A 56550-nucleotide genomic window follows, 5' to 3' on the forward strand; every position below is an offset into this window, starting at 1 on the left:
AAAAAACTGGATGCCCTGTATGAGTTCGACCGCGAACCGGTGAGTAAAAATGCACTTCAGGGAATTGGTAATTTTTTGGGAACCTATGCCGGCGAGCACGTGGCCGGAACCGGTTTGTCATCGGGATGCTTTTTGTGGCTCATGGCGTAAAGGTTAGCGACATGTTTGTGGGCGGTTTAATCGGTAACATTCTGGCGGTGCTCAGTTGGGCGTTTATTACAGCGCCTATCGCAGTCAAGGTGCGTTTATCACTTTACTGGCAGCTCAAAAAAATCTTTGGGGTCCGTTTTGGTTTTCCTGTATAACATTGTAAATGCCCTGATGTTTTGTTTTTTGGCCGGAGCCATGGTAGCAGTTTCGGCTACTGCTGTTGGTATTCCGTTTAATGTGGAAATGCCCACGCTGAGTGATTTGTACCCTTCGAGCCTAGGCTGGGTGGTCACTGTTTTTACCGTTGGAGCCGTGATTACCACATTTGCCATTTTGGGTTTTGAAAAGCTGGCGCGGTTTTCCAAAGTGGCGACACCCTGGATGTTTTTCATTTTTGTAGCTGCTGCCATTTCCTCGTTTCCCCGATTGGGAGTTGAAACCGATCTGAGTAACTTCTGGGAAGTAGCCCGTACAAAAATATGGAAAGGTACGGCATTGCCCGGTCAGTCGCAGTTTACTTTATGGCATGTTATCTTTTTTACGTGGTTTGCCAATGCGGCCATGCATCTGGGAATGAGTGACCTCACCCTGTTTCGCTACGCTAAAAAATGGCAGTAAGGTTTTGCTTCGGCAGTGGGAATGTTTTTAGGGCATTATGTGGCATGGATTTCCTCGGGTATTTTATATGCCGCCGCCACCAGCGACGCTCCCGGCGAAGTGGCTTATCAGGCTATAGGAATTGCCGGTGCGTTGTGCGTGATTGTAGCGGGCTGGACAACTGCAAATCCAACGCTCTACCGCGCCGGACTGGCGTTGCAGGTGGCATCTCCGGGGTGGAGTCGCTGGAAAGTGACTTTACTAGCCGGATTGATTACCACGCTGGCTGCGCTGTTTCCTGCATTAGTTATGAAATTGCTCGATTTTGTTGCGCTTTACGGCCTTGTGCTTATCCCGATGGGTGGAGTCATTTTTGCTGATTTCTATTTGATGAAAAAATTCAGTTTGAAAGATTATTATGCAGAACGAATGAAAATCAATTTCAACTGGGCAGCCGGCCTCACCTGGTTTATATTGCTGTGTGCTGCGCTGGTGATGAATCAGGTAGTTGGCGTTGAACTGTACTTTCTGCCTTTGCCCGCCTGGGTACTTGCGGTAGTGCTATTTGTATTGCTGAGTAAAATTTATCAGAAAAAAGGTGTGCTATGAAAAGGATACTTCAATTTATATCATTGGTCGGACTTTTAATGACCATTCTTCCACCTATATTTTTCTTTTTGAGAAAAATCAGCCATTCTGTTCAGAATTTGTTGATGCTGCTGGGGGCAGTAATTTGGTTCGGAAGTGCTATTTTTTGGCTGGGAAGCAAAGCAAAAACCGAAGAAACTTAAGTTGTCAATTATATGATTCTGCTGAATGACCGGTTGATTTTCAACCCTTTCAGGGTTGAGGAGAACGGAGATTCGCCTAACCGTAAATTTTATTTACGGCTACTGTTATTCAATCCCCTCAGGATTGTGAAGTCAACTGAATACAACAACTGGCAGGTTCAACATTATTGCTGATAATTAATTCAATTTTGGTAATATTACAAATCGATAAATGAATTAACCGGATTGTTGTATTATGAATTTTTTTCAAAACAATAAAACTATTTTAAAGGAAGTTGAATCCCACCTTTCAGAAAAACTGGGAGCAGATGTAAAAATTCAATCGTCGGATTTTTTGGGAGGCGGTTGTATAAATCATGCATCGAAAATTGAAACAAATGCAGGCACCTTTTTCCTGAAATGGAATGGAAACTGCATGGCCGATATGTTTTTGCGGGAGGCCGAAAGTTTGGAGGAATTGCGGAAAGCAGCCAACGATCAACTGGTTGTTCCGGAGGTTTTTGCAGTCAAAAAAGTGGATGCTTCTCCCGGATTTCTGGTACTGAAATACCTGGAGCCTGGTTACGATGCCGGAAACTCAGATGAAATTTTGGGCCACGGGCTGGCCACCATACATCAATATACTGCCGGAAAATTTGGTTTTTACCACGATAACTATTGCGGTAGCACAACACAAAATAACTCCCCAAAAACCAACTGGGCTGAATTTTTCAGAGACAACCGGTTGGGTTTTCTGCTGAATTTGATTCAAAAAGAAAGACCGCTTCCGGCAGGTGAAATGCAGGTGTATGACCGGTTGCTCAATAAAATCCCGGAACTTGTACCAAAGGATTCTGTGCCGGTACTTATTCACGGCGACTTATGGTCGGGGAACTACATGAACACTTCAAGTGGACCGGCACTTATCGATCCGGCATCGTATTATGCCGACCGTGAAATGGAAATGGGCATTATGACCATGTTTGGCGGATTTTCGCAACAGTTTTACCATGCTTACAACGAAGTAAATCCGCTTCCTTCTGAATGGCGTGAGCGAAACAGACTTTACCAATTATATCATGTATTAAACCACTATTATTTGTTTGGCGGTGGTTACCGAAGCCAGGCGCTGCAAATTGCAAAAAGTTATATTTAGGGGGGAAGTCGGAAGCGGGAAGTCAGAAGTTGGAAGATGGAATTTGGAAGACCGAAGACGGGAGACCGAAGTAGGAAGTAGGAAGCGTGAAGTTGGAAGATCAAAAATAAAAATCATAAAAAAACCAAAAATGTTGTCAGATAGGGCAAAACATATTTCTCCGTTTATTGTAATGGAGGTGCTGGAAAGGGCCGCTGAAATGGAACGGAAGGGAATTGATGTGGTGCATCTTGAAGTGGGCGAACCCGATTTTGATGTGCCTGAGTGCATTTCAAAAGCTGTTAAGCAGGCTTATACTGAAGGAAGAACGCATTACACCCATAGTTTGGGCGATCCGGAATTACGTGAAGAGTTGGTAAAAAGATATGAAAGGGAATATGGTGTCCATGTTTCACCTGACCAAATTCTTGTTACCTCAGGAAGTTCGCCTGCTATATTGCTTGTTTTAGGTGTTTTGTGCGATTCTGGCGATGAGGTTATTCTGTCTGATCCGGGATATGCCTGTTATCCCAATTTTATGCAGTTTTTGGGAATTAAAGCGGTAAAAGTGCCGGTTTACGAGGAGGATGGTTTCCAGTACCGGCCCGAAGAAATTTGCAAACGCATTTCGGATAAAACAAAAGCTATAATTATTAACAGCCCCATGAACCCGACCGGGACTCTTTTATCGCCGGAAGTGATGCAGAAACTGGCCAAATATGATGTTCCCATTATTTCAGATGAAATTTACCATGGGCTGGTTTACGAAGGCAGGGCACACTCCATGCTTGAGTTCACAAAAAATACATTTATTCTGAATGGTTTTTCGAAACTTTTTGCCATGACCGGGCTTCGGCTTGGGTATGTAATTGCCCCAAAAGAGTATATCCGGCCTTTACAAAAATTTCAGCAAAACCTTTTTATTTGTGCAAGCTCTGTTGCCCAGCGGGCTGGTATTGCTGCATTACGTTCAGCAAATGAGGAAGTTTTACTGATGAAAGAAACCTATAACCATCGAAGGAAATATATGGTTGATCGGCTAATAAGTTTGGGATTCGATATAAAAGTGGCGCCAACCGGTGCTTTTTATGTGTTTGTAAATGCAAAACATTTATCATCCGATAGTTACAAACTTGCATTCGATATTCTGGAAAAAGCGCACGTTGGCGTAACCCCGGGAATAGATTTTGGCGAAAACGGAGAAGGTTTTTTACGGTTTTCTTATGCCAATTCGGTTGGAAATATTGAAGAAGGGTTGAACAGACTGGAACGATACCTCAAAACTTTTCCCAGTGAATAATCTCCTCCAGTAATTTTCTCTTTTTTTTGGGAAATTCTTCATTTTCCGGGTAACCCAGTGGAATCATGGCAACAGGCTCAATGTGTCCCGGAAGTTTTAATGCTTCGGCACAACGCTGTGTATCAAAATTGCATACCCAGCAGGTACCCAGTCCCAAATCGGCAGCCTGAAGCGTAATGTGATCCACGGCAATGGCCACATCAATTTCTGCTGAATCTTTACCGTCAATATTTCTTTTCCACGATTGAGAATGGTCGGCACACGCAATGATAATAACCGGAGCAGTTCTAAACCATTCGCGGTGATAGGTGAGATGAATTTTGGCCAGGTTTTCGGGTTGGGTTACCACAATAAAATGCCAGGGTTGAAAATTTACCGCCGACGGCGCCAATCGCGCGGCTTCCAAAACCTGTTCAAGTTTTTGGCTTTCAACAGGTGTACTTTTATAGTTTCTAACCGAATAACGCCGGGTTATTAACTGGCTAAACCTCATTTTTTTACATTATTTTTATTAAAAGATGTTTTTCAAAATGAAACCGAAAATTATTCTTTTCAAATGAAAACACTGCAAATTGTACTATTAAATTTCAAATATTCAAAATTTTTTGATTGAAAATAGCTTTTTAAAATTAGCAAGAAAAAATGAAGAATCTGCATGCTGTTTTAGAACAGATGTTTTTCATGTAACGCTTCCTTAATTTGCACGTCATTTATACAAATAAGTTCAAAAACAAAACTATTGTTTAATTAAAATTTAAAGACCATGAAAAAATTAAAGATGTTTAGTGCATTTGTTGTTTGTTTTTTATTTGTAGCATTTTCGGTTCATGCAACAGGTTACCGAACCGGGTTTAATGATTACCAAATTGAAGAGGTTGAAAATCTGAATTTGGGAAAAAGCGTTGAAAAAGTCTGGAGCCTTACCTACAAAGGTAGCGAAAACCCCGTGACAGTTATTAAACGCCATACTTCAGATGGTGCTGTTTACGTTGTAAATTCCAAGTTTTTCGAAGTGTGTTATGGATCTACCTCCAAAGGTTTTGGAACCCGCACGCTAAAAAGGTCATGGAGCAGTGTCCCGTCTCAGATTAACGAAGTGGTAATTAATCCTGAAGAAATGAAAAAGCAGCAAATCATTACACCTAAAAAAATTGATGATGGGCAAGCGTTAGGTTTAATTGCAAGTTATTTGCCCGGATTACTAAACGATCAGTACACGCATCTGTTAAATTAAGCAGCAAAAATAAGCAGAGTGAGTAAAACCGCGGAAAACCGCGGTTTTTTTATATACAACCGCAAACCAATCCGTCGGCCAAACTGTCCAGGTATTCTTCAACTGTCTTTTTTTCTGCATCGGTTCCTTTGCATTCCAGGCAAACCGGCAAATAAACTTCCTGATTTATTTCGAAATTTTTTTCCGAAAGTGGCTTCTTGCAAACAAAACAGATTTTAATATTTTTCCCCATAGCACAAAAAAAGTCTGGCAAAAATAAAAATATTTTCAACCATTTTTCATGATCGTAATAATTCATGAGAGGCAGCAAATGCTACTTTAATGCTATTTTCAAACAATGCAACAAATCATTCATTTTTTGATGTTGCAGAATATTTTGAAAGATATGTTGTAGAATATAATTTTGGAATGAATGATTTTTTATGTTTGTGCGTATGAAAAGTTGTATCATCTCAATGCTAACTATCCTCCTTTTTGCTGCAGATTCTTTTAGCAGTGACTTTCGGTATATTCGCACTGAAGATGGGTTAACTGACGGGGAAATCAATTCTATTGTACAGGACAGCACAGGAAATATGTGGTTTGCAACATGGTCGGGGCTTGTTAAGTACGATGGTTATTATTATGAGCTTTTCCGTCCAGAGATTGGAAATCCACATAGCCTTCCTGAAAAGAAAATTAAATTGTTATTTGTTGATTCACAGGATAATTTATGGATAGGCACGTCAATGAATTTATGTCGCTACAATAAGTATGACAAATCATTTTATACATATGATTTTGAAGGCATTCCCCACAAAGGAGTCAATATTATTGGTCTTTCAGAGTTGAGTGGAAACCTTGTGGTGCATGCTGTTGACGGAATTTACCTCCTTCCGTTTTCAGAAGCAGGTAATCCGCATTTTATCATTCCAAGGTTTCAAATTTTGCTTGGAGGTGTTCCTTATAACAATTACATCAATTATTCGTCCACTATTAATAAGGAGCAACTTGTTTTGGTAAGCTACAATTCTGAAACTTCAAGCCAGATATTTTTTGCCACACTTAAAAAATTTGAAAACAGAAATTCGATTCATGTTGATACCGTACTGCAAATAAATGATTTGGTGAATGATATTAATTGGGTCCCAGGTGAAAATTCACTTTATTTTGCTACTACAAAGGGACTAATGCCCTTTTCACTTGGGAAGTTACGGTTTGTTGACAGAAGTATTTTTCCCGGAAAAGATATTCAAAAAATATTTTATGCCAGCAATCACAGGATTTATGCATCCTTACCCGAACCCAGGCTTTTATATCTTGATTTGCACACCGGCTTAACGGGTGAATACCAATCAAACCCAATTATTCCCGGAAGTCTTCTTGATAATGAAATTCATTCAATTTATGAGGATTTCTCAGGAAATTTATGGATTGGACATCAGGGTCAGGGTTTAAGTATTCTAAATCTATATCAAAAAAAATTCCAGTCTTTTAAACGTGATCCCTTTAAACAAATTTCTTTGAATTCAAACACAGTAATGTGTTTTGAAGGAACGGAAAATGAGATAATAATTGGTTGCAGGAGCAATGGTTTGAATATTATTTCCAGAAACCAGATAGATGATAATAAAATTGAGTTTCAGACCATACCGTTAAAACAAAAACAAAGTCCAGGAAATATTAATGATGGCATTTGGGATATTGCCAAACAATCGGATTCACTTTTTTGGGTTGGGACTGAACTGGGATTGTATCGGTTATCCAGAAACAGGTTAGGCTGGAAGCTTGATCCGTTTGATGGAAATCCGGGAATAACGCACTCCATTCGTAAAATTTTTATCGATTCAAATAACAATATCTGGTGCGGAACCCATGGATTTGGATTGATTTTTATTCCCAATTTACAGCGAAATCCTGATGGTATTAGTTATCAGTATAATTCCGTGGAAGATAATCCTGAATCGTTATCCGACAATGTTATCCTTGATATTTTTCTGGATAACAAAAAGCGCTTTTGGGTGGGAACCAACTTTGGATTTAACAGGTTGATAAGTGATTATGATAATTATGATTTGTCGGGGAAAAGCAGGCCTGATTTGACCTTTAAACGATATATTGCTGAAAAACCGTTGGCAAATTATTTAAACAACAATGAAGTCAACTCTTTTTTTGAAAATTTTGACGGAACCTTGTGGATTGCCACCCAGGGTGGCGGAATTAATATTCTGGACCCTGAAACAGACAAATTCCATCACCTAACAACAAATAATGGCCTGCCTTCAAATGATATAATTGGAATGGTGCATGATGAGGACGGGAACTTGTGGATTAGCACCATCAAAGGATTAGTGAGATACAACAGGTTTGAACGGAGTCCGTATTTTACCGTTTTTAATGCGGCAGATGGCATTCAGGGTGAAACTTTCATGATTAACTCTTTTTACAAGGCAACAGACGGTCAATTGTTTTTCGGAGGAGATAAAGGTTTCACCAGTTTTTATCCAAAAGAAATCCAGATAAACGAAATTAAACCCAAAATTGCCTTCACGGAACTTCGCATTCGAAACAGGATTGTGGAGATAGGAGATACTCTGTATCGTAATGAAATACTGGAAAAATCCATTAATGTGAAAAATAAAATCACCCTTCCATACAAAAATAATGTTTTTAGTATAGGTGTTTCAGCGTTGCATTTTCAACATCCCGAAAATAACAGCATATTTTATACACTTGAGGGTTTTCACGATAATTGGTTAACAGTTCCGGCTTCATTGCGATATATTTATCTTTCCAATGTACCTCCCGGGACATACAGACTGCGGGCACGTACAATCAGTTCGGACCGGATTATGTCTGATGATGAAAAAAGTTTGATAGTCGAAATTACACCTCCGTGGTACCGTACCTGGTTTGCATTTATTTTGTATGGAATTGTTGTGGTGGCTTTAACATTTGGATTTATTTTCGTGCTGGTTAACAGGCAAAAACTCATTTACCAAAAGAAAATTGATAAACTAACCATCGAAAACAATGAAAACAAAATGATGTTCCTGACCAATATTGCACATGAACTGAGAACTCCTTTAAGCTTGATTATTGCTCCGGTTGAAGATTTGGTGACCAACTTACAGGTTGATTACCAGTGGAAAAATCATTTACAGCTCATTTCCAGAAACTCACATTATTTGCTAAGGCTCATTAACCAAATCATCGATTTTAGAAAGCTCAATGCTGGCAAACTTACTTTTCAACCTCAACAGGCTGATATTGTGAGAGTAGTGAAAGATGTTGTATTGAATTTTAAAGGTTTTGAATCCTCCAGAAACATCAGCCTGCAGGTAAATATACCATCAGAACCGCTTATTTTCTCTTTCGACGTCCAGAAGATGGAAGAAGTATTGTATAACCTTATTTCAAATGCCTTTAAGCACACTCCTGACAACCATTCGATTGTGGTTAGCCTATCTTTTAAAGAAAAGCATGAAAGCGATAATCATGTTTTAATTACGGTGTTTAACGAAGGAAAGGAAATAGAGGAATTTGAGAGATCCAAGATATTTGAGCGATTTTATAAAATAGATGATAAATCTGAAGGCGCCGGAATTGGATTGTCATTCGCCAAGTCGCTGGTTGAAATGCACAGTGGAACAATTGACGTAGAATCAATATCAGGGAAAGGGGTGGCTTTTTATGTGAAATTACCTTTTGTGAAAACTGAAAATGTGCACCAAAACGAATCTTTGATTACGGACAAAACCGGCTTGAATAAAGTTCCAACTGTTCAACAAGAAACAACCGGAATTGAGAAAAACGAACATACTATATTGATTGTTGAAGACAATGCTGAAATCGGCGAATTTCTTGTAAGTGTTTTTTCCAGAAAATACAATTGCCTTTTTGCTTCAAACGGTGAGGTGGGATGGAAACTTGTGCAGAAGCAATTTCCCTCAGTTATCATTACAGATGTAATTATGCCCAGGATGGATGGTCTGGAGTTATGCAAAAAAGTGAAGGAGAATCGTGAAACATGCCACATTCCGGTACTTTTACTTACTGCCAAAGATTCGCCGGAGCAAGTTGCTGAAGGATACACTGTTGGGGCCGATTCTTATGTAACCAAACCTTTTGACGTAACACTACTTGTTTCTCAAACCGAGCGTCTTATTAAAAACCGGATGCTGATTAGGGAAAAATACAGAACCCAGAATTTCATGGTTGAGGTAATCACTGGAAATATCACACGCGACGAAGAATTGGTTCAGGAAGTGAGAAATATTCTGGAAAAAAATATTTCCGATCCAGAGTTTAATGTGAATAAGCTATCGCAGGAACTTAATATTAGTACTACACAACTCTACAGGCGGTTAAAGGAAATTACAAATTATTCACCTGTGGAGTTTATACGAATTGTAAAGCTGCAAAAAGCTTATGGCTTGCTGAGTAAAAGGAGCAATACAGTTAAAGAAGTTTGTTATCTGACCGGATTTAATAATATGTCATACTTTATCAAGTGTTTCCGCGAACAGTTTGGGGTTACCCCGGCCTATTTTCGTGACAACGGACTTATGAAAACAAAAATAGAAAAAGTAACAGATTCAGTTAAAAACTGATAATTTTGTGACAAACACAATTATTATCCGGGTAATGTATGATTTGTGTTATTGTTGGCTGAATTTGTAATACAATGTAAATGGCATTTTTTATATGTTTGGCCGCTACAAAAAGAGAGAGTTTTATTATTAAATAATAAATAAAATGATTAGGATTAAACCAATTTTTCTGCCTTCATTTTGGGCTTTGATACTATTAGTTTATAGTTGCCAGGAAGATTTGGGCAAATATGAAAGACCCGATTGGCTTGCCGGGAAGCTTTACACCCAAATTCTTGAGCAGCCTGAACTTTCAACTTTTGCCCGCTGTGTTGAGCTTACCGGGTACGATCAGTTGATTAATGTTTCGGGTAGTTATACCGTGTTTGCCCCTTCCAACGAAGCATTCAATGCGTGGTTTGCCAGCAATCCTGCCTACAATTCAGTTGACGATATTCCGTTACCTGAACTTGAGCGGCTTGTCAGGTATCATATTGTACAAAACCCCTGGTCAAAGCAACAGCTTCGTTCACTTGATGTTTATGGCTGGATTGATACGCTGGACATAAACAATAACCAACCCAAAGGGTTTAAGCGCGAGACCTTGTTATTTGAAAGAGACAGGAAATACGGTGTTGTTTATCAGGACAAGGGTTTCCAGATTCGGGATACTTTACAGGCAAGCCTGCACCGCAGGGTTTCTACCGATTCGCGCAAATTTGCTCCGATATTCTTTAGCGAATATTTTAATATTTACGATTTGACTTCTTCTGATTATGAATTTTATTTTAACAGGCCTTTTGGAGGTTCCAATGATATTCATTATGCAAACGGACGTATTATAAGTGATGAAATTTTTTCTGAAAACGGATTTGTATATATTATTGACCAGGTTGTTGAGCCCCTTAAAAATGCTTACCAGTTTTTAAACGATGAAAGTTCAACCCAGCAATACACTCATTTCCGTGACCTGGTAAATATTTTTCCCCGATTTGAATACAATCAGCAAAAAACTTTTGCCCAACCAGGAGCCGATTTGGGTTTGGCTGTTGATTCCCTGTTTGACCTTACTTTCCCTCAGTTGGCATTTGATGTGACCAGTGAACAAACCAAACCGCCAACAGGAACTTTTGGATTACCTCAAAATGTATCTATCCGTTATCATCATGGGTTAATGGCTCCAACAAATGAAGCTTTTGAAAATTTTGTGCGCGATTATATACAAATACCAAGAGGATGGGGGACATTAAACGGAGCACCTCCGCATATAAAAAGAATAATTGCCAACACCTATCTTTCGGTTAATCCAATATATCCCAGCGATATTGAAAAAGGATTCTATAATGGCGAGCTGGATATCGTGCAATTGGATGAGAGTTCAATTGTTCAGAAAGAATTTGGCAGCAATTCCACATTTATTGGTTTAAATGAGGCAATTGTCCCAAGGGCATTCAGTAGTGTAACCGGACCGGTTTACCTGCAGCAAGGGTATTCAAAAGTGATGTATGCAATTGAAGAAGCCGGCCTGCTTCCATCTTTAAAAAGAAGAAACCAGGATTACATGTTCTTTGTGGAATCAGACCTGAATACTTCCCTCGATTCATCCTTGATTTACGACAGACCAAACAATCAGTTTTCAGTGTTTTTAGTTACCCAGGGAGGATTTACCCAATTTTCACTGACAAAAAACGATCTCAGGATGCTTCTTCTTAACCACATTGCTTCTGCACAACCAAAAGGCTTTGCAAGGAAGGAGTTTATTCCCAACCTGGCTGGTAACTTTATTATTGTAAATAACGAAACCGGTGAAGTTTCAGGCACAGGCACCACGACAATAGGTTACAGGGGAACTATTCCCGCTCCAGAATTTCCACGGGTTTTGAGTGACGAAACGGATAATGGCACCACTTATGAAATACAAAACTGGTTTAGTTTTACGAGTTCTACAATATTTTCAAGAATTTCCACCGAGTTTCCAACATTCCACCAGTTAATGCGAAAAGCCGGTCTTTCACTCGATCAGCAGTTCCGTTACAACTTCGTTTCCAATAATGAGTTTTATACCATTTTTGTACCCAGTAGCGAAGCCATTCAGGAGGCCGGGTTGAATTCACTTCCGGTTGATGAGTTGCGCCAGGTGCTGTTGTTGCATTTTATTCAGGGTGAATTGATATTTACCGATGGGAATAAACAACCAGGTTTTTATGAGACTGCAAGAATAGATGAAAAATCAACACCTTTTTCCAATGTATATACCCAGTTGTATGTTGAACCAGGAATTGATGTTATCCGATTCAGAACCAAAGAGGGAGGACTTTTTACTGAAATTCCCGAATCGCAGATTACCAATCGGCTTGCCGGTGTTAGCCTTGGAACCGGTCAGGAAGTTTTTCCGAATTCCTTTAACAATGCCGTTATTCACCAAATTGACAAGGTGCTTAATGTGAACGAAGTAGATACTCAATAGATTCAAATTGATTTCATAATATAAAAACCTAAGGTTTGTGAACAAGATGAAAAAAATCAGGATTACCATAATTTTTATTGCAGCACTTTGTAGCTTCTTAATTACAAATGGCCAGGAACGAACAATTTTGAGGGGCAGGGTCATCGATAAAACGGACAAATCAACCATTATTGGAGCCAATATAGTTGAGTATGATAATGAAGATCGTGTGGTGAATGGAACTATTACCAACGTAAACGGCGACTTTGTGCTGCAAATGGCAAACCCGGCAAATACTGTCAGGGTAAGTGTAATTGGTTATAAACCGCAGGAAATTCAAGTTGATCCAACCAAAACCATAATGGTTGAACTTGAATCTTCTGATATTGCACTTGGCGAGGTTACAGTTACTGCCGAGGCCCGTTCTGTAAATACGCTTACCAATATTGAAGACAGGGATAAAGCTTCTTCTTCTGTAAAAGTAGATTTAATGGACATGCAGGATGTGGGTGTGCTTTCGGCTGCAGATGCCCTGCAGGGAAAGGTTAGCGGTCTTGATATTATTGCAGCTTCAGGTGACCCGGGTTCTGGTTCTCAGCTTGTAATTCGTGGTCTTAGCTCAATGGGTAACAGTCAGCCATTAATAGTTATTGATGGAGTTCCGCAATTCAGAGTATCAAGTAATTTCGATTTAAGTTCGGCTGATACGGAAGATATTAGTAACTTAATTAACATTGCCTTGCAGGACATTAAATCCATTGAAGTTTTAAAAGATGCTGCCTCAACTGCCATTTATGGTTCCCAGGGCGCCGATGGTGTATTGCTCATTGAAACACATAAAGGTCGCATGGGTAAAGTGCAGTTCGATTACCAGTATAAAAACAGCCTTAATTTTCAGCCACCGGCAATCCCAATGCTGAATGGCGATGAATACATTATGCTGCAACTGGAAGCCTGGCACAACGCCCGTGGTGTTTTTGACATTCCTCAGGAAATTGCCTACAACCGCGATTATGTAGATTTTTACAACTACTCGCAAAATACCGACTGGATTAAGGAAATTACCCAGGATGGCATGACCCACGACCATTATTTCAGTATATCGGGTGGGGGAGAAAAAACCAGGTATTTTACTTCATTCAGTTATGTTGATGAAGGTGGTACTACCATTAATACAAGTGCACAGCGTTTTTCCACCCGGGTAAATCTCGACTATTTCCTTTCACGCAACCTGCTGTTCCAGGTGAAATTTAATTATAACTCAAACACTACCGAAGGTAATGTCAGTCTTGATGGCAGAAACATCAGGGAAATGGCATATATTAAATCGCCAAATATGAGTATTTGGGAATACGATGCCTATGGAAACCTTACAGGAGAATATTTTACTCCTATAAACAGTTATCAGGGCAATGGGGTTACCTATTTTAACCCGGTGGCTGTGGCAAATCTTGGAATGAACGACAGGGTACAGAACAGCCTGGAAAATACGTTTTTGTTGCAGTACAGGTTTAACGACTGGCTCCTTTTCCGCGAAACCATTTCATTCCAGTATCAGGGTCAGAAATCGAAAAACTACCTGCCTTACAATGCCATTGGCGCCGACTGGCTGGCATGGAACGTGAACAAGGCGGAAGAAGGAAACAATTTGAACCAGAGCATCAGAACCGAATCGCAGATTGCATTCAACTCACCTTTTGCCAATGAAGACCACCAGCTTACAGGTGCGGTTACGTGGATTACAGATCAATCGGGATTTGAATGGATGAGTATTCAAAGTAACCGTACTCCAAGTACAGATATAAAAGACCCGGCCATTGATGCTCAGATTAACTGGATTGGAACTGGTTCGGGCGAAAGCCGTATGCTTAGCGGATTGTCCAATGTGAATTATAAATTCCTTGACAGGTATATGTTGCAAACCATTCTCAGGGCCGATGCCCACTCTTCATTCGGTAGTAACAACAGGTGGGGGTTGTTTAAAGGTTTATCACTGGGATGGAGGTTTTCCAGCGAACCGTTCCTGAATTCGCTCGACTGGCTGGGTGAAAGTATGCTGCGCGCAAGTTGGGGCGTTGCCGGCCGGCAGCCCGGCGATGTTTATGCCCGTTTTGCAACTTACGAATCAACAGGTACAGGAAGTTACATGACGAACCCTGCAATTGCACCAACTAGTGTTCAGTTGAATAATCTGAGATGGGAAACCATTACCTCATACAATGCCGGTTTTGAATTAAGCCTTTTTAATGACAGGTTTTATCTGGAAAGTGATATTTACCGGAAAGTAACTACTGACATTCTTTTTGGTGGCACCCGGGCACAGGATTATTATTTAATTCCCACCTCTTCAGGATATGATGGCCTGAAATATTTAAATGGAGGTAAAATGACTAATGTTGGCTGGGAATTGATGCTCGACGGAAGAGCCGTGCGTACCAAAGACTGGCTGGTTTCATTTAACTTCAATACATCGCAAAACATAAATACCTTTAATGAACTTCCGGAAAACTTTAATCCGGAACGCTCAACATCAATTGGAAACGGACAATATCCACTGCGTGTTCAGGAAGGTGAACCCATCGGGTCTTTTTTTGGATTCAGGTATTTAGGCGTTTGGGCAAGCGACGAAGACGTAATTGCCCGCGATGTTGAGGGAAATATTATCCGCGACAGCCAGGGAAGACCCATTCCGCTGCGCTATACAGATTCCTACACATTTAAGGGCGGCGATCCCATTTACGAAGATATTAACCACGATGGTAAAATTGATCTGAACGATGTGGTTTATATTGGTGACTCAAATCCCGATTTCATGGGTGGTTTCGGAGCCAATTTAAGATATAAGAATTTTGACTTTTCTGCAGCTTTCCATTACCGCATCGGTTTCGATATTATTAATGGTGTTGCCCTTCAAACCGAAGGTATGAACAACCGGAACAACCAGAGTAAGGCTGTTTTGAGCCGCTGGCGCGTACAGGGACAGGATGAGCCGGGTATGTTGCCCAAAGCTTACATGAACCATCCGGCTAACAACCTGGGTTCCGATCGTTATGTTGAAAAAGGCGACTATGTGCGTTTAAACAATATTAAAATTGGTTACCAGTTGAGCCAGGAAATGTGTAACAGGTTAGGTGTAAGAAAAGCAAACTTTACCCTGAGTGCCCGTAAACTGTTTACTTTTACAAACTATTCAGGACAAGATCCTGAAGTTGGGCAGGATGCAAGTAACCCATTCTGGATTGGTGTGGATAATGCCAATACGCCTCCGCCAAAAATTGTGACCATTAGTGTAGCTGTTGGATTTTAATACAATACAGATTATGAGAACAAAAACAAAATATTTTCTGATTTCCCTGGTCGTGCTTATGCAGGTTTCCTGCAACGAATATCTTGATTTGCAACCACCGGGGGGCCTTGTGAGGGATGAATTCTGGAAAACCAAAGAAGATGTTGAGTCCGTTGTTATGTCGGCTTATGAATCGTTTGCTTCGTTAGACCGTATGTTGTTTGTTTTTGGAGAGGTGAGGGCCGATTTGGTCGAAGGTGATTTTAATCAGCCCTGGAATGAACAGCTTCTGATGGAAAATAACATTTACCCGGATAATTCAATCTGTAGCTGGGCAGATTTTTACAGGGTTATTAATTATTGCAACGAGGTTATTAAAAATGCCCCGGTTGTGAGGGAGATTGATAACACGTTTACCGATTTTCAAATGTATAGCCTGATGTCGGAAGCCTATTACCTGAGAAGCCTGAGTTACTTCTACCTGGTCAGGTTGTACCGCGATATTCCGCTGGTATTGGAACCCTCAGAAACTGATGATACGGATTTTTATATTGAAAAATCAACCGAAGATGAAGTACTCAATCAAATTGTGGCCGATTTGGAAACCAATCGCACCTATGCGCCTTCCGGCGGGTTCCCAACCATTGCTGAAAATAAAGGCCGGGCTTCTAAGGCTGCTTATGATGCATTACTTGCCGACATTGAATTGTGGCGGTTTAACTACGAGAAGGTTCTGACGCATATCAATACCATCGAACAAAATATCGAGATAGTAATGATGCCAAGCGCCCGATGGTTTGAAATGTTTTACCCGGGAAATTCACTCGAAAGTATTTTTGAATTCCAGTTCGATGGGAACAGGAGTCAGAATAATGGTACCTACGGATTGACCCAACGAAATAGCAATCAGTATAATCCTAGCCAAAAAGCGCTTGAAATGTTTGCTTTCGAATTTGCAAGTGAGTTGGTACGTGGCGAAGATGTATCCATTAAAAAATATGGAGACGATGATTTTATCATCTGGAAATATGTGGGAATGGCTCCTGACGGGCAAACCACACGTTCAGGTGCTGAGCAGTTCAGTGCCAATTGGATTGTTTACCGGTTGGCCGATGTGATGCTGATGAAAGCAGAAGCGTTGTCACAACTTGAACGTTACAATGAATCACTCTTTATTATTAACGAAGTTCGTGAACGTGCAAATGTTCCTCCAGTAAGCCTGGCAAACACTCGCGTGGCTTTTGAAGATGCCATTCTAAATGAAAGGGCACTGGAGCTTGCTTATGAAGGAAAAAGGTGGTTCGATCTTTTGAGGATGGGGCGTAGAAATAATTTCGCCCGGAAAGACAAACTCATTGAAGTTATTGTGAGTAACGTTCCTTCTACACAAAAGCGTATTCTGGCAGCAAAACTTACCAATCCTTCAGGCTGGTATTTACCCATTTACGATACTGAAATTGAACGTAACAGGAATTTGGTGCAAAACCCATATTATGATTTTTAAAATGAAAAAGATAACATACATATTAAGTTTATTGTTGGTGGTTGTTTTCTATTCATGCGAAAGAACACCCATTGAAGCCAACTTCGAGGACGTGGAGAAATTTTCAATCTACGATTACCTCATGGAAAACAAGGAACAATTTTCCAGCTTTATATCTATTCTTGAAAAGGGGAATCTGGATAAAACCTTAAGTGCTTATAATCCGGACGGAACAAATTATACATTGTTTTTACCCGATAATCAGGCCGTAAATAAATTTATTGAAGAAAGTCCGCTTTTTTCTTCACTAAATGATATCTTAAATAATTCAGACTATGCTGCAGCTTTCAGCAGATACCATGTGGTGAATATGGGCGTTCATACCAACCAATTTCCTTTTGGTGCATTTTCAGAACCTACCTTATCAGAAGACTTTTTAACTGTAAGTTTTGTTATTGAAACGGATACCTCTTACTACCGGATCAACAATCAGGCATCTGTGATTTATCCCAATATTGAGGTTTCAAACGGTTATATTCATCTAATTGAAACTGCATTAAAGCCAGTAACCACTACAAGTTATCAATGGCTTGAACAAAACCCAGGTTATTCCATTTTCAAAGATGCCGTAGATTTAACCGGATTGCAACATTTAATCGATTTCAATTTGAAGGAAGATGAAACCCTGAGGCCAGTTACCCTGCTGGTTGAACCAGACAGAATTTATAACCAGAATGGCGTTTCGAATGTGAATGATTTGGCAGCATTAATCAGCCCAAACGATAATAATTATACCAGTGCAACAAATCCGTTATACAATTATGTGGCCTATCATATCCTTTCCGGTCAATATTTTATCGATAATTTTGAAGGAGAAAGTACCAATTATATCACCTTCTCCGAAATTCCGCTTAATATAAACGGCCTGGGTATTGATATCGCTATCAACAAAGCCAAAGAAGATACCATTATTGGACCTTCTGGCCAAATAATAGACTATATAGGATTTTTTTATGATGAAAGCAATGTGATAACCCAAAGCGGGGCTATTCATTTCATTGACAGGATAATGAAACAAAGAACACCCTCCCGTTCAAATCTTACCTTCGAGTTTTATGAAGAACCGCTTTTAAACAATTATAGATTGGAACCAGGCAATTACCTCATTGAAGATTCTGAGGCTCTTATTAATATCCAATGGTCAGGGGCCGATCTCTTTTTTATTGAGCTTGGCGAACAGGAATCCTCAGCCTGGGGCGCCGATTACCTGGAAATTAACGGTGACTTTATCATTTCCTATACAACTCCAAGAATTATTCAGGGAAGATACAGGGTATTGCTTCGCGCTGAAGCGTTTAATGCACAAAATGCATTAGTTGAAGTTTTCCTTGACGGGAAAAAAATTGGCAGTCTCGTTGACTTAACAACAGGTGGTTCTTCTAATAGCCCTTTCCAAACAATTGAATTGGGAACTGTTGATTTTAAACGCTATGCAACACACGTTGTGGAAGTCAGACCACTCATACCAGGACGCTTCCTTTGGGATTTTATTCGTTTTGAACCTTTTTAAATAAAGAACTATATGAAACCGAGAGTTTTTATCATATCATTTGTAATTATCTTGCTGGGATTATCCGGATGTAAAGAATATTGGGATGACCATTACGACGTTTATCCTGAAACGGTTGACCAGAATATTTGGGAGGCCATGCAAGCCGATCCTGAAATTTCTGAATTTGTACAAATATTAAAACAGCTTGAACTGGATACCCTGTTTTTATCTGATATTCCGTACACCCTTTTTGCTCCTTCCAATAATGCAATATCTCAATATTTGAGCGAGGGAAGTTTGGATACTTTAATCATCAAATATCATATATCAAGTTTCCTGGTAAATTCTGGTACCATTACCGGAGAAAAAAAGATTCAGACACTTTCAAGAAAGTTTGCCTTTTTTGAAAAATCAGGAACCTATGCTAAATTTGATGACATTGAACTTAAAAAAGAAAGTCCGCTTTTTTTGAACGGGAAATATTTTGTGATGGACCAGGTTGCAAAACCATTACCGAACCTGTATCAGTATTTCGTTATTAATAACAAATTGCTGGCCGATTATATCGATAGCCAGGACTCCATAATCCTCGACAGAGAACGAAGCAAACCCATTGGTTTCGATGAGGACGGGAATACAGTTTATGATACAGTTTCAATCATATTCAACAAGTTTGAAGCAATGTATTTTCCTGTAAAACATGAATTTCGTAACACTTCTGCCACTGTTGTTTTTCCCAAACAAGATGACTACAGGGAATCACTAAATCTGATGGCCCAGGATATGGCGGTTCCAGGGATTAACGATTACAACGATATTCCGCTTGACTGGCAAAATGAGGTGTTAATCCCTCATTTGTTAGACCAGGGAGTTTTTCTAAACAGGCTTGAACCCGAGGAGTTTGTATGGGAATCTCCAAAAGACACGTTAAAACTTCAGAATATCAAAGGAGATAGTATCCAGATATTTTACACCCCGGTAGAAAAAACCCTGTGCAGTAACGGGTATGCATATAATTACGATAATTATATTATTCCTGATTCTCTTTATATGGGAGGAGTAAAATTTGAAGCTGAATGGTTGCTAAGGGAAACCGGCGTTAACAGGTTCGCATGGACACAAAGGGCTACAGTAAGATCCGATTCACCATTTGCACCTGCCAGGGAGTATATTTCAACTGCCTCAAACGACAGTATTGTCCGGGTAATATTTCCAAAAGGTTATACTGGAAATTATTCACTTGAATTTAATTCCCAAAAGATTTTTCCGCGCAGGTATGTCATGGTGGTTAGAACCCACATGGATATTGGTGGAATTTATGATATATATGTGAACGACCAACTGGTGAAAACATTCGATTATTATGAATTTGTGCGTTACAGAGGATTAATGTTTAGTGTGACCGGACAAACTTATTTGCCGGTTGGCCGTTTCAACCGGTTCGATATGTATGTGGATAACATTCATGAATACGGCCGGGCCAAAATACGATTTGAGTATAAAGCACCCGGAAATGCACCTTCAAACGGACTTGTAATAGATTACATCGAGTTTATTCCTGCTGCAAATTAAAATAGCGGGTAAAAATATTTACCGAATGAAAAAAACATTCAAAATATCAAGAGTTTATAGAATGGATAACCGAATGAACTTAAAAACCTTGACGCGGAGCACTTTTTTAGCTGCCTGGGTTATGATTTGGGGCATTTCTTTACAGGCCCAGGATACGTTAACAGTAAGAGGCCGTGTTGTAAATCCGGCAGGTCAGCCTGTTTCCAATGTAGCGGTTGGTGTGGAACGTTCCTTTGAGCTACCTGCTGTAACCAATGAACAAGGAGAGTTTACTGTTAAAGCCCTATCGGGTAGTTTATGGTTAAACGTAAATCCTTCAGGAAATTACAAAGAAAAACGAGTGTATTTGAACAACCGTACAGAACTTGTCATTTATCTTACAGATAATGATTTAACCTCAGGAGATGATGATATTTTGGTATTATCCCAGCCCATTTTGAAGCGGAATACGACATTTGCCTACAGTGAGTTGGTTACAGATGATATCATACAAACCCCTGCACTTTCAGTTGATCAGTTTATGCAGGGTCGGGTGTCTGGTATGCATGTGGTAAACCGTTCAGGGGATATTGGTAGCGGGGCAATTACACTGTTAAGGGGTATAAGTTCGCTGAACTCAAATAACCAGCCATTGTACATTGTGGATGGAATTCCGATTACCTCCATGAATTTATTCGGTACAAACCTCGATGGTTATTCTTATAATCCTTTGCTGGGTGTTAATCCACTCGATATTTCAAAGACTACAATTGTTAAAGACCCAACAATTACCTCAGCTTATGGTTCCAAAGCATCAAACGGTCTTGTACTTATTGAAACACTTGACCCAAGTGCAACACAAACGGTAATTGAACTTGATTTACGGACAGGTTATTCCCTTTCTCCTTCAAGGTATATTCCGCAAATGAATGCCGGACAACACAAATCTTTAATAAGTGAAATTCTCTATTCCTCAGGTATGAGAGAGGAGATAATCAGGGAAGAATATCCCAGTTTGTTTCTGACTTCCAGTAGTGATAGATTCATTGATTATCAGCATAATACCGACTGGCAAGATATTATATTCACCAATTCTGCCTTTCAAAACCTGAATATTAATGTAAAAGGAGGTGATGAAATAGCCAGATACGGATTATCGTTTGGATACTTTAGCGGGGATGGAATTATTAAAACTACCGGATACGAAGGATATAACCTTCGCTTTGTAAGTTTGCTGAATATATTCACCTGGCTTAAAATGAATGCCGGTGTATCATTAAGTTACAATTCTTCCGATTTAAAAGAGTCTGCAAGAATATCACAAACCAACCCCATTTTATCTGCTCTTGGTAAATCGCCCATGCTTAATCCGTTTCAATACGACGAAGAAGGTCAGGAATTAATTACCCTTGCCATGGTAGATGAACTTGGAGTGAGCAACCCACAGGCTGTTATCGACAATTACGAAGCTGGAAATACAAATTTTAATTTTACCTCTACTCTGGGTTTTTCAGCCGACTTAAAAAGTAACATGGTTTTAAATTCAAATTTTGGTTTGAACTACAATGTATTAAAAGAACAGTTGTTTATGCCAAACAGAGGTATGGAGCTTTATTACAACAGAGCAGCCATAAATGTTTCAAAAGCCTCCAATAACAGTCTAAATTCATTTTACAATAATACCTACCTGCGTTACGAAAAATCAATTGGACAAGACCATGTAATTTCCTCAAACACAGGTTTTAATGTTTTAATAAATAAATTTGAATTTGACTGGGGACTAACTAAGAATGCTCACGAAAATGATCAGTACCGAATGCTACAGGACGGAACCAACCACCTGAGAGAAATTGGTGGAGAAAACCGGAACTGGAATTGGTTATCTTTTTATGAATATTTAACTTACACATACAGAGATAAATATATGCTTTCTGCATCGCTCTCGGTTGACGGTTCTTCCAGAATTGGAAGAAATGCGGCCAGTACAATTAAAATTGCTGATGTTCCTTTTGGAATATTTTATGCCGGTGGTGCTGCATGGAGGTTGTCTAGTGAGTCGTTTTTAAAGGAAGTCAGCTGGCTCGAAGATTTAAAACTTAGAGTTTCATACGGACTTTCGGGAAATGATGATATTGGTGAATCCAACGCCAGCAATTACTATAATGCAATAAAATTCAGGGAAACCGTAGGTCTTTATCCCGCTTTGATTCCCAATGAAGAACTTACTTACGAAACAGTGAGTCAGTTAAATGGTGGTTTGGATATTGCATTATGGGGGAGCCGGTTCCGCACCAGCATAGATGTATATCAGGCAACCACCGATAATATGTTGATATATGCACCATTGAAAGCTTATTTTGGGTATGATTTCAGGCCCGAAAACGGAGGGAAGATGCAAAACACAGGAGTTGATTTAAGTTTATTTTACCGGATAATTGATAAATCTGAATTTAAATGGGATTTTCAGGGAACATGGTCAACAGTAAAAAACGAAGTGCTTGAAATAGAGGGAAATAGGCTTGTTACCGATTTACAAGGTGGCCAAACTGTTAATATGATTGGGCAAACAGCAAACAGTTATTACGGGTATATTTATGAAGGTGTATTTTCAACAACTCAGGAAGCTGAGACTGCCGGACTTGTTAATGAAAAATTGGTACCATACCGAGCCGGAGATGCTCACTTTAGCGATATTTCAGGACCGAATGGCTCTCCAGATGGAATTATAAACCAATATGATAAGACTGTACTAGGTTCATCACTTCCAGAATTCTTTGGTGGAATAAATAACACATTCCGATATAAGAAATGGACCTTAAGTGCATTTGTACAGGCAATTGCAGGAAACGAAGTTTTTAATTATGTCCGTTACCAAAATGAAAATATGAGTGGAATAGAAAATCAGAGTACAAGTATCCTGAACAGGTGGCAATACGAAGGCCATGAAACAGACATTCCAAGAGCACTTTGGGAAGATCCGGTTGGAAACTCTTCATTTTCTTCACGCTGGATAGAAGATGGTTCATTTCTCAGACTTAAAAATGTTTCGGTCAGTTATACAATTCCCGGCGAATTCCTTGCTTTTAAGAATGCTCAGTTTTATATATCTGCAAGTAATGTGGTTACTTTATCAAAATATTTGGGTTATGATCCGGAATTCGGTTATTCGCAACTACAATTGAACCAGGGGGTGGATTACGGGCTTACGCCTCAGCCCTGTCAATTTATATTGGGTATTAAATTAGGCTTGTAACATTTATATATTGTATGCAATGGAAAGAATAAAAAAATATTTAGCGATTTTAAGTTTATTGCTGGTGCCAATTCTGTTTTTTAATTCTTGTAAAGATTTTTTTGAACCTGAACAGGAAATAAATATAACCGAAGACAAATTGTTTGACGATTGGTACGAGTATCGTTCGGTTGCCATGGGAATGTATGGTTTGCAGCAACAACTGGTAGAGCAGTTGCTCATTTTAGGTGAGTTGCGTGGTGATTTGCTGACTATCACCGAAACTGCCGATGCTGATATGGTTGAGATATATAATTTTAACCCCTCACGCGAAAATAAGTATGCTTCTCCTACTAATTTTTTCAGACTTATTTCTGCAACAAATAACTTTATAAAAGTTTTACAGCATGAACGCCCTGAGGTAATGGACCCAAAAAGTCCGGTAACCAATTATGACAGGCTTTACGGTGAAGCTCTTTGTATGCGGGCATGGGCCTATTTTAATGCTGTTCGTATTTATGGAAAAGTACCCTTTATTCACGAATCATTGACTTCAATTGAAGAAATAGAAGATTATTTGAATTCAGCCGATACCTATATTGACAGTGTGGCCATTGTTTATTCCAAAGACGGATATTATAATGATACTATTTACAATAAGCCGGTTGAACTGGAAAAGAAATATTTCGATCAGAGCCTCGTTATTGATTATTTTACCAATGAACTGGAAAGAAAAGTAAAAGCTGTAGGTGTAAATCACTATATCAACAACAATGATATTTCTTGGGAGGTAACCATTTGGAGTACACACGCTATGAATGCGCTTTTGGGACATATGTATTTGACCGATGGCGATTTATCAAAGGCTGCTCACTACTTTGAAAAAATTGTTTATTTGTCCTCCGATAATTTCAGGTATCAACTCGATCAAAGTTTTTCAAACTTTAGCTGGAGAAATATTTTTTCAGGAATCGACAGTAAGGAGCATATATATACCCTATGGTTTAATAAAACCTATTTCCAGCAAAACGATTTTCAAATGTTTTTTGAACCAAGGAATCCACACAGATATATGCTAAAACCAACCCGTCAGGCCATACTGAACTGGGAAACCATTTGGGATAACTATTCCATGTCAATTAACAACAGCCAGCCCTGGAGAACCAGAATAACTTCGAAGGGTATGCCTGGTGATTTTTGGCGGGGTTATGGTGTATCCTATACTTATTTACGTGATGGAGAGTCCATTCCGGAAATGATGATTCGGGGAATGTTATACTTGAAATCTGAAAACGATTTACGAACAGCCAGTTTGATAACAGAAGATGCCGATACCGTGGTTTGGAAATATTCCTGGAATAAAGAGGTTTATGATATGGATCCAAATTACATCATATATAGGGCTGCGGGAATTCACCTTCTACTTGCTGAAGTTTATACATACTGGGCTTTCGACCGAAATGGAATTATTTTAACATTTACATCAAATGCTGTAAATATTGTAAATAACGGAGCAAATTACTCGGCTGCAGGTAACCGGGAGCAACTTGGTGTAAGAGGCCGTGTGGGTTTTGGCGGTTCAACAGATGGTATCAGAGTAGGAAACATTAATTATGTGCACGATCCGTTTACTAATGAGGTGGTTGATTACATTGACTTAACCGGTAATTTTATAGGGCTACAGGAACTTCTTGAGGATAAAATTATAGAGGAAAAAGCACGGGAGTTGGCATTTGAAGGAGAACGGTTTTATGACCTGATGCGGGTAGCACAGAGAAGAAATGACCCCTCCTATCTTGCAGAAAGAGTTGCTGCAAAATACCCTGCGGGTCAACGGGAACAGATTTACAATTTATTGTTGGATGAAAGGAACTGGTATATTAATTATTTTGACGAATAACAGAGAGTAAGGTAACTTAAACCAATTAGTTCTTTTAATATTGACAGGTGGTTTTCTGCCTGTCTTTTTTTTGAAACCAAAGCAATGAATAATTTGAAATGCTTCAGACAGTTTTATTTGTTAATCCTGTTTTTCTTTTTTGCAATTATAATTGCAAAAGCATCTGATGTTGTTGAAGTGTTTGCGTTGAACAGCAAAATTGTGGTCATTCAATTTAAAGACGGTTATGTAGAATACCATAAAAGAAACGAACCAAGGCAAAAAGATAGGGTCGTTCATCAACCCCTGGTTATTTCTGAAGCGGTGAAAACAGAAAATTATTTTATTAAGTCAACCGAAGGGTACTATTCCGAAGTGAAAAATCCTTTAAAAGTTGAAAGAAAATCCAAAGGAACCGAGTTTACATGGCTTTGTCAGGGGTGGTCTCAAACCACCGGCTGTATTAATTCTGCTCCCGATCATTCTAAAGAACACTGGCTTTATTTACATCTGCCAGAACCATTGGAAATGGGTAAAACTTATAATATTTCAACCGGAGATGTTGCCGGAAACGGCTCGGATTGGGAATTGAATTTCAACCTTGAGAAAAACAGAACGGAAGCCATTCATGTAAATCTGGTGGGATACGATCCCCGGGCTCCTGAAAAATTCGGATACGTTTATCACTGGGCCGGAACTGGAGGCGGAGTGGATTTTTCAGCTTATGCAGGAAATGCTTTTTACCTGATTGATTTATATTCTCATGAGAAGGTTTTTTCAGGAACAATGAAATTTCGAAAAAGCAAAAATAATGTAGAAACCATGCAGCCAAACGATACACCTGATCAGAATTTTCTGGGAGCCGATGTGTATGAATGTGATTTTTCGGCATTCAATACACCGGGTGAGTATTATCTGGCGGTGGAAGGAATTGGCCGTTCTTTTTCATTCAAAATAGAACGTGACATTTACCGCCATCCATTTTATATTTCTGTCCGGGGTTTGTATCATAACCGGTCGGGCATCATCTTGGAAGAACCTTTTACCGAATTTGCCCGGCCAACGCCACATAATCCGTTAGAAACACCCGGCTTTGCAGGAAAACTTTTTTATAGCTCTTCCCGGTTTATCGACTGGAATGATTTAAATCACTCTGCCTCCGATTTGCCTGCCATTGAGGCCGGTATTAAAGGCCCGATTAAAACCTGGGGCTGGTACCAGGATGCCGGTGACTGGGATGGCTATTTTACGCATCTAAAAATTCCGGTAATGTTAATGCTGACCTGGGAAATTGCCCCTGAGAAATTTTCCGACGGTGAACTGAATCTTCCTGAGGGCACAAATCAGATTCCTGATATTCTGGATGAAGCCCGCTGGCTGATTCGCTTTTTCCACCGCACCCGTCACGAAATTATTGACAAAGGATATGGAACTGGCGGAGTGGGTTCGAGGGTGGCACCTGACTGGTATGGTCATGCACCGGAAGGAACCACTTCGTTTGAAGATACCGGGAAATGGGTTATCTCAGGCGAAGACCCGTTTACAACATATTTCTATGCCGGTTTGGCGGCTCAATATGCTTTGGTATTAAATAAACTCGGTGTATCCGATCCGGAGGAAATCAACTGGCAAACCGAAGCCGAAGAAGCTTTTAACTGGGCACAAAACAATACATTACCCAATGATGATAATCCCGACGAACGGCATAATTACGATTTGTCTGATTTTAAATTTTATGCCGCCGCTGCACTTTACCGTTTAACGGGCGAAAGTATTTACTTGAATATTGTGGAACAGAAACTGAATTCTTTGAGCTCCAATTCAGTGTTAAACGAAGATTCCAAATGGGGAGCCTATTCCATGGTCACCGGAAACGAACAAAACTGGACAAATACCAACTTAAAAAATAAGTTAAATGGAATTATCCTGGCCACTGCCGACCAAAAATTTACCAGCATCGAACAGCGTGCCTGCAGGTATGGCGGAAACATTTGGCTGCCCATGGTTATCGGGCAGGGAACAACCCCGCGGGTATTTGAAATGATGATGGGACATTATGTTTCAAAAGAAGCAGCGCCTTCGAAAACAGAAGATTACCTGGCTGGTATTTTTACTACTGCCGATTACTTTCTGGGCTGCAATCCTATGAATATGACATGGATAACACATGTTGGTGTGCGGTTTCCGGAACGGGTGATGCACCTCGACTCATGGTACAGCGATACTGGCGAAATTATTCCGGGAATTACACCTTACGGACCATGGCGCGATCAGCCAGGTGGTTCAGCTATCGGGCCGTGGGATTTGAGATGGTCATATAAAACGCTTTATCCAGAAGGAATTCAAAACTGGCCGGGGCACGAACGGTGGTATAACAATTACACCACTCCTGTAAATGCCGAGTTTACCGTTCATCAAAACACGGTTCTTTCTGCGGTAGTTTACGGTTATTTATGCGATGTGCCGGATGGTAGTTACCAGCCAAACAAAAAGCCTTCGGTGCTGATTACTTCGCCCGAAAATGAAAGTGAAAATCAGGGAGCACTTAGTATTTCCGTGGAAGTAGATGATCCCAATGGTCCTGAAGATATTGCATGGGTTGAATTTTATAGCGACTGGCACAAAATAGGCCAGACTAACGAACCACCCTATTCGTTTACCTGGAAAAAACCGGCTGACGGAGCAGTGAAGCTCTCCGCCAAAGTGGTAGATAAAAGCGGGTTTTCAGCAAAATCTGAAACAATAACTGTTCTAACATCACCGCCAACAGGCTATCATTCATTGCAACACGAAAAAGGAAACCTGACTGTTTTTCCAAATCCGGTAAGCGATTTTCTTGAAATTGAATCATCAGAGAAAATCGTTACGATAGAAATATTTGGTTTTACTGGCTCAAAAATAAATCATTCTTCCGGGCGGATCTTTTCCGGGAAAATTCTGAATTTTACAGAATATCCGGAAGGGCTGTATATTTTAAAATTGATTTTTTCAGACGGTACCAGCCAGTTGGAAAAAATTATTAAAAAATCAGCGTATTAACGGATTCTGCATCAACAGTGATTATCTGTTTTTGTGCCGTTTTTTCTTCCCAAAGATTGTTTTCAGTTGTAGAAACAATTTTTTTCAGGTTTCCGAAACCTTCAGTTTCTATCTCAACCGGTTTATTTTTTGTATTGATTAGCTGAATCACCTTTTTTCCGTTAGGGTGAATTCCTGCAATGGCAAAAACATCAGGATCTGAACTGGTAGAATAAACAATTTGAGTACCTGAGTTCAGATATTCCACCTTGTGTTTGGTAATGAAATAGGATGGATATTTTGTTTCGGTGTCGGCCGACATGATGGAGTAATTGTTTTGCCAGGTCCAGTATTGCGAAACGGCCACTTTGGCGTATTTCATCATACGGTGCGAAATTTTTGCAAAACGAAGGGCGTAATCATAGGTAGCGTTCATGCCCCGTTGCCTCCAGGCCATGGCATCGAATCCCAGTTCGTTACACCAAACTTCCTTATCCCAGGCCTCTGCCAGTCCTGCAATGCGCTCAAATTCGCTGTTGGGTATTTCTTCCGACCACCAACTATGAAAACAAAGCGGGCCCAGGTATTTCCAAATTGTGGAATCGGCAGCAATCATGGTGGCAAATTCTACTGTTCCTTTTGTTTGAGCGGTATCAGCCCATAAAAATTTGGTTTTTAAACCGGCTTTTCTAAACCGTTCTCCAGCCATTTTAAAAAAGCGGATGGATTCTTCAGGCGAAAAAATGGTCATATACCCGCCATCCGATTCGTTAAAAGAAAAATAATCCGCCTCAACGCCATATTCTTCCTTGGCTTTTACCAGGAAAGCCACAATCATATCAATGACTTCTTCATATTTGTCGCTTTTTATTCTGCGCTTGTTGTCGCGGTCCGGATTTTCAACCAGTTCATCGGCAACGCGCCAAACGGAAATGGTGAAATTGGAAACGCCGAATTCCTCTTTCATACGTTGCATGGTTTCATGCAGGGTTACAATAACCGGCTGTTCATTTATTTTTTCGGCTTTGTAGGTGGAATAATTCTGTTCGCGAAACTGCAAAGGCAGAGCCAGCCTTACATGACTGGGCCGGAACTCTCTCAGAGTTAATTCCCCTACAGCATCCCAGGCATTGTCGGTATAATTGGCCTGACAGTAGTTCCCGCCAATGGAGACAATCTTTTGCTGTTCAATTTCAGGATAGATTTTTATTTTTACTGACTGGGAAAAACATTGTTCACTTATTAGATGTAATATACCTAAAAGCAGAATCAAAAAATGAAATTTCATAATATTCAATTTTAGTTTAAATTTTTTCAAATATAAATCATCTTCTTCGTCATCCCGCCATCAACTACAAAGTTCTGTCCGGTGATGAAACTGTTTTCGGGGTTAAGCAGGAACAGAACCATCCGTGCAATGTCGGCACCGTTTCCAACCCGTCCAACGGGGTGCTGGTTTTTGTCGGCTTCGGTTATGTGGTATGGATTGGCTTCCGATTTTTTTCGGATGCCAGAAACGTCAATCCAGCCCGGGCTGATGCAATTTACCCTTATTTCCGGTCCAAGGCTCATGGCCAATGCATGTGTGAGAGCAAAAACGCCGCCTTTACTGGTTGAATAAGCTTCGGTGTTTGGTTCAGACTGAAACGCACGGGTTGAGCAAAGATTTATGATGCTGCCGCTGGTGGCCTTCAAATGGGGCGCTGCATGTTTGGCACACAGGAACGGACCAGTTAGGTTTACGGCAATCACCCGGTTCCATTCTTCCACCGAAAGTTCGGTTATTGATTTGTTGTTGGCAATGGCAGCATTGTTCACCAGCCCATCGATGCGGCCAAAGGTTGCAACCGAACGTTTTATGGCTTCTGTTACTTCGTTTTCGAGTGAAATATCACACAGAAAAATTGCAAGTTTTTCTGAGGTTTCTTCTTCCCTGAATTCTGAAATGGCTTCGGCATCGATTTCAAAAACAGAAACATTGAACCCTTCTTTCAGCAGGTGTTGAGTTACTATTTTTCCGATTCCCTGAGCGCCACCGGTTACGATAATGTTTTTGGACATGTGAAAATTGTTAAATTGCAAAAATTTTAAAGCTGTTAACTGCAAATTTAGGTTTTTCCAATCAGGAACAGAAATCAACCCTTTTTTTTAGGTCAACCTGTTTTATTTTCTTTTTCACACCGATTGCTTTCGCTATTTTCGCCCTTCAAAACTGAAAAATAATTAACGATATGCGAAAAGTTTTTCTTTTCATACTTCTGCTTGCATCAATTCAACTGGTTGCACAACAAAAGCAAATGACCCTTGAGGACGCTATTCTGGGCGCTTCTTCTTATTTGCGCCCCGAAACCATACAAGGCCTTTCGTGGCAAAACGATGAGGTTTTTACCTATGTGGAAAACGACACCCTGTGGGCTGAAAAAGCAAAAAACGGGGAGCAGAACCATTTGATTTCACACGATGGGTTGAACACTTTGCTGAATCTGGATGAAAAGTCTGTTTTCAAACGTTTCCCATCTTACTCCTGGATTGAAGGGAAATTGTTGCTTGTTCAAACCAGCAGCCGCTATTTTGTTTTGAACCCGATTGAAAAAAAGCCCGTTTATGAAATCGCATTACCTGCTGAAGCTGAAAATGCTGTATTTAACCATGCGGGAAAATTTGTGGCATACACCGTAAATGACGATTTGTTTGCCACTTTTTCAACAGGAAAAACCGTTCAGGTTACTTCTGATGGAGGCAACGACATAGTAAACGGCAAAACGGTTCATCGCAGTGAATTCGGCATCTCCAACGGTATTTTCAATTCGCCTAACGGAAATTTCATTGCTTTTTACCGGAAGGATGAAACGAGGGTTTCCGATTATCCGTTGGTGGATTATATGGCTCGTGTGGCTGAACACAATCCCGTTAAGTATCCTATGGCTGGTTTGGACAGCGAGCATGTTACCGTTGGCGTTTACAATATTTCTTCAGGAAAAACACAATTTCTGAAAACGGGAGGCGACCCGGAGCATTACCTGACCAATCTTGCCTGGTCGCCAAACGAAAAACACATTTACCTGGCCGAACTGAACCGCGGGCAGGATCACATGAAGTTAAACTGTTACGAAGTGGCCACAGGGGAAAAGGTAAAAACATTGTTCGAAGAAACCCACGAAAAATATGTGGAGCCGCTTTATCCCATTCAGTTTTCAAAAATGAATGAAAACGAATTTTATTTGCTGAGCCGAAAGGATGGCTGGTTTCATGTATATAATTACAATACAAACGGTGAGTTAATCCGGCAGATTACAAAAGGAGATTGGGAAGTAACCAATATTTTGGGATTCGATGAAAAAGAAAAATTCCTTTTTGTGGAGGCGACCAAAGAAAGCCCGCTGGAAAAGCATATTTACCGGGTGGAAGTGAAATCGGTGAAAATGGATAAATTGACGGAAACTGATGGCGTTCACAGCGGTAAATTGAGTCCCGGCGGAGGTTGGTTGATTGATGAATTTAAAGCCCCTGAAATTCCCTCAAAAACGGATTTGATTTCTGCTAACGGTAAAGTCCGCCGAAACCTGCATTCAGCCGAAAACCCGCTGGCAGATTATGTTTTAGGCGAAAACAAACTGGTTCCCATTCAGTCAGCCGACGAAAAAACCGAATTGGCAGGAAGGCTGATATTGCCGGTTGATTTCGACCCTTCAAAAAAGTACCCTGTAATTGTTTACGTTTATGGCGGCCCGCATTCGCAACTGGTTGACAAAAGCTGGCACAATTCCGCCCGATGGTGGCAGTATTACATGGCTTCGCAAGGCTATATTGCCTTTACCATGGACAACCGGGGAACCAACAACCGCGGACGCGACTTTGAAACGGCTGTTCACCGGCAACTGGGGGTTTTGGAAACCGAAGACCAGATGATGGGGGTTGAATACCTGAAGTCGTTGCCGTATGTTGATGTTGAGCGCATTGGCGTGCATGGCTGGAGTTACGGCGGATTTATGACGCTGAATCTGGTGTTGCGGCATCCTGAATTGTTTAAAGTGGGTGTGGCCGGCGGTCCGGTGGTTGACTGGAGTATGTATGAAGTAATGTATGGCGAACGCTACATGGACCGCCCGCAGGAAAACCCCGAAGGATATCGGGAAACGAATATGCTAAACCACGTATCGAACCTGGAAGGAAAACTGATGCTGATTCATGGGGTGCAGGACGATGTGGTGGTGATGCAGCACAGCATGCAGTTTCTGCGCGAATGTGTGTTGCAGGGCAAACAGGTCGATTTTTTTGTCTATCCCACACATCCGCACAATGTGCGGGGAAAAGACCGGTTGCATCTGATGGAAAAAGTAAGCAGGTACTTTATGGAGAATTTGTAGGGGAAAGGACAGGAAACCTGTTTATCATTCTCAATATCAGAAAAAAAATAGTAAATACTTATCGAAAAATATCTTGGATTGGTTCTTAATTCATCAATTTGAATATGAACTTAAAAACTGAAAAGATGAAAACGATAAAAGTTCTTTTGCCAGTTGCCTTGTTTATTTTTATTTCAGGATGCGTTGTTTATTCCTTTTACCCGCTTTATACCGAAAAAGATCTTTTTCCCAATTCCCTTTTGCTCGGGAAATGGACAGATGAAGAAGATACCGAATGGAACTTTGAATATGACTACAAAGGCAAAAAGGTTCCTGAAAATATTGACAGTACATCGTATATTTTAACTCAAAAATTTAAAACGGATGAATTGCCGGATTCATCTGAATTTTCTGTTCATGTTATAAAACTGGGAGAAATATATTTTCTTGATTTTTATCTGGAGAAATTTTCTGTCGAAGAATTTTTACTGAAAGATTTCCACATTATTCCGGTACATACTTTTGCAAAACTCACCGTGGAGCCGAATAAACTGGAAATCCATTGGTTTGATCAGTCATGGCTGGAAGAATTGCTTGAAAAAAACAAGGCAGAAATATGCCATGAAAATAACGGCGATTTTATTCTGCTAACAGCTTCTCCTGACGAATTAAAACAATTTGTTCAGAAATACGCACACGATGAGGAAGCTTTTAAAGATGGCCTGCACCTTGTTTTAACGCGAAAATAATTGATTTGCCTGAAACTGAAGGAATTGTTTTTTGAAAAATTACAAGGTAGCAAAACCTGCAAATTTGGTTGAGGAGTAAATTGAAAAAATAAATTACAGAATTTTCCCGATAAAAATGCCCAGGTACGAACCAAAAGCGAAGCCTAAAATTCCAATGGTAAGACCGCCAATAATAACATCCTTGTTTTTGAGGGCCAGTGCCACCGCCGGTACAAATGGCGGAGAGTAGGTAAGCGCGGTAATGGCAATAATGGTAGTGTCGGTATCCACCTTAAAAATGCGGGCCAGACCAACATGAATGAACATCGACCCAAAAACAACCCATAAAACGTATAAAAACAATTCGAGAAATTCAATCTGAAACATTTCCCGGAGGTTTGCCATTGACGACAGCGCCAGGCAGAACACAATAATAAAATACATGCCTAGTGGGAAGCTGATTTTCAACTTATTCACTGGTTTTAACAAGGATGCCAAAAGGCCAAGTGTAGTGATAATCAATATTATTACCAGCACCTGATCTTCTTTGGGTACAAAAAATATGGTGCTGCCTCCAACAGCAAAAACAATAAGGGCATAGAACAGCGATTTTCCCATGTCGGGCAGGTTTTTCCGCTGAAACAAACCGTCGTAGTTTTCCAGATGGGAATCTTCTTCTTCTATTTCAACCTGCATCACATTTTCTGCTTTCCGGATTACGCCTGAGCGGGGAAGAAATATATTGAACACTCGCTGGGCAATAGTCATTAGAAAAAGGAGTGCTACTGAACCAATGATCAGGTCGTAAGTGTGGGTTAGTATAAAAATATCAGGACTTACATTCAACGCCCTTCCAATGGCAGCAAGGTTTGGTGTTCCGCCCGTGTAAACGCCAATGAGCATTCCGGTAACCTTTGCCGATTCGGTAATGTTGTGGGCAAACAAGTAATATCCGATAAAAATTGCGACCAGCAGTGAAACCATGGCCAGTACAAGTGAAAGAAGGGTACTTTTGGCATTTCTCAACCATTTTTTTAAGTGCAGCGAAAACAACATCAGAGGTAAGGCAATCAGAATGCTGTAGTTCATTATCGATTCCTGAAGTTGAGCTATCTGGTTATAGGTTTGATCACTCCCGGAAAATTCGGGATTTTTCATAAATTCCTGAAGTTCAATTTCCGGCAAAAAAGTACGTGTTCCGCCCAAAACCTGAACGAGCGCATCGCTGGCTGTTGGCAGTAGTCCGATGTTTCCCAGAACAAGGCCAACTGCATACGCCAAAACCACGGCGCCAATCCGGTTGAGTGTATTGGATATTTTACACAGGTAGATGAGCAGAACAGGCATCAAGAGGTAAAACAGGATTAAGGCAATCGTGATCCACATAAGATGGTTTTTAGTTTATTTAAATTAAAATTACAAAAATAAAAATTTAAGTTTTCAGCAGGGTGAATAATAATTTTAAATCAATTTGATTAAAATGTTGATTGTCTGTTCTCTAATAAAAAAGGCGCAAATCTGAAATTTGCGCCTTTTTGAAAATTGAATATAATTTCTTCTAAAATTTGAATCCAAGAGTAAACATCACGTTATTTCTGACCGTATTAAATTCTGCCATTTCCGGCATCTGGTAGAAATCAGTTGGTGGTTCGGGGTAAAGCAAATCAAAGTTGTTTTCTTTTGAATACCTGTATGCTATATCGAAGAAAAATCCTCCGGTTCTGTATCCAAGGCCAGCCGAGTAAACATTCATTTTGGCATTGGAATTAGGCTGATTTGTTTCAAATGCTTCCGCGTTATATGGAGAACCATAAATTTCAAAACCTGCACGCAGACTGATGTTGCTGGTAGCCAAAAGTTCTCCGCCAATGCGTAAACTTCCTACTCCTTTATAGGCTTCAGCAATATCGCTGTTTTCATCCACAAAATTGTATCCGTCTCCGCCACGCCGCAAACTTGCCGAACCATAGTCAGCGTATTCATAATCCACGCTAATCAAACCTTTTTTTGCAATTACATAAGCTGCACTCAGGGTGGCACGCAACGGTGTTTCCAAATCATAATCGTAGTCAGAATATGGCGAATCGGCTTCAAAATTGCCCATTACGCCATCCTCGTCGGCTGCCTCAGAGCGCATCGATGTTTTAAAGAAATCGTGCAGATTGTAAAACGTTGGGGTGTGCAAAGAAGCTCCAAGCCGGAGTTCATTTACCGGTTTAAAAATGATTCCGATTTTTCCGTTGTAACCTGTACCATTGGTTCTTAGGTAGCTGTCAAACTGCATTTCGTTAAAAAAATCGCTGTTATTGGGTTCATCCCATTCCAATAATTCTGATGATTCTTTGTAATAAACATCAACTATTCCTATGGAGGCTCCCAAATACAATTTATGATTGAAATTTAATCCGGCTGCAAAAGAATATTCATTTATGTACCCTTGCCTTGAAATGCTTTTGCGCTGGTTTTGACCATATCCGTCTTCCTCCAAATCATGGAAGTAAACGTCGCTGTTATCCTCTTTCCATAACAGGTACGTGTCCCAGGCCAGTTGTTCATAGTAATCACTCCAAGTTCCAACGGTTGCATTGTCAGCCAGGTAATCAAGAAATGAACGATCCAAATTATTTGCTCCAACAATGGAGGTGCTGTTAAAATCTCTCAAACGGTTGAAACCGATTCCAATATTAAAATTCACCAATCCTGTTTCGCTTTGGTTTTGTGTTGAAAGTGTTGCCACATAACTTAAGTTATTAAATGAGAAATTGTATTTGCTATCCGACATTAAGTTGTTTCGATATGTAGCTTCTACCTGGGTTTGTCCAAAGGTGGGTGTAAAAACAAGCTCCGAAGCTCTGTACAAACCTAATCCTGCCGGGTTTATGCTTACCGAAGTAAAGTCGCCGCCAAGAGCCCCAAATGCATTTCCCATAGCTCCTGAGCGGGCAGTTCCCTGAACCTGAAAATTGGAGTACCTTAACGCATCTGCTAAATCCTGTGCCTGCATAAAAAATGGCACCACAAAAGCTAAGACAAATAGTGTTACTAATTTTTTCATGGCTAAATTGCTTTTTCGTTATTATTTAAATTGTGGCTAACATCCGGTTATCTTCTTCTGCCTGAAGAGGATGATGAAGATGACCTGCTGGTTCCTGAGCTGCCCGAACTGCTCGGTGTATAACTCCTTGAAGATGAAGAGCCACTGCTGCGGTAACTGCCGCTGCTGCTACTTCTTGTGGGTGTACTTCTTTGGTATGTGCTACCCGATTTGGTAGAAGTTGATGGAGCACGATAGGTTCTAGTAGCACTGCTGCTGCTTGAACTCCTGTTATATGTTGAACTTGACCTGTAAGTACGGTTATATGTGGAAGTGGACCGCGGTGCAGTATAATTTGTGCCGGAACTTCTGTTTGGAGTAACCACTCGCGGAGTAGCAGTGCTTTTCGTTGCGGGTCTGGTATATGTTCTTGTGGTTGAGGTAGTCCCAGGTCTGGTGTAAGTTCTGGTCTGTGTTCTGGTACTGCTATTTACTCCCTGACTGTTCGGGTCATTTGAAGTCCTTCTTCTTTCAGTAACTACATTGTTATTTGTCACTGAACGTGTTGTTGCACTTTCTCTTACACCTGAACTTGCAGTTGATCTGCGACCGTTATCTGAAGTTCTTAAGGTTGCACCTTCGCGGGCACTTTTGGTTGAACCGTTGGATGCACGAACACCTGAAGCTGTAGTCCTTCTTCCGTTGTCGTTACCCCGCAGGACATTGGTTCCGGTTGATCTTCTCTGACCATACCGGTAATTATCGGAATCTGCATACCATCCTCCTCCGTATCCGTACCAGGAACTGTAGGGATAACCCATTCCATAGTAGGAATAATATGGACGGTGCCAATAGCTGTAATAAGGAGAGTATCCCCATCCCCAGCTATTCCATGGTGAATACCAGCTATATCCCCAACCCCAATTGTAGTATGGAGAATAATATGAGGAATAGTAGAACGGATCGTAGTAAAACGTGTCGTAATACCAACTGTCCCAATAGAACGGATCGTAAAAATGCGGACGGTGGAATCTGCGAATACGATAAGCATAGTCAATTTCATCACCGTCGTAATAATTGTTGATTACGTATTTTACATCGTCTTCATTGTAGTAAACGGTGGTGTCACTTTCGTACAAATCATACTGATCCATGCTGTAAACCAGTGCATCGGCATCCTCTTCGGTTCCATCGAAAATGTAATTGTTCATGGTTTGTGAACCTTCTTCATTTCTTTCAATGTCGCTGATTATCATGCGGTGGGCTGATTTTTCTGCCGGTTCTTCTTCAACCAAAATTTCTTCTGCAGAAATTGGCGGAGGAACATCTCCCGGGCTAAAATAAATGTCATCAGTGTAAGAACTGGTGACGTAAGTACCCGAGGTACATGCACCTATGAAGAGTGCAGCCAGTGTTAAAATTGTTAATCTTGATTTCATAACTCGTCCTCCCGGTTTATTTAATGTCAATAATATTTACTTTCTTTGTGAACTCTTAAAATCATATGCAAAAAAGCAAAATTTGTACCAATTTATAAAAAATGGCGAAAGAATTAACATCGCGAAGCGAAAATTATTCCCAGTGGTACCTGGACCTGGTAAATAAGGCCGATTTAGCCGAGAATTCTGCTGTTCGGGGTTGTATGGTGATAAAACCCTATGGGTATGCTATTTGGGAGAAAATGCAGGCCGAATTAGACCGGATGTTTAAGGAAACCGGGCACGTAAATGCCTATTTTCCGCTGTTTATTCCAAAATCATTTTTTAGTAAGGAAGCCGACCATGTGGAAGGTTTTGCCAAAGAATGTGCGGTAGTTACGCATTACCGCCTTAAAAATGACGAAGAAAACGGTGGAGTGGTGGTTGACCCGGAAGCAAAACTGGAAGAAGAATTGATTATCAGACCCACTTCTGAAACGATAATCTGGAATACTTACCGCAACTGGATTCAATCGCACCGGGATTTACCACTTTTAATTAACCAGTGGGCCAATGTGGTGCGTTGGGAAATGCGTACCCGGTTGTTTTTACGCACTGCTGAGTTTCTTTGGCAGGAAGGACATACAGCGCATGCTACAAAAGAAGAAGCCATTGAGGAAACCATCAAAATAATTAATGTTTACGCCAGTTTTGTTGAAAACTACATGGCTGTTCCGGTGATAAAAGGGCTGAAATCTGAAAATGAACGGTTTGCCGGCGCAGTTGATACGTATTGCATTGAAGCTTTAATGCAGGATGGAAAAGCCTTACAGTCAGGGACATCACATTTTCTGGGCCAAAATTTTGCCAAAGCTTTCGATGTTAAATTCACCAATAAGGAAGGTCGTGAAGAATATGTCTGGGCTACTTCATGGGGTGTTTCAACCCGTTTGGTTGGAGCGTTGATTATGGCACACTCCGACGATAACGGCCTGGTACTGCCTCCAAGGCTTGCGCCAATACAGGTAGTTATTGTTCCCATTTACAAGAAAACGGAACAACTGGCTGCCATTGCTGAAAAAGTGGATACAATTGTAGCTGAATTGAAAGCGAAAGGCATTTCGGTGAAATTTGACGACTGCGACAATAAAAAACCGGGTTGGAAATTTGCCGAATATGAGTTGAAAGGCGTTCCTGTTCGATTGGCCATGGGGCCACGCGACCTGGAAAACGGCACCGTGGAAGTTGCCCGCCGCGATACGCTCGAAAAAAATGTGGTTTCGTTGGAAGGTATTGCGGGTTATATCGAAAATCTTTTGGAAGATATTCAGCAGGGAATTTTCAACAAAGCACTGGAATTCCGCACCCAAAAAACTACACGAGTGAATACGTGGGAAGAATTTAAAGAAGTTATTCAAAATAAAGGTGGCTTTGTTTCAGCACATTGGGACGGAACACCGGAAACTGAAGACAAGATTAAAAGCGAAACAAAAGCGACTATCCGTTGTATTCCGCTTGAAAATGAAGTCGAAACAGGTAAATGTATTTATTCAGGGGAACCCTCGAAGCAACGTGTACTGTTTGCATTGGCTTATTAGTTTTTTAAAGAAAATATTTTTGGGAAGCAGCTCTTTTGGGTTGCTTTCTTTTTTATATTTCATTCGGGATATGTATTTTTAGTTCAAAATTTTGCAGAATGAAAGAAAAGGAGATCAGAGCATCATTGCTGGAGGCGTTTGTAATAAAATCTACTGTAAAACAGAAAGTTTATGCGAACACCCTTCAAACATTCAAAATTTTAAAAAAAGTACTTAAATCGCTGGAGAAAGAATACCATTCCATTATAAAAGACCAGGTGACTCATTCATCGTTGCCAGCCTTCCGGGAACGGGGACCATTTGAAGTGGAGTTTGAGGTAGGTGGCGATTTGCTTATATTCAGCATGCACTCCAATGTGTTCGAATTCGACAATAAAAGTCCCATTTTAAAATCGGATTATATTCAGGATGACCCGCTTCGTTCCTATTGCGGCATGATTAATATTTACAATTTTCTGGCCGATTCATTTAAATATAGCCGTCAGCAAGATTTGGGATACCTGGTTGCCCGGATTTTCATCAATAAAGACAACCACTTTTTTGTGGAAGGGAAACGTCAAACCGAGGAAAATGTAAAAAGTTTTACACTAGATACCATTTCTCCCGGGGTTATCCGGCAAATTGTTGAAACTGCCATCCGTTACTGCATTGAGTTCGATTTGCTGGTTCCGCCTTACGATGCCGTAAAACTGGCCACCGTTGAACAAATGCAGGAAAAAATCATTCATTCGAAAATGACCACTGGCAAACGGCTGGGGTTTTCGTTTAATGCAGATGATGTGTGAGAATAGACTATTAGATTGTTCGTAAAGAGTATCAAGACCAAAGAAAGAGAAATTATGGAAAAAGTTGTTGAGCGTTTTATTCGCTATGCCAAAGAATATACTACTTCCGATCCGGAAAGCAAAACCTGTCCGAGCACCAAACGGCAGATGGATTTTATGAAAAAACTGGAGGCAGAATTAAAGGAAATTAGACTGAAGGAAGTGGAACTGGACGAAAACGGCTACCTCATGGCTACCATTCCGGCCAATACTAATGAAAAAGAGCCGGTTATCGGATTTATTGCCCATGTGGATACCAGTCCCGATTTTGAAGGGGAAAACGTTCAGCCACAAATTGTCGAAAAATACAATGGAAACCCCATTCAACTGAAAAACAATGTTATCATTGATCCGGCTGAATTTCCGGAGATTTTGCAATACAAAGGACAGGATATTATCACTGCCGACGGAACAACATTGCTGGGCGCCGACGATAAGGCCGGCGTTGCCGAAATTGTTACCGCAGCCGAAATTCTGCTCAATTCCGAAAATATCAAACACGGTAAAATCCGCATCGGTTTTACGCCTGACGAAGAAATTGGCCGGGGCGCCGATAAATTTGATGTGAAAAAGTTTGGGGCCGAATTCGCCTATACGCTCGATGGCGGTGAAGTGGGCGAACTGGAATTTGAAAATTTTAATGCAGCCGGGGCAAAAATTACCATTCAGGGCCGGAGTGTGCATCCTGGGTTTGCCAAAGATAAAATGATTAATGCAACGCTGGTGGCGCATAAAATCATCTCCATGCTGCCGCCGACCCAGCGGCCCGAACATACCGAAAAGTACGAAGGTTTTTATCACCTGATGTCGCTGAACGGCAATGTGGAAAAAGCGGAAATGCAGTTCATTATTCGCGACCACGATTTTGAAAAGTTTGAGGAAAAGAAAAAATTGCTGAAGGAAATTGTTCAGCTGGTGAACTTGGAATTTGGCAGAGAACTGGTCCATCTGGAACTGAAAGACACGTATTACAATATGCGGAAAAAAATTGAACCAGTGATGCATGTGGTGGAACGGGCCAAAATGGCCATGAAAAAGGCCGGTATTCAGCCCAATGTAAAAGCCATTCGCGGGGGAACCGACGGCGCCCGGCTTTCGTACGAAGGATTACCCTGCCCCAATATTTTTGCAGGCGGGCACAACTTCCACGGGCCGTTTGAGTTTATTCCCATTCCTTCGATGTTGAAAGCAGTGGAGGTGATTTTGAATATTGCTGAAGTTAAGGGTAGAAGAATGAATTCGTAAAATTCAGAATGATATGTCTGGGTTTTCAAAATAATTATAACTCATGCTCGATAAGTTTATCGCATATATCAAAGAAAAACAGCTTTTTGAACCCCAGCAAAAAGTATTACTGGCGGTAAGCGGCGGTACCGACAGTATGGTGCTGCTGCATTTGTTCGAAAAATCGGAATTCGATTATAGCGTGGTGCACTGCAATTTTCAGCTTCGCGAAAGCGATTCGGATAAAGACGAGGAATTTGTTCGACAACAGGTACTTATGCACGGTGTGCCGTTTTTCAGTACCCGTTTCGATACCGAAGATTATGCCAGGGTAAATGGAATTTCCGTTGAAATGGCGGCCCGCGAATTGCGATACAACTATTTCGAAAAAATTCGGGCTGAAAACAACTACGATTTTATTGCCACTGCCCACCACCAGGACGATTTGCTGGAAACCTTTTTTCTGAACCTGTCGCGTAAAACCGGCATTCGCGGACTAACCGGCATCAAAGAAAAATCGGGACAGATAATTCGTCCATTGCTTTTTGCCAGCCGCACAAATATTGAAGATTTTGCACAGGCAAACTACATCAGTTTCCGCGAAGACCATACCAATAGCGAAGTGGTTTACCAGCGCAATTTTATACGGCACCGCATTCTCCCGGTTTTTTCAGAGTTGAATCCTGTATTCAAAAAAAATCTGTCAGAAACCATTGAGAACCTGCGCGATGTTGAAGATGTTTTTTCTTTTTTAATTCAAAAAGAAATAAAAAATATAATTTTTGATGAAGGAAATGAAGTCTCAGTTTCCATAGAAAAATTGAGACAATTTGAATTTCCCAAGGTTTTACTTTTTGAAATTCTTACCCCATTTAATTTCAATGCAAATGTCATTCAACAGATTTTTAAAAGCCTTGAAAATTTACCGGGGAAACAGTTTTTTTCGAAAACACACCGGCTGGTAAAAGACCGCGAAAACCTGTTTATAACTCCTCTCCCCGAACCTGAAAACCGCATTTTTTATATAGAAAAAGATGATATAGAGCTTTTTGCTCCTTTAGATTTTACGCTGGAAAAAAGAAGCATTAAAGGTTTTGAAATTATAAAAAATTCCAATGTTGCTTGTCTCGATATAGAAAAACTCGAATTTCCTTTGCTCATTCGAAAATGGAAACAAGGTGATTATTTTCAACCGCTGGGAATGACCGGTTTCAAAAAAATAAGTGATTTTCTTATAGATGAGAAAATTCCGATCCATCAAAAAGAGAACACCTGGTTGCTTTGCAGTGGACAAAAAGTGGTTTGGGTAATGGGGCACCGCATTGACAACCGATTTAAAATCACAGAAAAAACGAAGCAGGTATTACAAATTGAAATCAGATGATTTTATCAAAAAAGTTCTTTTTTCTATAAACTTTCACAGAACTTAATGGTTTGTTTTATTGTAAAAATTGACAGTTACTTTTTTAAATAGAGAAATTTTTATGAATATATATTTTTTAAAAAACCATTTAAAGATTAATCTGCTTGTTATCTGCTTGTTAACTGGTTTGTCGTTTATGAGTAAAGGCCAGGCAGTAATTAATCCGGCAGCAAATGCCGATGATGTGGAGATTGGAGTTGTTGAGCATTTGGATGAATTTCTTCCTGACAGTATTTTTCTTATTAATGAGCAGGGTCAGGAAGTTTGGCTGGCAGATATAATTGATAAGCCCACAATTTTAAACTTTGTATATTACCGGTGCCCGGGAATTTGCAGTCCACTCATGGAAGCTGTAGCCGGGGTAATGAATAAATCAGAATTGGTTGCCGGAGAAGATTACCAGGTACTTACCATTAGTTTCGACCCGCGTGAAACCATTGATTTGGGAATCAGGAAAAAAGAGAGTTACCTGGGATTGCTTTCGGAAGAAAAAGCAGAGCAGGCAAAAAATGGCTGGCTGTTTTTTGTTAGCGACAGTGCCAGTATTGTGAAAGCAACCAACGCCACAGGGTTTAAATACAAAAAAACCGGAAACGACTTTTTACATGCTGCCTCGCTTACAGTAGTCAGTCCTGAAGGAAAAATTACCCGTTACCTGAATGGGATGTTCTTTTTACCTTTTGAATGGAAAATGGCCATTGTGGAAGCCTCAAAAGGACTTTCGGGACCAACGCTCAATAAAGTTTTACGATTTTGCTTTACTTATGATCCGGTAGGGCAGGCTTATGTTTTAAATATTACCAAGCTGGGCGGAATAATTATAATGTTTTTTGCAACTATTTTATTATTATATTTGGTTTTGAAACCTAAAAGGAATAAGGTTTCTAAACTAAATGAGTTAAAACAGGCATAAAAATAATTTCGGCTAAACTTATCTTTTTTCAAAAAAAATTCTGATAATTGACCTTAAAAACAATATTTACTGTTTATAACTAACACTCTTGATAAAATGAATTCGACTACCATTGCAACAAACGAAGCAAACTATTTAAAGTATAAAGGAAAATACAAGGGTTTGCTGGGTTGGATTTTTTCAACTGACCATAAACGCATTGGCTTATTATATCTTTATTCCATGGCCACCATGTTTTCGGTTGGTGTTTTACTTGGACTTGCCATGAAGCTTGAATTGCTGGCACCCGGGAAAACCATTATGGAAGCGCAGGCGTATAATGCCACCTTTACGGTTCATGGTGTAATAATGATTTTTATGGTTGTAGTGCCCGGTTTACCTGCTGTTTTTGGTAACTTTTTGTTGCCGATTATGATTGGCGCCAAAGATGTGGCTTTTCCAAAATTAAACCTGTTGTCGTGGTGGTTTTATGTTGCCGGCGTATTTCTGGTTTTGGCAGCGTTATTATTTGGATCAGGAACTCCTGACACTGGCTGGACTTTTTATGCACCGTACAGTTTTAAAACCGGAACAAACCTTTTGCCTGCCATTTTTGGGGCGTTTATACTCGGGTTTTCCTCAATTTTAACCGGATTGAACTTTCTGGTTACTATACATCGCTTGCGTTGCCCAGGCCTGAAGTGGACCAAACTTCCGCTTTTTGTGTGGACACTTTACGGAACAGCATGGATTCAGTTGCTGGCAACACCGGTTGTGGGTATTACACTGGTTTTGGTAGCTCTTGAGCGAATTTTTGGCGTTGGCGTTTTCGACCCTGCATTGGGCGGCGACCCCATTTTGTACCAGCACCTGTTCTGGATTTATTCCCATCCGGCAGTTTATATTATGATTTTGCCTGCCATGGGCGCCATCTCTGAGATTATCCCAACCTTCGCACAAAAACATATATTCGGTTACAAAGCCATTATTGCTTCTACCATGGCCATTGCTTTTGTGGGTTACCTGGTTTGGGGGCACCACATGTTTACTGCCGGAATGAGCGGAACAGCACAATATTATTTTTCTCTGCTAACATTTTTGGTGGCAATTCCAAGTGCCATAAAAGTTTTTAACTGGATTTCCACCATGTACAAAGGGTCAATCAATATTCAAACTCCGTTTTACTGGGCAGTTTCTTTTATTTTTGTTTTTATGATTGGCGGTTTAAGCGGATTGGTTTTAGGTGCACTTGCAGCAAATATTTATGTTCACGATACTGCTTTTGTGGTTGCCCATTTTCATTACATTGTTTTTGGTGGAACAGGCTTTGCATTTTTTGCAGCCATTCATTACTGGTTTCCCAAAATTTTTGGAAGAATGTACGATAAAACCTGGGCAAATACCGGGTGGCTTATTTTCTTTATCGGTTTTGTAACGCTTTATTCCCCAATGTTTTATTTGGGAATGATGGGCATGCCGCGCCGGTATTACGATTATCTCCAGGAGTTTCATGGTGGAAACATTTTAAGTACTATCGGTTCATGGATATTGGTTACCGGATTTATCATCATCATTGTTAATCTGATACGTTCAGCCAGCAATGGCCCAAAAGCTGAAATGAATCCCTGGCATGGAAAAACTTTGGAATGGACAGTGCCATCGCCACCCCCGCTGGAAAACTTCGATGAAATTCCGGTGATTGAGGAAAACGACGGACCTTACAATTATAAATAAAACCAAAAACTGATGGAACAGGCAAAACATGTAGTTCATGACCATTACGACGCCGAAGCCTCGAAAATTGGAATGTGGCTTTTTATCTTTACAGAATTGTTGCTGTTTGGCGTTCTTTTCGTTATTTATTCGGTTTACAGGTATTTAAATCACGAAGCATTTCACCTGGCCGCTGAAGAGTTGGATACTTTTGTTGGTGCAGTTAACACGGTAATTCTTTTGGTAAGCAGTATGACCATTGCTATGTCAACAACATCGCTGCAAAAAAAGAACAAAACACTTACACTGGCATTGGCTGGAATTACCCTTATTCTAGGGGTCGTTTTTTTGGTGAATAAGTATTTTGAGTGGGGCGCTAAGTTTAGCCATGGTATTTTTCCCGGGTCTGAATATTTAACAGAGAACCTGAGCCAGGGCGAAATTTTATTCTTCGGCCTTTATTTTATAATGACCGGTTTACATGCGTTGCATATTATAATCGGGTTGGTTTTAATTGCCGTGGTCATGTGGAAAGTTTATACGGGTAAAGTTCATGCCGAACGTGCCGCATTGCTCGAAAACTCTGGTCTTTACTGGCACCTTGTCGATATAATCTGGATATTTCTCTTCCCATTATTTTATCTCATACACTAAAATAGTTCACTATGGAAAATCAAAAACATCATATTGTACCATACCGGCTGTATGTTTTTATACTGATTGCACTTTTAATACTTACATTTTTATCCATCGCCATAACCGGTATCGAGTTGGGAAGTTTAACCGTTGCCGGAGCATTGGCATTTGCGTCGGTAAAAACTTTTCTTGTTTTGAAGTATTTTATGCATTTGAAATATGACAAACCATATATTGTTTCGATGGTAATATTTGTATTTGCCATTTTTGTTGTTACCATTGTAGTTACTTTTTTAGATTACTTATACAGATAAAAAACCATGTATAGTTCGGAAATAACGCAGGCATCCAATTTTGTGAAAGGGGTTGATACCACTTTCCTAATCATACTTGGAATATCTTTCTTTTTTCTCATTTTTCTTACGGTTTTAATGTTGGTATTTATTTATAAATACAACCGAAAAAGAAATCCGAAAGCCACACAGATTGAAGGTTCAACTACACTTGAAATTGTTTGGACAGTAATTCCCCTTTTGCTTACATTGCTGATGTTTTATTATGGCTGGGCTGCATACAAACCCATGACCAAAGCACCTGCTGATGCAATGGAAGTTACTGTTTACGGTCGCATGTGGAATTTTATGTTTGAGTATGAAAACGGTAAAAGAACTGACACACTGTATTTACCAAAAGACCAGCCTGTTAAGCTAAATCTCGTAGCCATGGATGTTCTGCATAGTTTGTATATACCCGCTTTCAGAGTAAAACAAGACATGGTTCCCGGAAAAGAAAACAATTTCATGTGGTTTGAACCTCAAAAGGAAGGAACCTTTGAACTGTATTGTGCCGAGTACTGCGGATTGCAACATTCATACATGTATTCTTATGTTAAAGTGATGGAAGACACTGCTTTCCAGTCGTGGATGGTGGACACCACATTAGTAGCAACAACAGATATTGAATCGCCAACTGCCACCGGACGACGGATAATGCAGAACATTGGATGTTTCGCATGCCATTCTGTTGACGGAACAAAGTTGGTTGGGCCTTCTTTTAAAGGAATCTGGGGAGCCACCCATACTGTAACCACCGGTCGTGATAAAAGAGAAATTGAGGTTGACGAAGAATATATCAGGCGTTCCGTTTATGATCCTAACGCAGATGTGGTTGAAGGATTTAACAGAGGCCTGATGCTCTCGTATGAGGGACAGTTATCTGAGGAGGATGTGGAGAATATTATTGAATATCTCAAGACGTTGAATTAAACGATTTGAAACAATTCCTGAAAATTATTTTTGAACTGGGCAAAGTGCGTATCTCTTTGCCCGTTGCTTTATCTGCACTGTCCGGTTACGTTTTGTATTCCGGGAAAATGGATGGACAGGGATTATTGTTGTCGGTTGGTGTTTTTTTCATGTCGTGCGGTTCGGGCGCACTTAACCACTGGCAGGAAAGGAAAACTGATGCTTTGATGCCCAGAACTAAAAACCGGCCAATTCCTTCGGGCCAATTTTCGCCTGCACAAGGACTGATGGTAGTTTTAGGTTATACTTTAACCGGCTCGCTGATTTTGGTGTTATCCAACCCAACAGTTGCTTTGGTTTTAAGTTGGGCAACTCTGGTTTCTTATAACCTTATTTACACTCCGTTGAAAAAAGTAACAGCGTTTGCAGTAATTCCCGGTTCGCTGGTGGGAGCGCTGCCACCATTGATTGGCTGGACTGCGGCCGGTGGAAATTTACTTGCACCATCTATTCTGATTGTAGCAACTTTCTTTTTTATCGGCCAGATTCCGCATTTCTGGTTATTGCTGCTTTTGTTTGGCGACCAGTACAAACTTGCAGGACTCCAGAGTCTTACCGATATTTTTTCTGAACTTCAGATAAAACGGATTACTTATACCTGGGTGCTCACAACCATTGCATCTGCTTTTTTGGTGCTTTATTTTGTTATTGCCCAACCGGTGATTTTAGTTTTACTTTTGTTATACATTTTTTACCTTCTTTTTACGCTTACCCGCGATGTTTTTTTTCAGGAAAAATTTAAGGTTTTGCCCGCCTTTTATAAGCTGAATTTTCTCTATTTATTTATGATGTTATTTTTGATTGCAGATAGTTTGCTGGGGTAAATTATTTCCCTTTTAATGCTGAAGGTTAATTTTTTTTCAGAAAAATCAGGCAGTCTAAAAGGAATATTTTACGACAAACTGACGTAACCCGGATTTTTCAATAATTCATACAACACTCCCTCGCGCAGAGCATAATCGGTTTGAATAATCCTTGAAATTCCGGTTTCTTTAATTAACTGACCGATAAAAACCATTGCCGGAACTATCAGGTCAACGCGCACCATGTCCATTCCTTTCATATTTAACCTTTGTTCTTTGGTCGATTCAGTGAGTGTTTTATAAACTTCCCAAAAATCTGCCATTTGTATTTCCTGTTTTTTGCGCACTTTTTCACCCGGATTTACATGGTCGATGATGTCGGCAATGGTATCGAAAGCCCCGGAGCAACCCACAAGAGTTTTTGCCTTATAATGCGTGCACTGTTCGAAAGCAGCGCTGTGTCGGGCTATAAAAAAATTATGCAGGATTACCATTTCTTCAGGTTTTAGCGGATTGGAAAGGGCGAATTGTGTAATAACCCGCGCCATGCCTGTTGGCTGACTTTCTTTCCACAACATTTCCTTTTTATGTGCCAGAATAAGTTCGTTGCTGCCTCCGCCAATGTCTAAAATAACCGAGGGGTTTTCAAATTCTTCCAGGGCAAGCAAAACGCCTTTAAATATCAGGTCAGCTTCTTTTTCACCTGAAATTACTTTTACAATCCAGCCGGAATTGTGGCTGACCTTTTCCAGGAAATCTATTTTATTTCCGGCATCGCGAATGGCAGAGGTTGCAAAAACACAAACTTTTTGAATCTGAAACGTATCAATGATTTTTTTCTGCCCGGCCAGTGCGTTGTTTGCCCGGGAAATTGCCTCTTTGCTAAGCAAATTATTTTTGATTTTATTGTCGCCCAAACGCACCAATTGCTTGCTTTGATGTAAAATTCGGTAACCCGGTTTAATAACTTCTGCTATTAAAAGGTTGCAGGTGTTTGTGCCCAAATCGATAACAGCTACCTTCATTATACGGTTTTTAAATGGTAAAGCACTCCAAGGTCGAAAGGCGACCAGACAGAAGTTTTTATTCCGATTTCCTTTAGCGCAACATTTACCCAAACGTTACACGTACGGAACAGGGAAAAACTTCCATTGGCATCGTAAAAATCATCAAATCTGGAATACCCCTCAAAATCCATTTTCTTTAAATTTCCATGGTCATCTTTTACAAAGGAATTTTCAATATAGAAATTCAGTTTTTTAAGTTGATTGGCACAAAGTTGAATTTTTTTCCAGGATGGAAAAGAACGGGGCAGGTAAGTTACGTGCATGGCCGTTTCACTTTTCAGAAATAATGCTCTGAAAGCAACCGGGATGGTAAGGTCAGACCATACGGGGGTTTTAATGTAAAATTCTTTGTCGCCCCAGCCAAAGCCAATAAACAAGGTGCCTGGCAAAACATCGAGATTGTGAAGGATTTGAGGTGTAATATTTTCAACCGGAAGAATTATATCGAGGTGGATTCCGTTTGATGCAACAAATATTTCGTGTTGGGGCAGGCAGTTTTGTTTTGGCGGGTGAGTGGGTAAAAAAGAAAATAAAGCGGCAATTCCAAGGTAAAAAGCGATTCCTGCAACCAGAGCAAGAAAAATATTTTTCAGGAATTTGAGGCTGTTTTTTACTATTTCTTTCTGCCTTCTCATGCTTTAAAGGTAGAAAGATTTTTGAGAATAAAGGTCAAACTCATACTCTCACTTTCGGTGAGAGTATGAATTATCCCATGGGTTTATATTTTTTTACGGTTCATTATAAAGAAATAGATTAAAAACCCTAATGAGATAAAAACCAGTAATATACCAACAGGTAATACTGCGTTGTGGTAATCAATCATGGTGGGGTTTACCTGGCGCAACACTTCAATAATTATAAATCCAATTCCGGTAGTGAGGGCTACAAGTCCCCATTTTAAGGAAGGATACCTGTTGATTTCTTCGCTTTGCTTTGGCGGCTCTAATATGCCAGCCTTGTCTATGTGGCCGGCTTTAATAATTTTTCTTTTGAGCAGGTAATCTGCAATAAGTTTCATCATGTGATACAGCCCGAAAAATACGACGGCCGGAATTAATACATCTGTTACCATAATTTTTGTTTTTAAATTTAACTTTCTGACCGTTTGACTCAGGGTGGAAGAAAAATGTTGCAGGCAGGTGAGTTTTTTTTGCACCGGCCAGGTTCAGGCAGGGATTGAAGCGGCAGCCCGGCGTAGCAGGTTGCAGTGACGCCCGGCTGGAAGCGGCGACCAGAGGAAGCCCACTGAAAGCCGTTGGCGGAACTGTAACCTGCAAGACGGCTAAAGCGAAAAGCCCGGCTGCCTGCCAAAAAATAATTGAAAGAAACTGCAACATTTTTACCGGGTTGGAGTCTGATGGAATGAATATGAATGATGCAGAGCTGGTACTACAAATTTTAGCCGGAAACGAAAATGCGTTCCGGTACCTGGTGGCGAACCACCAGCGGCTGGTTTTGCACATAGTTGGCCGGGTGGTGAAACAGCAGGAAGATGTGGAAGATATTTGCCAGGAGGTTTTTATAAAGGTGTTCCGAAAAATTAAAAAATTCAGGGGCGAATCGCGGCTTTCCACATGGATTGCCACCATTGCCTACAATACGAGCATTTCGCATATTAGGAAACAAGGTAGAAAACAGGAAATTCAAATGGACGAAAATGCCCGGATTGATTGGGGAAAAACAGATGACTGGCTGGTGCAGAAAACGGTGGAAAAAGAGGAGGCAAAAATGATTTTGCTTCAACTGATTGAAAAACTTCCGGTGCAGTACCGTACCGTGCTCACGTTGTTTCATTTGGAAGAGTTCTCGTACAAAGAAATGGAAGAAATTACCGGGATGCCGGAAGGGACAATTAAAAGTTACCTTTCGCGGGCAAGAAAGTTGTTAAAAGATAAACTGGAACAGGTTATTGAATTGGAGAAAACAAATATATTTGCAGGCTATGCAGAAAGATGATAAAAATATTTTGGTGGAAAACTGGTTGGATGAGGCGCTGAAAACTTCGCCGGAGTTTTCGCTTTCTGAAAACTTTGCTGATAAAGTTGCAGCAAAGGTGAGCAGGCGGTTTGCCTGGGAGGATTACATTAAAGAATTTCTGGTTTACCTTGGAATAATTGTAGGAGTTGCCGCGGTTTCGGTTGCCATGGCTTTTATCTGGCTTGGCGCCGATTGGCAGGAATGGCAGAACTTTTTGGCGAACAATCTGGCCTGGATTGCTGGACTTAACGTTCTGGGGCTTTTTATACTTTTTGCCGACCGGGTGTTGTTGCGCTATTTTTTCTATCGTTTTTCGGGCCAGAATCTTAATTAGCCGGCCTTCGTTTACGCAAATAAACCAATTCGCCGGTTTGTGGCTGTTCATTTGGTTTCATGCGGTTTCGGCGGTAAAGTGGTTTTAGTTTTAAGCCATACATTTGCGAAATAAAGTGCATGGTTTCACCCTCAGAAACGGTATGTATTTCCACGTTTTTTGATGCTTTCCTGTGTTTCTGTTCTATGTAAACCACTTCGTTTGGCTGAGGCCTGTAACCTGCTCCCTGGTCATTAAAATTGTACAATTCCCAGGCTTCAATTCCCAGCGATTGTGCCAGTATCTCGTAAGTATCTCCCTCGCGCGCAACCACGGCTTCGAGGTTATTAATTGTAACTTTTTTTCTACTGTTGAAAGGATTAATGATCATTTTATCAGACATTCCCTTGTTGAGTGCAGGACTTTTTGAATTTGCAAGTAAGGGCCTGATGGTTTGTTTCTGGTCGAGCCGGTAAAGCTGATGGTCTTCAATAATTTTTATCAGCGATTTGTCGTAATGGCGGGCAGTGGCATATCCGGCATCTTTTAGTCCTTTTGCCCAGCCTTTATAATCGTCGGGCGGCAAAGTAAAAAGAAAAGCGTAACGCGGATTACTCATTAAAAAATTGGTATGGTCGAGGTACGATTCTTCTACCGATTTGTATTTCCGAAAGCATTCGCCTTTTTCATCGTCGTCGTGGTAAACGCGCGCCCCTCTCCAGTTGCTTTTGCATTTAATACCGAAATGGTTATTTGAATTTCGGGAGAGCTGGCTGTTTCCGTTACCCGATTCCAAAACAGCCTGGGCCATTTTAATACTGGCCGGAATTCCGCTGCGGCCCATTTCTTCAATGGCAAGTAACTGATATCTTAGAATATATTGTTCCCGCGACATTTGTGCCCGGGTTGCCAAACCAATAAAAATGAAAAGAAGTATTATGAGTCCCTGCTTCATTGCAAAATTTTTTCAAATATTTTTTGGGCTAAAATAGCTGGTTCCCGCTGGTTTATTTTATAAACCCGGAATTTTTATGAACATATTCACGTGGATATCGTGCTATTGTTGCTTTTGTACCAATTTTTACGCCCATTATTTTATAAAATTGTACTTTTGAACAAAATCATTGCTATGCGAACGAAAGAGTTGCGGATTTTCGTATATGAGTACCCCACACTTTACGATTTGCCTGAGGCCGACCAGAAACTGGTTTTGGCTGCACGCGAAGCTTCCGGGCGGGCATTTGCTCCATATTCCCGGTTTAATGTAGGTGCGGCTTTACTTTTGGAAAACCACGAAATTATTACCGGAAATAACCAGGAAAATGCTGCATCGCCAACGGGTTTATGCGCCGAGCGTGTGGCTCTTTTTTACGCCAATGCAACGTACCCTGATATTGCTGTTAAAGCAATGGCTGTAACTGCTTCCAATAATAATGGATTGGTTGATGGCCCCGTAAAACCTTGCGGTTCATGCCGGCAAGCCATGGTGGAAACGGAAGTCAGGTACAAACAAACCATACGGATTATTTTGGATGGAAAAAAGAAAATTCAGGTTTTTGAGGGTGTGGAAAATTTGTTGCCGTTTGCCTTTAAACCGGAATCACTGGACTAAACTGGTTTTCGCGGAAAAGTTTGATAAACTCATTCCAGACCTTATCGCTCGGTGGCTCGGCAATAATAGTTACCAGCGTTTTCTTTACCGGGTGAATAAATTCCAGCTTTCGGGCATGCAAATGAATTCCTTTGTTTTCGTTTACCCGGGGAAATCCATATTTTAAATCACCTTTAATGCGCAGGTTTAAAGTGCCAAGCTGAACCCTGATTTGATGATGCCTTCCGGTAAATAACTCTATTTCCAGAAGGTGATATTTTTCGATACTGGCTACGTGCCGGTAAGTTAATCGTGCGTATTTGGCGCCAGGTACGGGATGGGGGTGAGCATAACTTTTGTTTTTAGTCTGATTTTTTCTAAGGTAATGTTCCAGCGTGTCGGAATGTTTAGGTGGCCGTTTGTTAACCACTGCCCAGTATGTTTTATGTATCTGGTCTCTGTTTGAAAACATCAGGTTTAACCGCTCAAGCGCTTTGCCGGTTTTTGCAAGCAAAACAATGCCACTGGTTGGCCGGTCGAGCCGGTGGGGAAGACCTACGAAAACATTACCTGGCTTATTGTATTTCTCCTTCAGGTAATCTTTCATATCGTCCACCAGAGTGCGTTCATCAGTAATATCAGATTGCACCAGCTCACCGCAGGCTTTGTTTACAGCAATAATATGGTTGTCTTCGTATAATATTTCCACTTTAAACTCTGAACTTTAAACATTAAACTCTGAACTCTGAACTATTTCAGTATTGCTCTTTTTCGTTGGGGAAATCATTAGTTTTAACATCCTGAATGTAATTCCCAACGGCACCTTTAATTTCTGCTGCCAGGTTATGATACCGGCGCAGGAACCTTGGAGAAAACTGCTGTGTAATTCCCAGCAAATCGTGAATAACCAGAACCTGCCCGTCAACACCTCCACCGGCGCCAATTCCTATTACCGGGATTTTTAGTTCATCGGCAACCATTTTACCCAGTTTAGCCGGAATTTTTTCCAGAACAATGGCAAAACACCCGGCTTCTTCCAGCAACCTGGCATCTGTAATCAGTTTTTCAGCTTCAGCCTCTTCTTTGGCTCTGACGGTGTAAGTCCCGAATTTGTGAATCGATTGCGGCATCAGACCGAGGTGCCCCATAATGGGTATTCCGGCCGATAAAATTCGGTTAACAGATTCAATGACCTCGGCTCCACCTTCAAGTTTCACAGCATCGGCAGCCGTTTCTTTCATAATACGGATAGCTGAACTAAGTGCCTCGCGTGAATTTCCCTGGTAAGTTCCAAATGGTAAATCTACCACAACCAGGGCTCTTTTTACCGCTCTGACAACTGACGCTCCATGGTAAATCATCTGATCGAGGGTAATGGGCAGGGTGGTTTCATGACCGGCCATCACGTTTGAGGCTGAATCTCCAACCAGGACCACATCAATACCTGCTTCATCAACTAAACTGGCCATACTGAAATCGTAAGCCGTGAGCATGGCAATTTTTTCGCTTCGCAGTTTCATTTCTGATAACCGGTGGGTGGTAACTTTTTTTATTTCGTTATAGACTGACATTTCTTTTTTGTTTATTGGCTACAAAAATAACCAAAGGTTTTACCACTGCAAAATAGTGCAATTTCACGAAATGCAGATTTTACTTAACTTTTATTAACCACATCCGCGTTGGGTTTGATATTAGTTTTGTTAATTTGCCATTAAATAATGTTTCAGAAAATGAAAAATTTCGGTTATATAATTATCACCGTTTTGTTGGTGTTATTGTTATCAGAAAGCGGATTTTCACAACCCAATAGCGATAGTACGTCACTATCCTTTTTTATTAAAAAAGAACTGAATACAGGCGCTGTTTTTTCATTTGATGCCGCGCGGGAAGAGTTCAGGACCGATAAAACAAGGAAATTTGAGGAAATAACAAAAGGTTTTACCGGATTCAGATGGGAAAACCGGAACTGGATTTTTTTGCCTTACCGGCAGGAAAACTGGAATATTTTATTTGAAGCCGGGCCTTATTACGGGGAAGGCGATTGGATTGACAGCGCTAAAGTTCAGGCAATTGGTGCTGAACAAAAACTGACAGGGATTAAGGGAAAGTTGCAGGCCAATTATACTTCCCGGTTTTATTTCGATCAGAAAAATTATACGATTGTCAGTGTGAATGCCTGGGGCCTTTATGGTTTGTTCCGAAGAAATGCTTCAGGTTTTCAAACAGATTCGAACCAGGTTACAATCCCTTATAACGAAAAGTCTGAACATTCTAATCTGAGGTATGGTTTTCAGGCAAAAGCGGGTTGGGGTATGGGGCGGCTTAACCCAATGAATCATTATATGGCGGCCAATTGGTTACTTGAAAAATATTATCCCGGGCGGCTTTTTTCAGAAGAAGAAATCCTGAAAGTGGCAAGGGAAATCGGACGAATAAAACACCAACGGAATGCACGTATTGGTCATTCAGCAGAAAATGAACGGGATCAGATTGGTGATTTTCTAAAAAAGGAATTGTTGTTAAAATCACCTGGAATGGTTTTGTCCGATTGGCAATTAACCGAGTTTCGTCCGCGGTTTAATGGTTCACGGATTGAGTTTGGGCCTTTTTTTAACTATTTCAACCGCGAGCCCGATTTTGTTTACGGAGGTTACCTTAAATTTGAAAACCATAAATATTACAGTCTGAAACGGAATCGGAATATAAGTGCCAGCCTCAGTTACAATGGTTATAAAAGGAAAGACTGGATTTTGCTGGAAACTGATTTGGGCTGGAGTTTTTACCCCAACTTAAAAACTGAATATGGTTTTGGTGTGAAATATATACCGGGATTGGTAGTTAACGGATTTGACGATATCGGCCCTGTTCGCCACAATTTTGTTCCGTACCTGGAATATTTCAGCCAGATGAATTCGAAATACAGAATTGAAACCGCGCTGGCCTGGCGTATTGTTTCAAACGACCAGTTTATGCTGCCGGGGCCGGAAGTAATGGTTTCAGTTTACAGAAGCCGGTATTAAAGTTGCACTTTTATTTATCAGAATTTCGTCCATATTTTTTTTATGTCTTGAAGAATGTACATTCTTGATTCATTCAAAACTGCATACATAGAATAGGTTACCATTTCAAAGCTGTCACATTCATAAGCGCTTCCGGTGTAAATCAGTTTTCCGTTTTCAACAACTTCGGTGCGCAAAATAACCGATGCCTCTTTTAAATCAACAAGATCAAGATCAATATCTATATCAATAAGTGAAGCCAGCTCTTCCTGAATTTTCCAACGTTCAGCTGCTGAAATTTTTTCCGAAGTAAGAAATGCAATATCCAAATCACTGCTGGAAGTGTGCATTTCTGTTGCATAACTTCCAAACAAATACAACCCGAAAAGATTTTTAATTTTTTTCCGGAGAAAATCAACGATTTTTATTTCAGACTGTTTGTCTAACATTTTAATT

At 40.5% G+C, this 56550-nt stretch carries 45 protein-coding genes; 31 read left to right on the plus strand and 14 right to left on the minus strand.

Annotated features, from left to right (window positions below; translation table 11 throughout):
• Positions 1 to 321: 321 nt before the first annotated feature.
• The 5 genes from ACESMA_RS11945 (at position 322) to ACESMA_RS11965 (ending at position 3952) form a co-directional block, all read left to right on the plus strand.
• Positions 322 to 768, plus strand: a complete 447-nt coding sequence (locus ACESMA_RS11945; RefSeq protein WP_372949052.1) for a hypothetical protein — start codon at positions 322 to 324, stop codon at positions 766 to 768.
• A 15-nt stretch (positions 769 to 783) separates the two neighbouring features.
• Entirely contained in the window at positions 784 to 1356 is a 573-nt protein-coding gene (locus ACESMA_RS11950) for a hypothetical protein (RefSeq protein ID WP_372949053.1), read from the plus strand.
• Positions 1353 to 1538: a hypothetical protein gene (locus ACESMA_RS11955; RefSeq protein ID WP_372949054.1), complete on the plus strand. Its 186-nt coding sequence runs from the start codon at positions 1353 to 1355 to the stop codon at positions 1536 to 1538. Before ACESMA_RS11950 ends, ACESMA_RS11955 begins: the two co-directional genes overlap by 4 nt.
• Before the next feature lie 235 nt (positions 1539 to 1773).
• Positions 1774 to 2673, plus strand: a complete 900-nt coding sequence (locus tag ACESMA_RS11960; RefSeq protein WP_372949055.1) for a fructosamine kinase family protein — start codon at positions 1774 to 1776, stop codon at positions 2671 to 2673.
• 130 nt (positions 2674 to 2803) lie between these two features.
• The gene (locus ACESMA_RS11965; RefSeq protein WP_372949057.1) at positions 2804 to 3952 is read left to right on the plus strand and encodes a pyridoxal phosphate-dependent aminotransferase; all 1149 of its coding nucleotides are present in this window, start codon (positions 2804 to 2806) and stop codon (positions 3950 to 3952) included.
• Here the strand turns inward: ACESMA_RS11965 and ACESMA_RS11970 are convergent.
• Entirely contained in the window at positions 3930 to 4445 is a 516-nt protein-coding gene (locus ACESMA_RS11970) for a nitroreductase family protein (RefSeq protein WP_372949058.1), read from the minus strand. The two genes, ACESMA_RS11965 and ACESMA_RS11970, sit on opposite strands and share 23 nt — an antisense overlap.
• A gap of 270 nt (positions 4446 to 4715) precedes the next feature.
• On the opposite strand from ACESMA_RS11970, the gene ACESMA_RS11975 reads away from it, so the two are divergent.
• Positions 4716 to 5186, plus strand: coding sequence for a hypothetical protein (locus ACESMA_RS11975; protein ID WP_372949060.1), 471 nt, complete (start codon positions 4716 to 4718; stop codon positions 5184 to 5186).
• A gap of 49 nt (positions 5187 to 5235) precedes the next feature.
• On the opposite strand, the gene ACESMA_RS11980 is transcribed toward ACESMA_RS11975, so the two are convergent.
• Positions 5236 to 5439, minus strand: a complete 204-nt coding sequence (locus tag ACESMA_RS11980; protein ID WP_372949061.1) for a hypothetical protein — start codon at positions 5437 to 5439, stop codon at positions 5236 to 5238.
• 202 nt (positions 5440 to 5641) lie between these two features.
• Here ACESMA_RS11980 and ACESMA_RS11985 point away from each other — a divergent pair, with 202 nt between their 5' ends.
• The 9 genes from ACESMA_RS11985 to ACESMA_RS12025 all read left to right on the plus strand — a co-directional run bounded on the left by ACESMA_RS11985 (position 5642) and on the right by ACESMA_RS12025 (position 28225).
• Complete coding sequence (locus tag ACESMA_RS11985; protein WP_372949062.1) at positions 5642 to 9778, plus strand: two-component regulator propeller domain-containing protein; 4137 nt, start codon at positions 5642 to 5644, stop codon at positions 9776 to 9778.
• A gap of 145 nt (positions 9779 to 9923) precedes the next feature.
• Positions 9924 to 12224 (plus strand): fasciclin domain-containing protein, encoded by a 2301-nt coding sequence (locus ACESMA_RS11990; RefSeq protein ID WP_372949063.1) that lies wholly within the window; start codon positions 9924 to 9926, stop codon positions 12222 to 12224.
• Between the two features lie 46 nt (positions 12225 to 12270).
• Positions 12271 to 15510 carry a SusC/RagA family TonB-linked outer membrane protein gene (locus ACESMA_RS11995; RefSeq protein WP_372949099.1) on the plus strand — a complete coding sequence of 1080 codons (3240 nt, stop codon included), beginning with the start codon at positions 12271 to 12273 and terminating at the stop codon, positions 15508 to 15510.
• A 13-nt stretch (positions 15511 to 15523) separates the two neighbouring features.
• Entirely contained in the window at positions 15524 to 16993 is a 1470-nt protein-coding gene (locus ACESMA_RS12000) for a RagB/SusD family nutrient uptake outer membrane protein (protein WP_372949064.1), read from the plus strand.
• A 1-nt stretch (position 16994) separates the two neighbouring features.
• Positions 16995 to 18542, plus strand: a complete 1548-nt coding sequence (locus ACESMA_RS12005) for a fasciclin domain-containing protein (RefSeq protein ID WP_372949065.1) — start codon at positions 16995 to 16997, stop codon at positions 18540 to 18542.
• A gap of 12 nt (positions 18543 to 18554) precedes the next feature.
• Positions 18555 to 20096 carry a fasciclin domain-containing protein gene (locus ACESMA_RS12010; protein ID WP_372949066.1) on the plus strand — a complete coding sequence of 514 codons (1542 nt, stop codon included), beginning with the start codon at positions 18555 to 18557 and terminating at the stop codon, positions 20094 to 20096.
• 25 nt (positions 20097 to 20121) lie between these two features.
• Positions 20122 to 23328 (plus strand): SusC/RagA family TonB-linked outer membrane protein, encoded by a 3207-nt coding sequence (locus tag ACESMA_RS12015; protein ID WP_372949067.1) that lies wholly within the window; start codon positions 20122 to 20124, stop codon positions 23326 to 23328.
• A 19-nt stretch (positions 23329 to 23347) separates the two neighbouring features.
• Positions 23348 to 25207: a RagB/SusD family nutrient uptake outer membrane protein gene (locus tag ACESMA_RS12020; RefSeq protein ID WP_372949068.1), complete on the plus strand. Its 1860-nt coding sequence runs from the start codon at positions 23348 to 23350 to the stop codon at positions 25205 to 25207.
• Between the two features lie 84 nt (positions 25208 to 25291).
• The gene (locus tag ACESMA_RS12025) at positions 25292 to 28225 is read left to right on the plus strand and encodes a glycoside hydrolase family 9 protein (RefSeq protein WP_372949069.1); all 2934 of its coding nucleotides are present in this window, start codon (positions 25292 to 25294) and stop codon (positions 28223 to 28225) included.
• Here the strand turns inward: ACESMA_RS12025 and ACESMA_RS12030 are convergent.
• Both ACESMA_RS12030 and ACESMA_RS12035 read right to left on the minus strand, forming a co-directional pair.
• Positions 28206 to 29492, minus strand: a complete 1287-nt coding sequence (locus tag ACESMA_RS12030; protein WP_372949070.1) for a hypothetical protein — start codon at positions 29490 to 29492, stop codon at positions 28206 to 28208. The two genes, ACESMA_RS12025 and ACESMA_RS12030, sit on opposite strands and share 20 nt — an antisense overlap.
• 26 nt (positions 29493 to 29518) lie before the next feature.
• Entirely contained in the window at positions 29519 to 30265 is a 747-nt protein-coding gene (locus ACESMA_RS12035; RefSeq protein ID WP_372949071.1) for an SDR family oxidoreductase, read from the minus strand.
• A 170-nt stretch (positions 30266 to 30435) separates the two neighbouring features.
• Between ACESMA_RS12035 and ACESMA_RS12040 the strand changes: the two genes are divergently transcribed.
• Positions 30436 to 32571 carry a S9 family peptidase gene (locus ACESMA_RS12040; RefSeq protein WP_372949072.1) on the plus strand — a complete coding sequence of 712 codons (2136 nt, stop codon included), beginning with the start codon at positions 30436 to 30438 and terminating at the stop codon, positions 32569 to 32571.
• A gap of 125 nt (positions 32572 to 32696) precedes the next feature.
• On the plus strand, positions 32697 to 33299 hold the full coding sequence (locus tag ACESMA_RS12045) for a hypothetical protein (RefSeq protein WP_372949074.1): 603 nt from the start codon (positions 32697 to 32699) through the stop codon (positions 33297 to 33299).
• A gap of 93 nt (positions 33300 to 33392) precedes the next feature.
• Here ACESMA_RS12045 and ACESMA_RS12050 read toward each other — a convergent pair whose 3' ends face one another.
• The 3 genes from ACESMA_RS12050 to ACESMA_RS12060 all read right to left on the minus strand — a co-directional run bounded on the left by ACESMA_RS12050 (position 33393) and on the right by ACESMA_RS12060 (position 37751).
• Positions 33393 to 34664, minus strand: coding sequence for a DUF819 family protein (locus ACESMA_RS12050; RefSeq protein ID WP_372949075.1), 1272 nt, complete (start codon positions 34662 to 34664; stop codon positions 33393 to 33395).
• Between the two features lie 172 nt (positions 34665 to 34836).
• Positions 34837 to 36333, minus strand: a complete 1497-nt coding sequence (locus ACESMA_RS12055; RefSeq protein WP_372949076.1) for an OmpP1/FadL family transporter — start codon at positions 36331 to 36333, stop codon at positions 34837 to 34839.
• Between the two features lie 47 nt (positions 36334 to 36380).
• Positions 36381 to 37751, minus strand: a complete 1371-nt coding sequence (locus tag ACESMA_RS12060; RefSeq protein WP_372949077.1) for a hypothetical protein — start codon at positions 37749 to 37751, stop codon at positions 36381 to 36383.
• Positions 37752 to 37852: 101 nt separating this feature from the next.
• On the opposite strand from ACESMA_RS12060, the gene proS reads away from it, so the two are divergent.
• The 10 genes from proS (at position 37853) to ACESMA_RS12110 (ending at position 48168) form a co-directional block, all read left to right on the plus strand.
• Positions 37853 to 39328: a proline--tRNA ligase gene (gene proS / locus ACESMA_RS12065; RefSeq protein WP_372949078.1), complete on the plus strand. Its 1476-nt coding sequence runs from the start codon at positions 37853 to 37855 to the stop codon at positions 39326 to 39328.
• Between the two features lie 98 nt (positions 39329 to 39426).
• Positions 39427 to 40113 (plus strand): hypothetical protein, encoded by a 687-nt coding sequence (locus ACESMA_RS12070; RefSeq protein WP_372949079.1) that lies wholly within the window; start codon positions 39427 to 39429, stop codon positions 40111 to 40113.
• A gap of 54 nt (positions 40114 to 40167) precedes the next feature.
• On the plus strand, positions 40168 to 41397 hold the full coding sequence (gene pepT / locus ACESMA_RS12075; protein ID WP_372949080.1) for a peptidase T: 1230 nt from the start codon (positions 40168 to 40170) through the stop codon (positions 41395 to 41397).
• Between the two features lie 43 nt (positions 41398 to 41440).
• Complete coding sequence (tilS, locus tag ACESMA_RS12080; protein ID WP_372949081.1) at positions 41441 to 42760, plus strand: tRNA lysidine(34) synthetase TilS; 1320 nt, start codon at positions 41441 to 41443, stop codon at positions 42758 to 42760.
• 100 nt (positions 42761 to 42860) lie between these two features.
• Positions 42861 to 43712, plus strand: a complete 852-nt coding sequence (locus ACESMA_RS12085) for an SCO family protein (RefSeq protein ID WP_372949082.1) — start codon at positions 42861 to 42863, stop codon at positions 43710 to 43712.
• 96 nt (positions 43713 to 43808) lie between these two features.
• On the plus strand, positions 43809 to 45425 hold the full coding sequence (locus tag ACESMA_RS12090; protein ID WP_372949083.1) for a cbb3-type cytochrome c oxidase subunit I: 1617 nt from the start codon (positions 43809 to 43811) through the stop codon (positions 45423 to 45425).
• A 12-nt stretch (positions 45426 to 45437) separates the two neighbouring features.
• On the plus strand, positions 45438 to 46058 hold the full coding sequence (locus tag ACESMA_RS12095) for a cytochrome c oxidase subunit 3 family protein (RefSeq protein WP_372949084.1): 621 nt from the start codon (positions 45438 to 45440) through the stop codon (positions 46056 to 46058).
• A gap of 11 nt (positions 46059 to 46069) precedes the next feature.
• Entirely contained in the window at positions 46070 to 46354 is a 285-nt protein-coding gene (locus ACESMA_RS12100) for a cytochrome C oxidase subunit IV family protein (RefSeq protein WP_372949085.1), read from the plus strand.
• Positions 46355 to 46360: 6 nt separating this feature from the next.
• Positions 46361 to 47305 (plus strand): cytochrome c oxidase subunit II, encoded by a 945-nt coding sequence (coxB, locus tag ACESMA_RS12105; protein WP_372949086.1) that lies wholly within the window; start codon positions 46361 to 46363, stop codon positions 47303 to 47305.
• A 5-nt stretch (positions 47306 to 47310) separates the two neighbouring features.
• Complete coding sequence (locus tag ACESMA_RS12110; protein WP_372949087.1) at positions 47311 to 48168, plus strand: protoheme IX farnesyltransferase; 858 nt, start codon at positions 47311 to 47313, stop codon at positions 48166 to 48168.
• A 68-nt stretch (positions 48169 to 48236) separates the two neighbouring features.
• On the opposite strand, the gene ACESMA_RS12115 is transcribed toward ACESMA_RS12110, so the two are convergent.
• From ACESMA_RS12115 to ACESMA_RS12125, 3 genes are all read right to left on the minus strand, one after another.
• A complete protein-coding gene (locus tag ACESMA_RS12115; protein ID WP_372949088.1) occupies positions 48237 to 49172 on the minus strand; it encodes a hypothetical protein in 936 nt (311 codons plus the stop codon).
• Positions 49172 to 49849, minus strand: a complete 678-nt coding sequence (locus ACESMA_RS12120; protein ID WP_372949089.1) for a TIGR02117 family protein — start codon at positions 49847 to 49849, stop codon at positions 49172 to 49174. Before ACESMA_RS12120 ends, ACESMA_RS12115 begins: the two co-directional genes overlap by 1 nt.
• An 83-nt stretch (positions 49850 to 49932) precedes the next feature.
• Positions 49933 to 50286: a DUF6249 domain-containing protein gene (locus tag ACESMA_RS12125; RefSeq protein ID WP_372949090.1), complete on the minus strand. Its 354-nt coding sequence runs from the start codon at positions 50284 to 50286 to the stop codon at positions 49933 to 49935.
• A 104-nt stretch (positions 50287 to 50390) separates the two neighbouring features.
• Between ACESMA_RS12125 and ACESMA_RS12130 the strand changes: the two genes are divergently transcribed.
• The gene (locus ACESMA_RS12130) at positions 50391 to 51170 is read left to right on the plus strand and encodes an RNA polymerase sigma factor (protein WP_372949091.1); all 780 of its coding nucleotides are present in this window, start codon (positions 50391 to 50393) and stop codon (positions 51168 to 51170) included.
• Positions 51157 to 51525: a hypothetical protein gene (locus ACESMA_RS12135; RefSeq protein WP_372949092.1), complete on the plus strand. Its 369-nt coding sequence runs from the start codon at positions 51157 to 51159 to the stop codon at positions 51523 to 51525. Before ACESMA_RS12130 ends, ACESMA_RS12135 begins: the two co-directional genes overlap by 14 nt.
• Here ACESMA_RS12135 and ACESMA_RS12140 read toward each other — a convergent pair.
• Positions 51518 to 52459, minus strand: coding sequence for a glucosaminidase domain-containing protein (locus ACESMA_RS12140; protein ID WP_372949093.1), 942 nt, complete (start codon positions 52457 to 52459; stop codon positions 51518 to 51520). The genes ACESMA_RS12135 and ACESMA_RS12140 overlap by 8 nt on opposite strands.
• A gap of 156 nt (positions 52460 to 52615) precedes the next feature.
• Here ACESMA_RS12140 and ACESMA_RS12145 point away from each other — a divergent pair, with 156 nt between their 5' ends.
• Positions 52616 to 53116: a cytidine deaminase gene (locus tag ACESMA_RS12145; protein WP_372949094.1), complete on the plus strand. Its 501-nt coding sequence runs from the start codon at positions 52616 to 52618 to the stop codon at positions 53114 to 53116.
• Here the strand turns inward: ACESMA_RS12145 and ACESMA_RS12150 are convergent.
• Entirely contained in the window at positions 53094 to 53804 is a 711-nt protein-coding gene (locus ACESMA_RS12150) for an RluA family pseudouridine synthase (protein WP_372949095.1), read from the minus strand. The two genes, ACESMA_RS12145 and ACESMA_RS12150, sit on opposite strands and share 23 nt — an antisense overlap.
• A 46-nt stretch (positions 53805 to 53850) precedes the next feature.
• A complete protein-coding gene (gene panB / locus ACESMA_RS12155) occupies positions 53851 to 54666 on the minus strand; it encodes a 3-methyl-2-oxobutanoate hydroxymethyltransferase (protein WP_372949096.1) in 816 nt (271 codons plus the stop codon).
• A gap of 159 nt (positions 54667 to 54825) precedes the next feature.
• Between panB and ACESMA_RS12160 the strand changes: the two genes are divergently transcribed.
• On the plus strand, positions 54826 to 56115 hold the full coding sequence (locus tag ACESMA_RS12160) for a hypothetical protein (protein WP_372949097.1): 1290 nt from the start codon (positions 54826 to 54828) through the stop codon (positions 56113 to 56115).
• 17 nt (positions 56116 to 56132) lie between these two features.
• On the opposite strand, the gene mntA is transcribed toward ACESMA_RS12160, so the two are convergent.
• Positions 56133 to 56550: type VII toxin-antitoxin system MntA family adenylyltransferase antitoxin (gene mntA / locus ACESMA_RS12165; protein ID WP_372949098.1), on the minus strand; the 418-nt coding region annotated here is incomplete at its 5' end.

Source organism: Mariniphaga sp. (genome assembly GCF_041687215.1).
GTDB lineage: Bacteria > Bacteroidota > Bacteroidia > Bacteroidales > Prolixibacteraceae > Mariniphaga.

Excerpts from the sequence above, each read along its gene's own strand:
- ACESMA_RS11945 (WP_372949052.1), top strand. The coding sequence starts at position 322 with ATGTTTTGTTTTTTGGCCGGAGCCATGGTAGCAGTTTCGGCTACTGCT.
- ACESMA_RS11955 (WP_372949054.1), top strand. The coding sequence starts at position 1,353 with ATGAAAAGGATACTTCAATTTATATCATTGGTCGGACTTTTAATGACC.
- ACESMA_RS11960 (WP_372949055.1), top strand. The coding sequence starts at position 1,774 with ATGAATTTTTTTCAAAACAATAAAACTATTTTAAAGGAAGTTGAATCC.
- ACESMA_RS11965 (WP_372949057.1), top strand. The coding sequence starts at position 2,804 with ATGTTGTCAGATAGGGCAAAACATATTTCTCCGTTTATTGTAATGGAG.
- ACESMA_RS11970 (WP_372949058.1), bottom strand. The coding sequence starts at position 4,445 with ATGAGGTTTAGCCAGTTAATAACCCGGCGTTATTCGGTTAGAAACTAT.
- ACESMA_RS11975 (WP_372949060.1), top strand. The coding sequence starts at position 4,716 with ATGAAAAAATTAAAGATGTTTAGTGCATTTGTTGTTTGTTTTTTATTT.
- ACESMA_RS11985 (WP_372949062.1), top strand. The coding sequence starts at position 5,642 with ATGCTAACTATCCTCCTTTTTGCTGCAGATTCTTTTAGCAGTGACTTT.
- ACESMA_RS11990 (WP_372949063.1), top strand. The coding sequence starts at position 9,924 with ATGATTAGGATTAAACCAATTTTTCTGCCTTCATTTTGGGCTTTGATA.
- ACESMA_RS11995 (WP_372949099.1), top strand. The coding sequence starts at position 12,271 with ATGAAAAAAATCAGGATTACCATAATTTTTATTGCAGCACTTTGTAGC.
- ACESMA_RS12000 (WP_372949064.1), top strand. The coding sequence starts at position 15,524 with ATGAGAACAAAAACAAAATATTTTCTGATTTCCCTGGTCGTGCTTATG.
- ACESMA_RS12005 (WP_372949065.1), top strand. The coding sequence starts at position 16,995 with ATGAAAAAGATAACATACATATTAAGTTTATTGTTGGTGGTTGTTTTC.
- ACESMA_RS12010 (WP_372949066.1), top strand. The coding sequence starts at position 18,555 with ATGAAACCGAGAGTTTTTATCATATCATTTGTAATTATCTTGCTGGGA.
- ACESMA_RS12015 (WP_372949067.1), top strand. The coding sequence starts at position 20,122 with ATGAAAAAAACATTCAAAATATCAAGAGTTTATAGAATGGATAACCGA.
- ACESMA_RS12020 (WP_372949068.1), top strand. The coding sequence starts at position 23,348 with ATGGAAAGAATAAAAAAATATTTAGCGATTTTAAGTTTATTGCTGGTG.
- ACESMA_RS12025 (WP_372949069.1), top strand. The coding sequence starts at position 25,292 with ATGAATAATTTGAAATGCTTCAGACAGTTTTATTTGTTAATCCTGTTT.
- ACESMA_RS12030 (WP_372949070.1), bottom strand. The coding sequence starts at position 29,492 with ATGAAATTTCATTTTTTGATTCTGCTTTTAGGTATATTACATCTAATA.
- ACESMA_RS12035 (WP_372949071.1), bottom strand. The coding sequence starts at position 30,265 with ATGTCCAAAAACATTATCGTAACCGGTGGCGCTCAGGGAATCGGAAAA.
- ACESMA_RS12040 (WP_372949072.1), top strand. The coding sequence starts at position 30,436 with ATGCGAAAAGTTTTTCTTTTCATACTTCTGCTTGCATCAATTCAACTG.
- ACESMA_RS12045 (WP_372949074.1), top strand. The coding sequence starts at position 32,697 with ATGAAAACGATAAAAGTTCTTTTGCCAGTTGCCTTGTTTATTTTTATT.
- ACESMA_RS12050 (WP_372949075.1), bottom strand. The coding sequence starts at position 34,664 with ATGTGGATCACGATTGCCTTAATCCTGTTTTACCTCTTGATGCCTGTT.
- ACESMA_RS12055 (WP_372949076.1), bottom strand. The coding sequence starts at position 36,333 with ATGAAAAAATTAGTAACACTATTTGTCTTAGCTTTTGTGGTGCCATTT.
- ACESMA_RS12060 (WP_372949077.1), bottom strand. The coding sequence starts at position 37,751 with ATGAAATCAAGATTAACAATTTTAACACTGGCTGCACTCTTCATAGGT.
- proS (WP_372949078.1), top strand. The coding sequence starts at position 37,853 with ATGGCGAAAGAATTAACATCGCGAAGCGAAAATTATTCCCAGTGGTAC.
- ACESMA_RS12070 (WP_372949079.1), top strand. The coding sequence starts at position 39,427 with ATGAAAGAAAAGGAGATCAGAGCATCATTGCTGGAGGCGTTTGTAATA.
- pepT (WP_372949080.1), top strand. The coding sequence starts at position 40,168 with ATGGAAAAAGTTGTTGAGCGTTTTATTCGCTATGCCAAAGAATATACT.
- tilS (WP_372949081.1), top strand. The coding sequence starts at position 41,441 with ATGCTCGATAAGTTTATCGCATATATCAAAGAAAAACAGCTTTTTGAA.
- ACESMA_RS12085 (WP_372949082.1), top strand. The coding sequence starts at position 42,861 with ATGAATATATATTTTTTAAAAAACCATTTAAAGATTAATCTGCTTGTT.
- ACESMA_RS12090 (WP_372949083.1), top strand. The coding sequence starts at position 43,809 with ATGAATTCGACTACCATTGCAACAAACGAAGCAAACTATTTAAAGTAT.
- ACESMA_RS12095 (WP_372949084.1), top strand. The coding sequence starts at position 45,438 with ATGGAACAGGCAAAACATGTAGTTCATGACCATTACGACGCCGAAGCC.
- ACESMA_RS12100 (WP_372949085.1), top strand. The coding sequence starts at position 46,070 with ATGGAAAATCAAAAACATCATATTGTACCATACCGGCTGTATGTTTTT.
- coxB (WP_372949086.1), top strand. The coding sequence starts at position 46,361 with ATGTATAGTTCGGAAATAACGCAGGCATCCAATTTTGTGAAAGGGGTT.
- ACESMA_RS12115 (WP_372949088.1), bottom strand. The coding sequence starts at position 49,172 with ATGAAGGTAGCTGTTATCGATTTGGGCACAAACACCTGCAACCTTTTA.
- ACESMA_RS12120 (WP_372949089.1), bottom strand. The coding sequence starts at position 49,849 with ATGAGAAGGCAGAAAGAAATAGTAAAAAACAGCCTCAAATTCCTGAAA.
- ACESMA_RS12125 (WP_372949090.1), bottom strand. The coding sequence starts at position 50,286 with ATGGTAACAGATGTATTAATTCCGGCCGTCGTATTTTTCGGGCTGTAT.
- ACESMA_RS12135 (WP_372949092.1), top strand. The coding sequence starts at position 51,157 with ATGCAGAAAGATGATAAAAATATTTTGGTGGAAAACTGGTTGGATGAG.
- ACESMA_RS12140 (WP_372949093.1), bottom strand. The coding sequence starts at position 52,459 with ATGAAGCAGGGACTCATAATACTTCTTTTCATTTTTATTGGTTTGGCA.
- panB (WP_372949096.1), bottom strand. The coding sequence starts at position 54,666 with ATGTCAGTCTATAACGAAATAAAAAAAGTTACCACCCACCGGTTATCA.
- ACESMA_RS12160 (WP_372949097.1), top strand. The coding sequence starts at position 54,826 with ATGAAAAATTTCGGTTATATAATTATCACCGTTTTGTTGGTGTTATTG.